The sequence below is a fragment of the Komagataeibacter xylinus genome, assembly GCF_004302915.1.
GTDB classification, from domain to species: Bacteria; Pseudomonadota; Alphaproteobacteria; order Acetobacterales; family Acetobacteraceae; genus Komagataeibacter; species Komagataeibacter xylinus_C.
On record NZ_QQBI01000021.1, the window covers coordinates 1 to 57,345 of the forward strand.

Sequence of the window (57,345 nt, forward strand, 5' to 3'; positions counted from 1 at the left end):
AGGCGCTCGACCGCGCGGATGGCGCGTGGGGTCAGGATCTTGTCCTTCGTGACCAGTGTGCCATCCACATCGGCCAGCACCAGCCTGATCTGGCCTGCCGGTGTTCCGGCTGCGTCGTGGGGCATGTTGCCTCTCCCTTCTGTGCCGCGCGCCTCAGGGGCGGGGCAGGACAAAGTTTTCCATCGCGTAGGCCCAGCCATCATCGGTATTGGGCCGGGTCACGAAACGGGCATGGGCCTTGACGTTATCAAGCGCGTTGCCCATCGCGATGCTGACCCCCGCTTCCTTCAGCATGGGGATGTCGTTGTTCATATCCCCGATGCATGCCGTATCCCGGATATCAATATCCAGCAATTTGGCCAGTTCTTTTGCCGCATAGCCCTTGTTCGCCTGCGGGTGCGTAATATCAAGGTAGATGGCCGAGGACTGGTGTACGCTCGCCTTCCCCCCCAGCATGTTTGCAAGGTCTCGTTCCACGCCCGGCAATGCTGCCGGGTCGCTGGCCACGCCCATGATCTTGCCCACATTGACATAATGACCGGCAAAATCATCCACCCGCACGGGCGTGGTCTGCACCACTTCGCTCTCATGGGCGACCTGTGGCGTGTCATCACGGCGCACCAGCCAGTCATGGCCGATGAACAGCCACGGCTCGACCCCGTGGTCGATCAGGAATTCAACCGCCCTTTGCGCCACCACCGGCTCAAGCGACAGGCGCTCGCGGATGGTGCCATCAGGCGCGCAGATCAGCCCGCCATTGAGCCCGGCGATGGGCTCGCGAATATCAAGGGCGCGGACGAACTGCATCATGCCGCGTGGGGCGCGGCTGCTGATGAGGCTGAGTTTTATGCCCGCCGCCCGCAGGTCGGCCGCCGCCTTGTGGGCTGCGGGGGTGATGACGCGCTCAGGCGTAATCAGGGTGCCATCAATATCGGACACCACAAGCCTGACGGCATGCGGGCGGGAGACGGGTGCGGTCATGGGCATCATCCAATCTTAAGCCAGTGGCGGTGGTCGCGGGCCAGCAGGGCATCGGCGGCTTCCGGCCCTTCGCTGCCGGCGGCGTAAAAGGCAAGGCTGTGGGCATCCTGCCCCCAGTCCAGCACCGGCTGCACGGCGCGCCAGCCTGCCTCGATATTGTCGGCGCGCTGGAACAGCGTGGCATCGCCGATCATGCAGTCATAGATCAGGGTCTCATAGCCCGTGCTCGGTCCTTCGCTGAACCATTCGGCGTAATCGAACTTCATGCGCACGCCCCCCAGCCTGACCGAGGGGCCGGGAATCTTGGCCGAGAACTGCATGGTCACCCCCTCGGTCGGCTGGATGTGGATGACCATGATATTGGGGGCCAGCTTGTCCACCGGCGTGTCACGGAACAGGGCATAGGGCGCGGACTTGAAGTGGATGGCGATCTCGGTCTTGCGCGCGGCCAGCCGCTTGCCGGTGCGCACGTAAAACGGCACCCCCGCCCAGCGCCAGTTGTCGATGCCGAATTTCATGGCCACATACGTCTCGGTCAGGGAATGGGGGTCAACGCCCGGCTCCTGCCGGTAGCCCGGCACGGCTTTTTTCCCCACCATGCCCGGCGCGTACTGCCCGCGCACCACATCGGCGGGGGCAAGGGGGTGGATGGCGTCGAGCACCTTGGTCTTTTCGTTGCGCACGGCATCGGCATCGAACGAGATGGGCGCTTCCATCGCCGTCATGGCCAGGAGCTGCATGACGTGGTTGGGCACCATGTCGCGCAGGGCGCCGGTGCCTTCATAGAATCTGGCGCGCTGTTCCACGCCCACGGTCTCGGCGGCGGTGATCTGGACGTGGTCGATGTTCTGGCGGTTCCAGAGCGGCTCGAAAAACCCGTTGGAGAAGCGCAGGGCGAGGATGTTCTGCACCGTCTCCTTACCCAGATAATGGTCGATGCGGTAGATCTGCTGCTCCTCGAGCGTGTTGAGCAGCCTTGTATTGAGTGCGATGGCCGATTGCAGGTCGTGGCCGAAGGGTTTTTCCACGATCACGCGGCGGAAGGCGTCCGGGCCTTCACACACCAGCCCCGCCTCGCCCAGCCGGTCCACGATCGGGCCGAAGAAGCGGGCCGCAACGGCAAGGTAGAAGATGCAGTTCTGCCCTGCCGTGACATCGGCTACGGCCTGATAGGTCTGCTCGGATTCAAAGTCGCCCTGCACGTAGCGGATGCGCGGCAGCATCCAGGCCCAGACATCCTCACGCAGCTTGACGGCCTCGGCCCCCCGGCGGGCGGTAAAATCCTCAAGGGCCGTGCGCACGTTCTCGCGCAGCTGCCCGTCGGTCAGGTCCGCGCGATCAACGGCCACGATGCCAAAGCCATCATCAAGCAGCCCGGCGCAGGCCAGGTTGTATATGGCAGGCAGCAGGAGGCGACGGGTCAGGTCGCCACCACCGCCAAAGATGACAAACGACCCCGGCGGACTGCGCCGGGGGGCGGCTTCATGGTGCGTATCGCCAACCTGCGAGACTGCCGAGGCAATAATGTTTTCCATTGTGCTGCTGTCCCTGAACTGTGTTCGCTATAATCCTCCCCCGGCTGTTCCGGTTGCAGTCATTAAGCGCTGTCATTTCATGGGGAACAGCCAGAGCCTGCCCCGATGCCTAGCATCCGGGCAGGCTGTCAGTTACCGGCCAGGCGTCGGGTCAGTTATTCGTACCCTCAATGTGACCGCCAAAGCCGAAACGCATGGCAGAGAGCATCTTCTCGGCAAAGTTGTTGCCGGTACGCGAGCGGAAGCGCGTGAACAGCGAGGCGGTGATGACGGGCACGGGCACCGCCTCCTCGATCGCGGCCTCGATGGTCCAGCGCCCCTCGCCGGAATCGGCCACGTCGCCCTTGTAGTCCGACAGGTCCGGATTGCCCGCCAGCGCGCTGGCCGAAAGGTCGAGCAGCCACGACGAGACCACGCTGCCGCGCCGCCACACCTCGGCAATGTCGGCCATGTTCAGGTCGAAACGCTGGTTCTCGGGCAGGGCATCGGTGTTCTTGGACTTCATCACGTCAAACCCTTCGGCGAAGGCCTGCATGATGCCGTATTCGATGCCGTTATGGACCATCTTCACGAAGTGGCCCGAACCCGCCGGGCCACAATGCAGGTAGCCCTGCTCGGCGCGCGGGTCGAAACCGGGCTTGTCGCGGCCCGGCGTGCGCGCGATGTCGCCAATGCCCGGTGCCAGGGCTGACAGGATGGGGTCGATATGGTCGGTGGCTTCCCTGGTGCCGCCGTACATCATGCAGTAGCCGCGCTCCAGCCCCCACACGCCGCCCGAGGTGCCGACATCAACATAGTCGATGCCCTTCTTGACCAGTTCGGCAGCACGACGGATGTCATCCTTGTAGAAGGAATTGCCGCCATCGATCACGATGTCGCCTTTCCCCATCAGCTTGCCGAGTTCCTGCACCGCCTGCTCGGTCACTTCACCTGCGGGCAGCATGAGCCAGATGATCTTGCGGCCCGTGAGCTTGCCCACCATGTCCGCAAGCCCGGTGGCGGCGGTGGCGCGGCCCCCTTCGGCCTGCGCGCAGACCTTGGCGGTAACGGCAGGATCACGGTCGAAGGCCACCACGTCATGGCCATGGCGGGTCAGGCGGATGGAAATGTTGCCGCCCATCTTGCCAAGGCCAACAATACCGATTTGCATGATCTAACACTCCTGGAAGCGGGATAGGCCTGTAGTCCTATCCCCTCGAGGGCCATTTCCCAATGATCCCCATCAAAAAACCCGCCCCGCCAGGGGCGGGACGGGCATACGGTCGGCTCAGACCGCGTGGGCGATATCAAGCCCGAGTTTTTCAAGCCCTGCCTTCAGGTCGCCATGGATGTGCACCCGCAGCACGCGGCGGCCACGTTCGGCCAGCACCTCCATGTCGCCGCGCGCCTGGGCTTCCTTCACGATGCTGAAGGTATATTTCTCACCCGGCACCGGCAGGTTCACCTCATCATCGCAGGTGATCTGCACGAACACGCCCGTGTCAGGCCCGCCCTTGTAGGCCTGCCCCGTGGAATGCTGGAAACGGGGGCCGAATTCGGCCGCCGTTGCCAGCTTCAGCGCATCACGCAGGCCAAGCCGCGCCTTTTGGATCCATTCACGCGTGAAGGTGTCGCGGTCGATATAGGCCAGCAGGGCCACGTAATCACCGGCCTTTGCGCGTGCGAAATGCGCCTTGAGGATGGCCTCCGCCGTCTTGGCCCCGCCAAGCGCCTGCGCATTCTTCGGGTCGGCATAGAAGGCGAACGGTCCATCCTTGGCGAACGGCTCGTAAGGCGGGAGCTTGCCGGTCTCGTTATAGGCGGTGGTGATCTTCTTGGTCTCGATCTTCGATTCCTCGACATCGGGCTGGTTGAACGGGTTGATCCCGATCACCGCACCGGCCACCGCAGTCGCGAACTCCCAGCGGAAGAACTCCTCAAGCACCTGGCGGCGCTCATGCAGCTCGATGGTCACCACCGGCTCGCCTGCCTCGACCAGGGCCGCGAAGGCGGCATCCTGCCTGGGGCACGGGTCCTCGGCCAGGCGCAGGTAGGTGAACACGCGGTCCTTGCCATACACGCCCGGCTTGCCGATCGTCTCGTCATCGATGGGGATCAGGCCACGCCCGTCCTTGCCGGTCGATTCCGCAATGAGCTGCTCAAGCCACGCACCCATGTCGTAAATGCCGGGCGATGCGATAATGGTCACCTTGTCGCGGCCAAAGTCGCGGGCCGCCACGCCAAGCACCGCACCGAGCACCACGCCGGGGTTCTGCGCGGGAGGCACGGAGGCCGCACATGACTTCTCGCCACGCTGGGCGGATTCGAGCAGCAGTTTCAGCGGCAGGCCTGCCACGGCGGCAGGCACCATGCCGAAATCGGACAGCACGGAGTAGCGGCCCCCGATCTGCTTCTCGCCGTAGAAGATTTTCCAGAAGCCGTCCTTCTTCGCCACGTCTTCCATGTGCGAGCCGGGATCGGTCACGGTGATGAAGTGCGAGCCGACCTTGTCGCCCAGTACCTTTTTCGCCTGATCGAAGAAATAGGCCTTGAGGATGTTGGGCTCCAGCGTGCCGCCGGACTTGGACGAGACGATGAACAGCGTCTTGCTGATATCGATCTTTTTCTCGAAGTCACGCACCTGCTGCGGGTCGGTGCTGTCGAGCACGTAGAGATGCGGGAAGCCCTCATGCTTGCCGAAGGTCTGGGCCAGCACTTCCGGCCCGAGGCTCGAGCCGCCCATGCCCAGCAAGAGCGCATCGCGGAAGCCGCGCGCCTTCACCTCGGCCTGGAAATCCTCGAACTTGGACAGCGCCGCCACCTGGTCATCGGTGATGTCGAGCCATTTCAGCCAGCTTGCCTCGTCCTTGCCGGTCCAGACGGTGGCGTCCTTGTCCCACACGCGGCGCACGGTGCCGTCCTTGCGCCAGGCTTCCAGCTCCGCATCGACCGCCTTTTGCAGGTCGGCAGGCAGCTTGAGCGCGGTGGAGGTGACCTTCTTGCCCAGGAACGCCGCCTGCTTGGCCGCGACCGAGCCGAGCAGGTCGTCAAACGCATCGGCAAAGGAGGCAACGCCTTCATCGACCAGCTTGCGCGTGACACCATCAAGGTCGAGGCCAAGGCTCTTTGCCTCATCGAGCACCCGCAGCGCGCCCGCCACGTCCTGGGTCAGCGTCTCAGCCACCTTGCCGTGCTCACGGAAGGCATCGAAGGTTGCGGGCGGAATGGTGTTGACCGTGTCGGGGCCGATCAGGCCATCGACATACACCACGTCGCTATAGGTCTTGTCCTTGGTGCCGGTGCTCGCCCACAGCAGGCGCTGCGGGTTGGCGCCTGCCTCGGCCAGCTTCTTCCAGCGCGGGCTTGCGGTCACTTCGCGCCAGTATTCATAGGCCGCCTTGGCGTTGGCGATGGCGACCTTGCCGCGCAGGGCCTTGAGTTCGGCGGAATGCTTGTCGCCTGCGGCCACGCGGGCGTCGATTTCCTTGTCGATCTTGACATCGATGCGGCTGACGAAGAAGGACGCGACCGAGGCGATGCCCTTCACGCTCTCACCACGGCCCAGGCGGTCTTCCAGCCCGGTGATGTAGGCTTCGAGCACCTTTTTATACGCATCGATGGAGAAGAGCAGGGTGACGTTGATGCTCAGCCCTTCGGCAATGGCGGCGCGGATGGCGGGAACGCCTTCCTCCGTGCCGGGAATCTTGATCATGAGGTTGCGGGCGCCGACCGCTTTCCACAGGCGCAGCGCCTCGTGCAGCGTGCCCTTGGTGTCGCGTGCAAGGTAGGGCGAGACCTCGAGGCTGACATAACCGTCAAGCCCCTTCGTCTGTTCATAGACGGGGTAGAGCACCTTGGCCGCGGCCCGGATGTCATCAATGGCGAGCAGTTCGTACAGCGCGCCCGCGTCAAGCACATGATGTGCCAGCACATCGCGGATCTGGGCATCGTAATCGGTGCCCTGGCCCATCGCCTTCTGGAAGATGGCGGGGTTGGAGGTCACACCCTTGAGGCCGTCTTCCTCGACCAGCTTCTTCAGGCTGCCATTCTTGGTATAGGAGCGCTGGATGAAGTCCAGCCAGGGGGACTGACCCAGACGCGCCAGTTCCTTTAATGGGTTTTCAGCACCAGATTCACGCGCACTCATTGACTGTGCTTCCTTTATTTTTCAGCAATGCGGCAAACCCGCACGGCCAATACTACTTTGCTCAAAAACACGACAGGCAGGACTGGGTGTCCTGCCTGCCTGCGTGTTCTTTTATTTTCCGGCCTGCCTGCGGGCGGCGGCCACCACGGCATCCACCGTGAAACCAAACTTCACTTCCAGTTCGCCCGCCGGGGCGGAAGCGCCAAAACCGTGCATGACAATCGTCTCGCCCGCAAGGCCGGTGTAACGGTCCCAGCCAAGCTGTGCCGCCTGCTCGACGGCAACACGGGCGGTGATGTCTGGCGGCAGCACGCTGTCGCGGTAGGTCTTGGGCTGTGCCTCGAACAGATCCCATGACGGCATGGACACAAGGCGCACCTTGATGCCCTCCGCCTTCAGCTTTTCTGCCGCCTTGATGATCAGTCCCACTTCGCTGCCTGTCGCCATAAGGATGACATCGGGACGACCATCCGCATCTGCAAGGACATAGGCCCCTTTTGCCAGCCCCGATGCAGGCGCATAGGTCTTGCGGCAGATGGTGGGCAGGTTCTGGCGGCTCAGGGCCAGCACGCTGGGGCGGTCGGTAATACGGACCAGCGTGCGCCAGGCTTCGGCCACTTCATTGGCATCGGCGGGGCGCAGCACCGTAACACCCGGAGTGGCGCGCAGCTGGGCCAGCTGCTCGATGGGCTGGTGGGTCGGCCCATCCTCGCCCACGCCGATCGAGTCATGGGTGAAGATATAGGTCACCGGCAGCTTCATCAGCGCGGAAAGGCGGATGGGCGGCTTCATGTAGTCAGAGAAGATCAGGAAGCCCGAGCAGTAGGCCCGGATGCCATACAGCGCGAGACCGTTGCTGACCGAGCCCATGGCATGCTCGCGCACGCCAAAATGCAGGTTGCGCCCGCCATAGGTGCCCCCCCATTGCGGCGGCTGGAAGTCGCCCGCGCCCTCGAACGTCAGGTGCGTCTTGGTGGAAGGCGAAAGGTCCGCCGAGCCGCCGATCAACCACGGGTAGTTCTTGGCAATGGTGTTGAGCACCTTGCCCGAGCTTGCGCGCGAGGCAACGCCCTTGGCATCCACGTCAAAGACCGGGATGTCCTTGTCCCACCCTTCGGGCAGGGTGCCCGCGAAGATGTGGTCAAGCTGTGCGGCCTCGGTGGGGTATTTGGCGCGGTAGGCGGCAAACAGTTCGTTCCACGCCTTGCTTGCTGCAGCCCCGCGCGTGGCGATGCCTGCGCGGAAATGCTCGGTCACGCCTTCAGGCACATAGAAGCTCTTGTCTTCCGGCCAGCCGTAGAATTTCTTGGTCTCGCGGATTTCCTCAGCACCCAGCGGCGAGCCATGCGCTTCCGCCGTGCCGGCAAGGTGTGGCGCGCCCCAGCCGATGATGGAGTGGACGATGATCAGCGTGGGCCGTGACGTCTCGGCCTTCGCCTCGGCCAGCAGGCGGCGCAGGTCGCCGGTGTCGTTGGCGTCCTTGAGTTCAAGCACGTGCCAGCCATAGGCCTCGAAGCGCTTGTGCACGCTCTCGGTAAAGGCGATGTTGGTCGAGCCCTCGATGGAAATATGATTGCTGTCATAGATCCATGTCAGGTTGCCCAGCCTGAGGTGCCCTGCGATGGAGGCCGCCTCGCTGGCAACGCCTTCCATGTTGTCGCCATCGCCGCACAGCGTATAGACATGGTGGTCAAACAGCGTGAAGCCGGGGCGGTTGTAGCGCTCGGCCAGCCATTTTTCCGCCATGGCCATGCCCACCGAGTTGCCGCAGCCCTGGCCCAGCGGGCCGGTCGTGGTCTCGACACCTGCGGTGTGGTGATATTCCGGGTGGCCGGGAGTGAGCGAGTCAAGCTGGCGGAACTGCTCGAGGTCTTCAAGCGTGAGCGCCGGGCGGTCATTGGTGACCCCGCCGGGGCGCACATCGCGGATACCGGCAAGGTAGATGAGCGAGTAAAGCAGCATCGAGGCATGGCCGACCGAGAGCACGAAGCGGTCGCGGTTGGGCCAGAGCGGTTCGGCCGGGTCATAGTTCAGCACGTCGCGCCACAGCGCGTAGCCCACGGGTGCCAGCGCCATCGGCGTGCCGGGGTGGCCGGAATTCGCTTTCTGCACCGCGTCCATGGATAGCGTGCGAATCGTGTTGATGCACAGCGTATCGATATTGGTGGGCATGCCGCCACCTCCTTCAGGAGCCATGAGGGGGGATGTGTACAAGGAACGCATGAGGGACCGGCCTCCTTACAGCCATGGTTGTTGTTCCGACCAAACCGGGCCGCGTGCCGGAAGCCGACAACCCTTCTTGTTATTCTTTCCGCGCTACCCGCACCCGCCCGCCCCGCATGCACGCGCGCAGCGGGAAGGCGCAGGGATAAAGGCTTTTCACGGCGCGTACCTTCTCACGACCTTCGGGACGGAACAAGCCATCTCATCAAGCCGTTATCCAATCCACGCCCTGGCGGCCCGGCAGGCACGCATAGGTGCCAGCGCATGCGCCCGCCCCCGGTTCCGCCCGACCGCGCCCGCAGGCAGGGAATTTGACACAGGGCCACCCGCCCGTTCACCTGTTGCCCCTGGATACGCCGGCAGATGGAGACCCACGCATGCCCCAGCCACCCGCCAGCGACCACACGGATGGCACGCATTTTTTCAACCCGCCCGCCATCTGCCCCGAGGGCACGCAGCCCGGCCGCCTGCGGCGGCTCGCCATTCTCGAATGGCAGTGGAACCGCCCGAAATCGGACTGGCCGGCCTGGATTGAAAATCCCACCCCCACCGGCGACCCGCACACCCTGCCCGCGCCCGACACGGTGCAGCTGACCTTTATCGGCCACAGCACCTTTCTCATCCGCCTGCCCCGGCCCGATGGCACGGCGCTCACCATCCTGACCGACCCGATCTTTTCGCAACGCTGCTCCCCGCTGCCCTTCCTGGGGCCCAAGCGGGTGCGCGCGCCCGGCCGCAGGCTGGCCGACCTGCCACGCATCGACATCGTGCTGGTCTCGCACGCGCATTACGACCACATGGACCTGCCCAGCCTGCGCGCCATCGCGCGCCGTGGCGACAACCCGCTGGTGGTCACGCCGCTCGCCAATGCGCGCTTCATGCGCAGGACCGGGCTTAAGCGCATCATGGAACTGGACTGGTGGCAGGCGGTAGCCGCCGGCGGCATCCACATCACCTGCACGCCTGCCCGCCACGGCGCGGCCCGCACGCCCTTTGACCGCAATACCAGCCTGTGGGGCGGCTTCATGCTGCGTGACGAGGCCGGCCACCAGCTGTTCTTTGCAGGCGACACCGCCGATGGCCGCCACTGGCGCCTGATCCGCCAGCGCCTTGGCGCGCCCGATATCGCGCTCCTGCCCATTGGCGCGTATGAGCCGCGCGCGCTGATGGAGCGCGTGCACACCACCCCGGAGGAGGCGCTGTCGGGCCTGCGCCAGCTTGGCGCGCGACACGGGATCGGCATGCATTTCGGCACCTTCCGCCTGACGGATGAACCCATGGACGAGCCGGTCCAGCGCCTTGCAAAAGCCGTGCGCGACGCGGGCCTGCCGCCCGATACGATGGGCATCATGGCCCATGGCGCGTGTCGTGGCATTGCGTGGGATCAGCCCGGTGATGCATGATTGCCCGATGTTCTTTTCAGCCGAACCGTCCTATGATCACCCGCTCATGACGGGACCGGCCTCCGCCCCCGTTTCGCGCAATCCGACCAGCCAGGCAGGCACATGAGCAAGACAATCGCCCACGGCGACCCCGCCGCCGACGCACCCGAATCCTTCAGCAACGCGGAAATCGAGACCCTGTTCCTCTCCGCGGCACGGGATGGGCAGACGGATCTCGTTACCGAATTCCTCAAGGCGGGCATCAACCCCGATACCCGCAACGACAAGGGCTACACCGCACTGATCCTGGCTGCCTATAACGGCCATGAACCCACCGTGCGCGCCCTGCTGGAAGGCGGCGCCAGCCCCGACCTGCAGGATGCCAAGGGGGCGACTGCGCTCGCGGGCGTGGCCTTCAAGGGCGACCTGCCATGCGCGCGCGTGCTCGTGGCGCATGGCGCGGGCATTGACGTGCCCAATTTCGTCGGCCGCACGCCGCTGATCTTTGCAGTGATGTTCAACCGCGACCCCATGGTCACCTTCCTGCTTGAACACGGCGCCAACCCCGACCTGCGCGATGGCGAGGGCATCAGTGCGCGCCTGTTCGCCACCCGGCAGGGCAACACCGCCCTGCTCGAGGCCATGAAGCATACGGCCACCGCCCCGCAGGGCTGAACCACGCCCGTTTTTTCATCCCCTTGCCACCGCCACGGCCCCGGTTGCCGTGGCGTATTTTCATGTTCATGACCTTGTGGAATTCGCCCCGATGAGCCGTTTCTGGAGCCCGATCGTACACAGCCTGACCCCGTATGTGCCGGGCGAGCAGCCCAGGATGGCCAACCTGATCAAGCTGAATACCAACGAGTGCCCGTACGGCCCCTCACCCAGAGTGCTCGAGGCCATCAGGGCGGCGACCAACGACACGCTGCGCCTCTACCCCGACCCCACGGCCCACGGCCTGTGCACGGCCATTGCCACCGCGCATGACGTGCCGGTGGACCATGTGTTCGTGGGCAATGGCTCGGACGAGGTACTTGCCCATGCCTTTCAGGGGCTGCTCAACCATGAGGCTCCCCTGCTCTTCCCCGACATTACCTACAGCTTCTACCCCGTCTATTGCGGGCTGTATGGCATACGCCATGAGACCGTGCCGCTTGACGGGGCGATGGGCATCGACATCGCGGCCTATCGCAGGCCGTGTGGCGGCATCATCCTGCCCAACCCCAACGCGCCCACCGGCATCGCCCTCGGGCTGGAGGCCATACGCACCCTGCTGCGCGACCACCCCGATGCGGTGGTGGTGGTGGATGAAGCCTATGTTGATTTCGGGGCCGAGACGGCCATACCCCTCGTAGCAGAACACCCCAACCTGCTCGTGGTGCGCACGCTCTCCAAATCAAGCGCGCTGGCGGGGCTGCGGGTGGGCTATGCCATTGGCCAGCCTGACCTGATCGCAGCCCTGACCCGCGTCAAGGACAGTTTCAACTCCTATCCGCTTGACCGCCTGGCGCAGGTAGGTGCCATTGCCGCGATTGAAGATCGGGAATGGCTTGCAAACACCAGCGCCAGGATCATAAGCTCACGCGACAGGCTGACAGACAGCCTGGGAAAGATGGGGTTCGAGGTCCTGCCATCACGGGCGAATTTCGTATTCGCCCGGCATCCGGACCGTGACGGCGCACAGCTTGCCGCAGCCCTGCGGGCGCGGGCGATCATTGTGCGTCATTTCCGGACCCCGCGCATTGCACAATGGCTCCGCATCACCATTGGCACGGAGGCCGAATGCCAGGCCCTGATACAGGGGCTGGCCGACGTGCTTGCGCTGAACGAGGGGTAACCCCCCGGTTCATCATGCATCGCGCTGCCACCCGTCCCACTCGGGCCGGGCAGGCGTGGTGCGTGCTGCGCCTCTTTCCATAATACGGTTAACAACTCATTTCCTGGACCACAGGTCCACAGGATCCTTATCATGCGCGCATTCCACGGACAGATGTCCGATAACCAGCCGATCCGTCGCACCCTTGCCGAAAAGCAGAAGCAGTTGCGCGACCTGCGCGAGACGCTGGCCTCCATGAAATCGCATACCGCACCCGCCCTGCGCGAAAGCGTACAGAAACGCATCCGCCAGCTTGAAAGCGAAGTGACAGCCGCCCCTGCCCTCAAGACAGCCGACCGGCGCAACACACAGGTGGCGGCACCGGGGGGCGCCGACCGCCCGCGCTCCCCGCGCAGGCGGCCTGAACGCAACCTCTGATCCATAGGAAAAGGCCGGAGCCCACAGGGTTCCGGCCTTTTTCATATCGTCACGCCGGGCGTCAGACCCACAATCAAAAGTTTCTGGGTGCCGACTTTTTTCAAAAAGGCAGTGTTTTTCTTAAGCTTTTTGAAAAAAGCGTCCCCAAAAACTTCTGATTTTTGCGATACGCCATAAAAAACGGGCCTGCCCCTTCATGGGGGCAGGCCCGCTTGACCCACAGGCCCCTGAAGGCGCCTGCGGGGCAGGAAAAGTGGATGGATCAGTGACCCAGCGTCACTTCCTCCGCCACGTCACCGCGGGCCGCGGCTTCATCAATGTAGCGGCGGGCTTCGGGCGAGACCGTCAGCACCAGCGTCAGCGCGGCCGAGGCCACATACAGGCCACAGAAGATCCAGATGATCCCCTCGATGCCGTGCCAGCTTTCGAACCACGTCACGATGGCCGGGCCAACCCAGGTGCTCGCACCCGCGCCCAGACCCAGGGCGGACAGGGCAGCGGCCTTTTCCTTCGGGCAGATCTGCGGCACCAGGCCAGACAGCGGCACGAAGGCGGCAATAGTGGCGCCATACAGCGCGCCCATCACGGCGGCGATGGCGAAGTTGCCGGGGAACATCTGCGGCACGTAGTAGAACAGCGGCACCGTGATCGCGGCACCAACACAGCCGAACAGGGCGACAACGGTGCGGTGGCCCAGACGGTCCGCCGTGATGCCGGACACGAGGTTCACCAGGATGTTCGACAGGAAGATGATCGACAGGAGCTGCAGCCACTGCGACAGCGAGAAGCCGATGACCTTGGTGAAGAACGCCGGCATGATCACCAGGAACGCATATTCCGACGACGTGTTGATGGTGCGCACGATCATGGCGACAAACGTCTTGGGCTCACGCCACAGGATGCTGATCGAACTGAAGAAGATCGTAGCCGGCTTGGTACCCACGGGGGCCAGGCGGCGCGAGCCGATGGGCTCACGCGTCATGAGCAGGGCCAGCAGGCCACCAAACATGACCAGACCCAGCGAGGACCAGAACGTCGCCATCTCGCCGATCAGCGGAATGGAGAAGCTGGCGAACAGCGAACCCAGCGTGGGCAGCCCGCCCGAGAACGCGAACCAGAACCACCCGGCAGCCGAGCCAAGCTGGCGCGGCGGCGTTGCAGCCGCGATCCACACCAGGAAGCCATAGGTGAACAGCGGGTAGCCAAAACCGCGCATGGTGTAGGCGGCCAGCATGATGGGATAGCTGTTGACGGCCACGCCAAAGGTCAGGAACACGACCTCGAACACGCCCCAGATGGCAAGGCCGATCCACATGACCCGCTTGGGGCCCCACAGGTCGGACAGTGGCCCCGAAGCCCAGGAGGACAGGGAGACGGTCACGCCATAGATGGTGAACAGAAGCGCCGTATTGCGCGATGAAATGCCCTGCCCCTCAAGATAGGGCGCCAGGTAGCCGGCCTCGACACCATCACCGATCATGAAGAACAGCAGACCGACGAACCCCCAGAACAGGGGGGCCGGAATGCCAAGCCGATCGGCCAGGGACGTTGATTCGGACAGATTGTCTGTCTGTTTCAAGGGGAGAGTCTCCTCTTTCACAGGCAGCCGACACGAAAACGAGCGGCCCCGCCTCATTGCGGAGCGTCGATGCAGGCTGCGTCCGCACAGTCCGGCTTTCCGGAAACACCAGTGCGGAACTCAGTTTCACAAGTCGGGCGTGCAACCACCCGTGCGGGTCACGACCATGAGGGGCAGGCAGGCGGCACAAGCGCCAAAACGCCAGCGCATCATGCCTGGCAGACCTGCTGTTCATGCGTGTGACCAGCCGCAAGTCGTCAATCCGGCAGGAAAACGCGCCCCTAGGCGCGGCTTTCATAGCAATGCGATGAAAAAACACATAAAGCGCACCGAAAAACGCGCACGATGCCGTGATTTCCCAGCGCCGGAAAGACCATGAATTGGCCAGATATACAAAATCGTTTCAGTATCGAACGATTTCAAAATAACAGGATAGTTTCTGACCTCCGCCAAAACACGAAAAATATATTCAGTGGGGATAATCTATACTAAAAAAGTCTCGTGAATGTAAGGGAATTTTCGAAATTTTGACACGATTCCGATTTCTTCCTTATTATATCAATAACTTTCAGATGATATTTTTATGCATGGACCGCATGCATCGCCCACCACCCCCACCTTTCGCGCCGGGTGGGTTCCTGCCATAGTCGGGGCCGCACCCCGGTGGGGCAGATGCGCCCGCGCTGCCCCTCGTGGTCGGGACAGGACAAACGGAACGGTCATGGTGAACATCAAGCTGTCTTTACGCCTCGCCGCGCTGCCGGTTGCATTGCTGCTTTCTTCTGCGGGCTTCAGCACGCTGGCCCATGGGCAGAGCCTGGCCACGCAGAAAGTGCAGCGCGCCATGGATGTGCTGCGCCTCAAGCCCGACCTGGCCAGCAAGGCGTGCCTCGACAAGCTTGACGACCTGCACAAGATGGAAAAGGTGATTGAGGAGGCGGGCGAGAGCGCGCACAACCCCAACCTGTCGCTGGCACATGACGTGATGGAATCCGACTACGAGGACGCCACCGAATCCTGCGTGCCCGATGCCGCCAAGCTGTGTGCCAGCCCCGGACCGCTTGCCAGCGCCAACCAGAAGAAACTGTGCGACTCGCTTGATGCGATCATGTCGGTTGATGGATCGGATGAAGGCGATGAAGCCGTCTCCGCCCCGCAGGGCACGTCATCAGACTGACCAGCCTTCAGCCATCCCGCTGAAACCATAGAAGTTCCTGGTTAAGCTTTTCCAGAAAGCTTCAAGAGAATGCCGCCTTTCTGAAAAAAAAGGCGGCACCCGAAACTTTCACCATTTCAAGGCAGTTGCGCCAGCAGGTGCAGCCCTTCGGCGCTGCCCAGCACGGCGGATTTTTCCGCCCGGTTGAGTTCGCGCACCGCCGTGGCCAGGTCAGGCGCCTCGCGCAGCTTGAGCAGCCCCACCAGCAGCGCCGGGTTGATCGGGTCGCCCCGCCTGCGCGGCGGCGGCAGCATGATCTCGTGCACCCGCAAAAGCCCCCCACGGGCGCGCAGGGCGGCAATGGCCTCCTGTATCGGGTGGCCTGCCATCTGGCCCATATAGGTCACGGCCTCATGCAGCACCGGCGGCGGGTCCGTCTCCTCGGGGATGAGCAGCAGCCGTGCGCGGCGCAGGGCCTGGCCTGCGGCTTCACTGCCGGTAAAGGCGGCAAGCGGAATGGCGCAGACCAGCCCCAGCGTGACCGGCAGCATCCATAAAAACAGCGGCAGCGACACGCTCCACGCTGCCCCCGCCAGTGCAAGGCCCAGCACCGTATGCACCCAGTACAGCCGCACGTTCTGCATGATCTGCAGGCCGCCCGCATCACGCCGCTGCGCATTCCAGCCGGAATCACGCCCCAGCAGGATGGACAGCACGCCCGCCGTCTGGATCATCATGGCAATCGGCGCGATCAGGCCGCCGATCAGCGTCTCGACCATAATGGAGGCCGCCGCCATGATCGCGCCACCGCAGCCCCGGCGCAGCGGACCATCAATGAGCAGCAGCATGTAGGCCAGGATCTTGGGGGCAAGCAGCACGATCATGGTGCCGATGAACATGTATTCCGCCTGCACGGGGTCAACATGCGGCCAGTGCGGGTAGAGCAGCTTGGTATCGCCAAAATATTCCGGCTTGTAGAAGCGGTTCTGCAGCGAGACCACAATGCCCACGAGCAGGAAAACCAGCCATAGCGGCGCCGTGACATAGGAGCCGATGCCCATGAGCATGTGCATACGGCTGACCCAGTGCAGCCCCCGCGCAGGCAGCACCTTGGCGTGCTGCAGGTTGCCCTGGCACCAGCGCCGATCGCGGATGGCGATATCGGTCAGCGAGGGCGGGCTTTCCTCATAGGAGCCCATCAGGGCGGGCACCATGTGAATGGCCCAGCCGCCACGGCGCATGAGGGCCGCCTCGACAAAGTCATGGCTCAGGATCGCCCCGCCAAAGGGCTTGCGGCCCGGCAGGTGCGGCATGCCCGCCTGCTCGGCAAAGGCTGCCGTGCGGATGACCGCGTTATGCCCCCAGTAATTGCCCTCCGACCCGTGCCACCAGGCAATGCCGTGGGCAATCAGCGGGCCATAAACGCGGCCTGCGAACTGCTGCATGCGCGCAAACAGCGTGCGCCCGTTCACGATCACCGGCAGGGACTGGATCAGGGCCACGCCGGGATTGTTTTCCATGGCCGAGGTCAGGCGCACGATCACGTCGCCCGACATGACGCTGTCGGCATCGAGCGTGATCATCTGCTGGTAGGCCGCGCCGTAATTGCGCACCCATTCGCCAATATTGCCGGCCTTGCGGTCGGTATTGACCGCGCGCCTGCGGTAGAACAGCCGCCCGCCCCAGCCCGTGGCGCGGCACAGGGCCATGTAGGCGGCTTCCTCCGCCACCCAGATGTCGGGGTCAGTCGTGTCGGACAGGATGAACACGTCAAACGCGCGTTCCTGCCGCGTGGCGCCCAGGCTGTCGATGGTGGCGCGCAGCCCGGCCATGACGCGGCCCGGATCTTCATTATAGGTGGGCATGAGCAGCGCCGTGCGGGTGGTGACCCGCGGCAGCGCGCCACTGCGCCTGATGCCAAGCCCAAGCCCGCCATGCGCCAGCATGGAGGCAAAGCCCGCCAGCGCCGAGGTAAAGGCCAGCGCGATCCACAGGAACAGCATGACGAACAGCAGCAGCATGACCATGCCCGCCACCGAGCGCTGCACGGCATTGAACACGAGGTCCATCTCGTAACCGGCCATGGCGGTCATGGCCACGGCGCCGCCAATCACCAGCAGCCGCCGCAGCCCGATCAGCCGCCACTCGGTGGTGGGCACCGGGGGGCGGCCATGCCGGTCGGGCTCGGCTTCGAGCGCGCGCACGGGCATGTCGAGCGGGGCTTCGGGCGGCAGGGCGGCCCAGCCCTGCGGCAGCAGGCTGGCAGGCGGCACGGGCCGGGCCGGGCGCGGTGGCGCCCCTATGGCGTCCATCGATAGACCCATTCTTCTGATACCGGGCCATTGTCATCGGCCAGCACGCAGTTCAGTTCCGCCACCTTGGCATCATTGGGGGCAAACTCGAACGTGCTGCGCCAGCCATGGATAGGCTCGACCGGCTCGACCACCACATTGCGGATTTCCCCCGCCGAGGTACGGCATTGCAGGTGGAAATGCGGGTTATCAGGCAGTTTGTCGAAGGGCGTGCCGGTAAAATCGAGATCGAAGAAGCGCGTATGCGAATCATCGGTCGCATCCCCCACGCGGGTCGCGGCGATGCGCGCAAGCTTCGTGGGCCAGGGCGTATCCCACCCCCAGTACATGCGGTAGGTGAACACATATTCACGGCCTGCCGCCAGCGGCTCCTGCGGGCGCCAGAACGAGACGATGTTGTCATTGACCTCGTTGGGGGTGGGGATTTCCACCAGGTCAACCGCCCCTGCCCCCCAGTCCCCGATCGGCTCGATCCATAGCGAGGGGCGCTTTTCGTAATTCAGCGCCACGTCCTCGAAGTCAGCAAAGGCACGCTTGCGCTGCATCAGGCCAAAGCCATGCGGCCGCACATCGGTAAAGGCGGAGAACTGCAGGTCACGCGGGTTGCGCAGCGGGCGCCACAACTGCTGGCCGCTGCCGGTCCACATGGAAAGCCCCTCGCTGTCATGGGCGGCGGGGCGCCAGTCATCCACGTGCGAGCGGTCATTGGCATCAAAATAGAACATGCCGGTAAGCGGGGCGATGCCAGACTCGGCAATCGCCTTGCGCGGGTAAAGCGAGGACTGCACGTCAAACACCGTGGTCTCGCCGGGGCGGATGGTAAAGCGGAACGCACCGGTGAGCGAGGGGCTGTCGAGCAGTGCATGCAGCACCACGCTATCCACGCCCGCTTTGGGCTTTTCCAGCCAGAAGGCACGGAACAGGGCGAATTCCTCGCCCGTCGGGTCGCCGGTGCCATTGGCGAAGCCACGGGCGGACAGGCCATAGGTCTGCCCCTTGGCCACGGCGCGGAAATAGGACGCGCCGAGAAAGACGCAGAACTCCTCCATCACGCCCGGCGTATTGATGGGCGCGCGCAGGCGCAGCCCGGCAAAGCCGATATCATCATTCACGCGCAGGGCGGGGTCGTTATAGGTAAACATGTCGGGGTTGAAGGCGATGGGGCGGCTCTGGCCATCAACCACCTCGTTCATGTCGATCCGGGGCGCGTACAGATAGCCACGGGGAAAGAACTCGACCTCGAAACCGAGGTTCTCGCCATGCCACAGCGCCTGCTCGGGGCGGTAGGCCATGGAATTGTACTGATCGAAATTCAGGTTGCGCAGGGCTGTGGGCAAGGACTGGGAAGGCGGCTGGTAAGCCTGCTGCGACAACTGGTGGGCCAGGGTGCGAACCGTGTTGGAATCAAAATTGCTGCTCTGGGTTGCCCTGGCTGCGCGTGGCGCGGCAAACCCCACGACCGACAGGGCGGACAGGGCCGTGCCCGCTTTCATGAAATTACGTCGTAACACCTAGTTCAACTCCAGTCCGTTCTTCTTTTCAGAAGTGCTGACACATTTATTCTTAATTTTTTACCACTGGGCAAAGGCACTTATGCCACAACCGTGATCAACAGTGCTGATGGCTTTTTCACGGCGTGGATGAACACATGCCTGCCAATGTTTCAAGTGGGCCCCGTACTGCCTCGCGCGCGGCCTGCTCGATTTCACGGTACAGGCGCAGCACCGCCTCCCCCTCCGCCGAAAGGCCGGCCCCGCCGCCGCCGCCCGGTCGCGCGCTGACCAGCGGGCGGGCAAAAGTGGTATTCATCGCCTCGACCAGCAGCCACGCCCGCCGGTAGGACATGCCCATGGCCCGTGCGGCCGCCGAGATCGAGCCGGTCTCGCCAATCTGCTCGAGCAGGCGGATCTTGCCATGCCCGAGCAGGGGCGTGCCATCGGCGTCGAGCCGCAAGGTCAGGCGCATCTGTGTCATGTTTTCCATACTCCCGGCAGGCCGCTATGATAATGGCCTCTTCTACCTGAAATATCCTTATCTGGAATGGATTTTTCCCATTATGTACCACCCTGCCCCCGCATCGGGGTCACCTTCGGCTTCATGGGCCCCGATGCAGCCGGGCCATCTGCCTGCTGTGGCAGCACTCGCCGCCCGGATGCACCCCGGCTGCCCCGAACGGGCGGAGGTGCTTGATGAACGCCGCAGCCTGTGCCCGGCGGGCTGCCAGGTATTGGTCAAGCCGGACGGGCAGGTGCGCGGCTACATGCTGAGCCACCCGTGGCACATGGCCCACCCGCCTGCGCTCGATACCCTTCTTGGCCGCCTGCCCGCCCGGCCCGACTGCTGGTATCTGCATGATATTGCTATCGATCCCGCGCTGCGCGGTCAGGGCCATGCCCATGCGGCGCTGCGCCATCTCGGTGCGCAGGCGCGCCTGCATGGCGTGAAATGGCTGGCCCTGATGGCCGCGGAAGGGGCGCGCGCGCTCTGGGCGCATCTGGGGTTTGCGCCAATACCTGAGGTGCCCGCCGCCATTACCGTAAGCTATGGCGCGGATGCCTGCCCCATGCGCCGGGCAGCGGACATATTTCAAAATAATAAAGGTCGCGAAACCTTTTGAAAAAAGCTGCACCAGAAACTTTTACAGTTCCTTCATGACGGCCCGCACCCCGCGTTCACGGATGGCGCGGCGCGTGGCCACCACGGCGGCGTCAAGCGCTGCCGCATCCATGTCACGCCAGCCATCAAAGGCCGGCAGGGCCAGGGCTGCGGCAAGATTGGCCTCATTGACCAGCGCCATGTCATCGGCATCGAGCGTGGGCTCGAGCGGGGCATAGCTTTCGCCCGTCTCGTCACGGCCACGCAGCATTTCGAGGTAGGCGGCAATGCCGAAGGCGATGCGGCCCAGGTCATGCCCGCTCTCGAGCGAGCGGCGCACGGTATCGGTCCAGAACACACGCACCTTCGAGGCCCCGTCGCTACAGATCCGCAGCAGCGTATCGGCCACTGCCTGGTTGGAGAAACGGCTGAGCAGCCGCCGGCGATAGGCATCAAGGTCAAAATCCGCCGGCGCATCGATCTGCGGCATGGCGTCAAGCGTCCAGTAAGCGTTGGCCAGGCGCTCGAGGTCGGCATCGGCCACGGTTTCATGCGCGTAGCGGTAGCCAAGCAGCAGGCCCACGGCCCCCAGCAGGATGTGCGATGCGTTGAGCATGCGCACCTTCACCTGCTCATAGCCCGCCACGTCATCAACAAACTGCACGCCTGCCTTTTCCAGCGCGGGGCGGCCATTGCAGAAATTGTCCTCCAGCACCCACTGGCTGAAATCCTCCGCCAGCACGGGCAGTTCGTCATCAAGACCGCTGGCCTCGTTCAGCGCCTGGCGCGTGGCGCGGTCCACGCCGGGCGTGATGCGGTCGACCATGGAGCACGGGAAGGTGACGTTGGCCTCGATCCACCCGGCCAGATCGGGGTCAACCGCGCGGGCATAGCCCACAAAGGCTGCCCGGGCGACATGGCCATTGCTGCGCAGGTTATCACATGAAAGCACGGTAAAGGGCGGCACGCCCGCCTCGCGCCTGCGGCGCAGCCCCTCCACCACGTAACCGAACACGGTAGCCGGCCTGCGCGGATGGGCAAGGTCCGCGCTCACGCCCGCCTCATCAAGGCGGAAAAGCCCGGTTTTCTCATCGATGTTGTAGCCGCCCTCGGTAATCGTCATGCTGACGATGCGGGTTTCGGGGTCGGCCAGCCGGGCCAGCACGGCCTCGGGGTCGGCGGGGGCGAGCAGGTATTCGCGCAGCGCCCCGATGATGGAGACGGTGCGCGCACCATCGGCGGCCACCTCGGTCAGGGAATACAGGCAGTCCTGCTGCTGGAACTGGCGCGCCTTGGCCTCCCCGCGCGGGCCACCGTTCAGCCCCACGCCCACGATACCCCATTGCGACTGCCCCGGCAGGCCAAGGCACTGATTGACGTACCACGCCTCATGCGCGCGGAAGAAATTGCCCACGCCAAAATGAACGATCCCTCGCCCTACCGCCTCACGCCTGTAGGCCAGCGCCTGCACGCCAGCGGGAAGGGTGGTGAGGGTTGTTTCGTTCAGCATGGTATTCTTGTGCTCCTTCAGGGTGAGGGGCGGGCACGACCCTCCGGCATGGGAACGGAGGCAGCCTTGCCCGCGGGCTCAAATCCGGCCTCGGCCACCAGCGGGTGGCCATCAAGCGGGAACGGACCATCATCCGTGCGCCCGTCCGACCAGATATTCCGCACGGCCAGCCGCATGTCGGCATGCAGCAGGCCAACAGCGAAACGCATGACAGGGGTCCAGTGTTCCCCGCCCTGCTGTTCAAGCCGGTCAAGCAGGGGGCGCATGTCATCATCGGGCAGGGCATGGCCCCGGCGGGTTCTGGCCAGCATGTCGCACCGCGCGGCCATCTGGCCCAGCACATCGGCCAGCATGTCACGCTCATGGGCCAGGATGTCACCCGTATGGGCGGTTTCGCCCTCGGTGCCCGCGCGCGCGATGAAAATGGCATCCGAGCGGATGCGGCGCAAAAGCCCCGGCAGGCGCAGCACCAGCGGGTCATGCTTCGCCAGCGAGGACGGGTGCTCCACCTCCGCCTCCTGCACGCCGTCATTGAGGTCCTGCAACAGGGAGCGGCACATCGTATCGATGGTGGCCAGCGCGTCATGGTCGGGGTGATTGTGCAACGCGCCCGAAAGCAGGTCGGACAGGCGGCGCAGCAGGCTTGCGGCATTGCCCAGCACCTCGCGCCGCGCCTCGCCGCGCAGCACGAAGAACGACACCGCAAACGACACCACGACCCCGGTCATGATCGAGGCGATGCGCTGCAGCGGCCGCGAAAACGGCTCGCCCGTGGCGGGGAACAGCAGCACCACCATGAGGGTGACAATGGCCACCCGCATCTTGGGCCGCAGCGCCACCAGCACGGCAAGCGGCATGAGCATGACCCAGAACACCATGCCCACCGAGAGCGAGGTATACTGCTCGAGCGCAATGGCGGACATGCCCGCCGCAGCGCCGATGAGCGTGCCCACGATCTGCTCGCGCCCTGTCGAGAGTGTCTGCGTCAGGCGGCTCTGGGTAATGACGATGACCGAGGTGATGAGCGCCCAGACCGGCTCATCAAGATGGATGACGGTGGCGACGATGCCGGACAGGATGAGCGAGACATTCATCCGCACGACCTGCCGCCACGTGCCCGGCCCCATGATGGAATAAAGCAGGTTCTTCAGGCGTTCCGGCATGCAGATCAGTGCCCGCCCCCTTCAGGCAGGGGGAAGGGCACCCAGCGCAGGCCATCGGCGTTCTGCACCAGGAACAGCACGGTCTTGCGGTGCTGGGCGCGGGCGGCATCGATCTGGCGGCGCAGGTCGGCGGGCGTGTTTACGGCTGCCTGCTGCACCTCGGTCACAACGTCACCGGGGCGCAGGCCGCGCTCGGCGGCGGGGCTGTCATCGGTCACGCCAGTCACCAGCACGCCCTTCTGCCCTTCGGCCATGTTGTATTTCTGGCGCGCGATATCGTCGATCTCGCCTACCGTAAAGCCCATACCCGCAATGGCCAGGCTGCCCTGGGCGGGGTTCTTGCTGGCGGGCTTGCTGTCGGCCTTGTCGGTCTTTTCCTCAGGCAGGGCGCCGATGGTAATGGCCACGGTCATCTGCTGGCCCTTACGCCAGATGCCCAGATGCGCGACGCTGCCGCCCGCAAGCTCGGCCACGAGGCGCGGCAGGGCGCGGCCATCGATATCCTTGCCGTTCAGGCTCTGGATCACATCACCGGTCTGCAGATGCGCCACCGCCGCAGGCCCCTTGGGCTCGACGCCCGCGATCAGCGCGCCATGGGGGCTTTTCAGGCCCAGCCCATCGGCAATTTCCTGCGTCACGTCCTGAATGCGCACGCCAATCCACCCGCGCGTGACCCGGCCACGATGGCGCAACTGCTCGATGATGCCCTGCGCCTCAGCCGAGGGAATGGAGAAGCCGATGCCGACCGACCCGCCCGAAGGCGAGTAGATGGCGGTATTGATGCCGATCACCTCGCCGCGCAGGTTGAACAGCGGGCCGCCGGAATTGCCCTTGTTGATGGGCGCATCGGTCTGGATGAAATCATCATACGGCCCCTGCTCGATATTGCGCCCGCGCGAGGAGACGATGCCCGCCGTCACCGTGCCCGACAGGCCGAACGGGTTGCCGATCGCCAGCACCCAGTCGCCCACGCGGGCGTGGTCGCTATCGCCAAACGGCACGGCGGGCAGGGGCTTGGGGCTGTCCACCTTCAGCACGGCAAGGTCGGTGCGGTCGTCATGGCCGAGCAGGCGGGCCTTGAGCACGGTGTTGTCCTGCAGCGTGATGGTGATCTGGTCGGCATGGCGCACGACGTGGTTGTTGGTCACGACCACGCCGGAGGGATCGATGATGAAGCCCGAGCCCAGCGCCTGCATCTTGCGCGGCGGCGCGTTGGGGCTGTCCTGGCGGTTCATGAAGTCGTGGAAGAATTTCTCGAACGGCGAGCCTTCGGGGAAGTTGGGCACCTGGGGCGTGCTGTCGCCATCATCGCCGTCGTCATCGTCCTCACCGGGGCGGACCATCTCGGTGGTGGACACGTTCACCACGGCGGGCAGCAGCCGGGCCGCAAGGTCGGCAAAGCTGTCGGGCATGTTGCGCCCCTCGCCGGGCAGGCGCAGGGGGGCGGCCGGGGCAGGCGGCGTGGCGGGGGCCGGAACGGGTGTTGACGCCGGGGCGGTATCGACCGCACGGGCGGCCTGGGCCCCAAGGGCCGTGACCAGCCCCATGGCAAGGCAGGATCGGGAAAAGACTGCGGCGCGAAAGGACATGGGGCTCTTACATCCTGCTGAACGGGATCGATCGGACGGGCACCTATATCACGCCCTTCACGGGGGCGGAAACCACGGCTTCAGCCCCGGCACAGCGGAGCGCCCGCGGGCACCGATGCCGCCCGGCCCTGCCTTGCCGCCACGCGCTGGCGTTCCTTCACCCTTGCTACGGCCAGCAGCACGTAAAATCCCGCCACGTTCACCACCACCTGCATCATCCACCCCGTGCCGAAACTGGTCAGCACCAGCCGCCCGTACAGGTCGACCAGCGTGCCTGCGGTGAAGATTTCCAGCGAGTGGCGGCCAAACAGCGCCATGAGCTGGCCCGGCCGCGTATTGGCCCACACGGTGGCGCGCGGCGAGGACTGCACGAGGTAGAACAGGGCCAGCACATCAACCAGCCGCCATGGCGAGAGGATCATCTTGTCCGGCAGCGCCATGACCACGGGCCTCAGATCGGCAAAGCCCCAGTCCGTCCACGGAAAGGACTGCACGGCGGAAAACACCAGGTAAAGCGCGCACAGCGCCGCAAGCCAGCGCGCGCGCGGCAGGCTGCCATCATGCCGGCCCGCAACCCGGGCGGCGCACACGCCCAGCACGAACAGGAACTGCCAGGCCAGCGGGTCGAAATACCAGCCATCAGGGTCGAGCCAGTTGGGAAAATTCAGCCGCGGGTCATAATTCACCCCCAGCCACACTGCCGCACTCAGCCCCAGCACCACGGGCGTGCCCACCCCGCGCAGCAGGGCGTAAAGCGGGGCGAAACCCAGCAGCAGCACGATATAGAGCGGCAGGATGTTGAGGTTGCCCGGCAGCGCCACGAGCGAGAGCACCCGCCATGCCGAATCCAGCCCATGCGCCAGTTCCGGCTCTAAAAAATCAACCGGCACCGGCCAGAAATGCCGCCAGATGCGGATGGTGGCGATACACACCACCACCATCACGATCTGGAACACGTAAAGCTGCCAGCACCGCCGCCCGATGCGGGCCAGAACCGTGACCACCGGCTTTTTGGCAAAGGCCCGCCCGTAAGCCAGCCATGAGGCATAGCCCGCCAGCAGCACGAACACCTCTGCCGCATCGGCAAAGCCGATATTGCGCATGGTAAAGCGGTTGAGCCAGTTCTGGGGGATATGGTCGATGCACATCATGAGGAGGGCCGCACCCCGCAGGGCGTCGATACGGTGGTCACGCCGGTGCGGGGCCTGCGCCCGCTCGCTGGAAATGCCCATGATGTTCCCTGCCTGCCTCAACACGATGCGCCCGGGCCGTGGCCCGGCGGCGCCCCGATGAGCGTAAAGCAGCAAATCGGATCGCAAACCATTCTCATCATGGCAGGGATGCCCCGCAACACTGTCATGGCGCGCCGGTGGCGCCTGCGCACCGTTTCATGACTCGACCACCCTGCCCCACCCCTTCTATACCCGCACGGGCGAGAGAGCAGGGAGCGCAACCATGACCAGTCCCGACCGGGCAACCATAGAAACCGTGCTGCGACAGGTGCGCACGGACGACAGGGCCGCAAGTGTTGCGGAGCTGGGCAGCCTTGATGCCTTCATGATGCGTGACGGCGTGCTCCATGTCGCCCTGGCGACAGACCGGGCGCGGGCCGAACGCCTGCAGCCCCTGCTGCCCGCACTCGAACGCGCCCTTGTTGCCACGGTTCCCGGCAGCACGGGGGCCAGTGTCATCCTGACCGCGCACCGCCCGGCCCCGGCACCCACCACGCCCGCGCCTGCGGCAGGCGGCGGCCACCGCCCGCTCAACCTTGGCGGTGGCAAGGCGGGCAGGAAGGCCCCCACCGGCCCGCTGCCCGCAGGCGTGGGCGTGGTCATTGCCGTGGCCTCGGGCAAGGGGGGTGTTGGCAAGTCCACCACGGCGGTCAACCTTGCCGTGGGGCTGGGGCTGGAAGGGCTGAAGGTGGGGCTGATGGATGCCGACGTGCATGGCCCCTCCCTGCCACGCATGATGGGCGTGCACGGCCAGCCCGAAGTGCGCGATGGCCGCCTGATCCCGCCGCATGAATGGGGCATTTCCGCCATGTCGATCGGCATGCTGGTGGAAGAGGACAAGGCCATGATCTGGCGCGGGCCGATGGTGATGGGCGCCATTGGCCAGCTGCTGGGCGATGTGGAATGGGGCGCGCTTGACGTGCTGGTGGTGGACATGCCGCCCGGCACGGGTGACGCCCAGCTGACCCTTGCGCAGAAAACCGCGCTGGCCGGAGCCATTATCGTTTCCACCCCGCAGGACATCGCCCTGCTCGATGCCCGGCGCGGTGTTGCCATGTTCGAGAAGATGAACGTGCCGGTACTGGGCGTTGTGGAGAACATGTCCTATTTCTGCTGCCCCAACTGCAACCACCGCACCGAACTGTTCGGCCATGGTGGGGCACGGGCGGAAGCCGAAAAAATGGGCGTGCCCTTTCTGGGCGAGATCCCGCTGCTGGCCGATATCCGCGCCAGTGCCGATGAGGGTGCGCCCATCGTGATCGCCGCCCCCGACAGCCCGGCAGGCCAGGCCTATCGCGCACTGGCCCATACGGTCGGCACGGCGCTGCGTCGCCTGCTGGAGAAAAAGAAGCCCACGACCTGAGTGCTGGAATCAGATCACGCAAAAAATGGGGGCGCGGGCAGAGGCTGGAGTCCCGATCGGGATGTCAGCCCACCGCGCGAGGGTGTGCGGGGGTTCGCTGCGAGCGGTGATTAAAAAGCGCCACGCACATCCGGGCGCGGCCGGGAAGCCCGGAAACGGCAACCTGTCCGGCCTCTTGGCCTGTGCGATGGCTGCGGCGAAATGCGCCAGAAGGCATGTTTGGGCAGCAGGTGACGCGCACTGACGAAACTGCCCTGATACGGAAAACCGAAAATATCTACCTGCCGCCGGGTGCCGTGCATCGGCTGGAAAGTCCCGGTCGCATCCCCCGATCCTGATCGGGATCCAGCCCCTATCCTGGCGGAGATGATATTGTCTGGAAGCTGTAGACAAACGTCCGTAGCAACCCGTTCAGCCCGCTTCAGGCGCAGCCCGCGCCCCATGACCGTCCGATGGTTGATCCGTGCCGCTTTTTATGAGTCAGGGCACGGATCTTATCGACAGGGCCTTACAGCTTGCGATCACGCTTTATCCGGTCCCATGCCGCGTTGATCTCGGCAGTCCGGGTCTGGCCCTGCGCGCGTTCGGCTTCACTCGCGCCACGTGAGCACAGCGCATCGGGGTGGTTCTCACGCACGAGGCGGCGCCAGGCCACGCGCACTTCGTGATCGCTGGCATCGCGTGAAATGCCCAGCACCTCATAGGCGCTGATTTCGCTCACGCCGGGGCGGGCGCCGCCTTCTCGCGCGCGGTCCCACGCACCGGGGCTGAGGTTGAAGGCCCTGTGCACGCCGCGCAGGAAGGCTTCCTCCTGCACGTTCACGTCACCATCGGCGCGGGCAATGACGAACAGCGCGGCCAGTGCCTCCTCGAGCATGTCGGTCTTGTTGGCAAAGGCGCGCCCCAGTTCGGTGGCGAAGGCCTTATAGTCATCGGTGCGCTGGCGGGCGTTGTCGAACAGGCGCCCCACTTCCTTCATGTTCTCGGGCGGCAGCTGGAAGCGGCGCTTGAACGCGTCGATCTCGGCGCGGTTCACCGGCCCGTCGCACTTGGCCACCTTGGCGGACAGGACAATGATGACCAGCCCGTATAACTGGTCGCGCTTGCCCATGGCGGCTGCCATCTTGGCGGCCATGAAGGTGGCCGCCCCGTTGGGATCGGCATTGAGCCGCGGGCCCCAGCGGTCGGTCCAGCCGCCTGCCGGGGTTTCCAGCAACGAGCCGTTATCCGCCGCGTGCCCGAGCGCCGTGCCCACGACCGCGCCCATGGGGCCGCCAACCGCGAACCCCGCAACGCCACCAAAAATCTTGCCCCAGATCGCCATGCCGCAACGCTAGCACGATTGCCCGGTCAACCCAACTGATCTTGCCTTTCCCCACCAGCCATTTCCGGCAGGGCTGGCATCCATTCGCGCAATGCCTCCACCCGCAGGGCGGACGCCAGGGGCCGGTCAGGCGGACGCGCGGCATCGACCTGCCCCACAAGGGCCGCCAGCGCCAGCCCGCGTGCCTGGGCAATGAGGTGCAGCGCGTGCCAGAACTCTGGCTCCAGCGCAACGGAGGTGCGGTGGCCCGACAGGTTGAGGCTACGCTTTTGCAACATCCGCGCGCCGCGCTGGGCGGGCAGCGGCATGGCGGGCGGCGCGCTCATGCGGGCAGCCGCAGGGTGGCCCATTGCGCGGCCTCGGCCACCACGGGGTCGGGGTCATTGCACAGGTGGGCGACTGCCGGGCGCAGGGCCGCCTGCCCGCTATTGCCAATGGCCACCGCCACGTTGCGCACGAACCGGTTGCGCCCGATGCGCTTGATGGGCGAGCCGGAAAAACGCGCCCGGAACCCTGCATCATCCAGCGCCGCAAGTTCGCACAGCGCGGGCGCGCGCAGGTCATCGCGCGCGGCAAGCTTCATGTGGCCAGTCGCCTGCGCGAACCGGTTCCACGGGCACACGGCAAGGCAGTCATCGCAGCCATAGATGCGGTTGCCCATGGCCGGGCGCAGGGCCTCGGGAATCGGGTCGCGGTTCTCGATGGTGAGGTAGGAGATGCACCGCCGCGCATCCATCACGCCGGGGGCGGGAAAGGCATCGGTCGGGCAGGCATCGAGGCAGCGGGTGCAGGTGCCGCACCCCCCGCCCGAGGGAGCGGATTGCGGCAGGTCGAGCGTGGTATAGACCTCGCCCAGGAACAGCCAGCTCCCGTGCTGGCGCGACACCAGCGAGGTATGCTTGCCCTGCCAGCCCAGCCCCGCATTCTGCGCCAGCGGCTTTTCCATGACCGGGGCGGTATCGACAAACACCTTCACCTCTGCCTCAAGACCCGCCCGTCGGCCCTCGTTGACCACAAACTGCGCCAGATGCTTGAGCATGCCCTTGACCACGTCGTGATAGTCGCGGTTGCGGGCATAGACGGAAATATTGCCCGCATCGGGCACCCGCGTGGTGGCCAGCGCGTCGCCCGGGGGCGCGTAGTTCAGCCCCAGCGCGATGACGCTGCGCACCGCGGGCCACAGGGTGGCAGGGTCGCCGCGCTGGGCCATGCGCTCGGCCATCCAGCCCATGCTGCCCGCAAATCCGTTCTCCACAAAGGCGGCAAGGCGGGCGCGCGTCGCCTCATCGAGCCGCGCTGGCGCAAAACCCACGGCATCGAAGCCCAGCGCGCGCGCATGGGCTTCGATGCGGGCCGCAAGCCGGGCCGGATCAGGGGGCGTGCCGGCCATCAGGGCACGGGCGGAATGTCGGGAAAGGGCATTTCATCCCCACTCCAGTCATCCATCGCCCACTGCGCCCGCAGGTGGGCGGCATGGGCTTCGAACGTGCCATCGACAATGGCCGCCCGCATGCCACGCATCAGCCGCTGGTAATAGGCGATGTTGTGCCATGTCAGCAGCATGGGGCCGAGCATCTCGTTGGCGCGGAACAGGTGGTGCAGGTAGGCGCGGCTGTGGCGCGAACAGGCCAGGCAGTCGCAATGCGGCGAGATGGGCCGCGAATCGCTGGCATGCCGCGCATTGCGGATGTTGAGCGTGCCGCGCTCGGTATAGGCGCGCGCCGTACGCCCCGCCCGCGTGGGCATGACGCAGTCGAACATGTCCACCCCGCGCTCGACCGCACCAAGCAGGTCATCGGGCGTGCCGACGCCCATCAGGTAGCGCGGGCTGCCATCGGGTATGAGCGGCACGGTGGAATCAAGGGTGGAGAACATCAGCTCCTGCCCCTCGCCCACCGCAAGGCCACCGATGGCGTAACCCTCGAAGCCGATGCCGGTCAGCGCCTTCACGCTCTCGGCCCGCAGTTCCGGCTCGGTGCCGCCCTGGATGATGCCGTACTGCGCGTAACCGGGCCGCTGCACGAACGCCTCGCGGCACCGCTGCGCCCAGCGCATCGACATGCGCATGGACTGGGCAATGACCTCTGGCGCCGCAGGCAGGGCGGGACATTCGTCAAAGCACATGCTGATGGTGGCATCGAGCGCGTGCTGGATGTCGGTCGAGCGCTCGGGGGTGAGGCGGTGCTTCGAGCCATCGATATGCGAGCGGAAGGTCACGCCGTCCTGGTCCAGCTTGCGCAGTGGGCCGAGCGACATGACCTGAAACCCGCCCGAATCGGTCAGGATCGGCCCTGGCCAGTCCATGAAGCGGTGCAGGCCACCAAGCTGGCGCACCCGCTCCGCCCCTGGACGGAGCATGAGGTGATAGGTATTGCCCAGCACGATGCCAGCGCCCGTAGAACGCACGCTGTCCATCGTCATGGCCTTGACCGTGCCCACCGTGCCAACAGGCATGAAGGTGGGGGTGGCGACCGTGCCATGCGCGGTGTCGAGCCAGCCTGCGCGGGCATGGCCGGAGCGGGCTTCGGGGCGCCAGCGGAAAGTAGTCATGGCAGGTCTCCCTCGGTGCGGTGCAGCAGGCAGGCATCGCCATAGGAATAGAAGCGGTAGCCGCTGGCAATGGCATGGGCATAGGCCGCCTGCATGCGGTGGTAGCCGCCAAAGGCGCAGACCAGCATGAACAGGGTCGAGCGCGGCAGGTGGAAATTGGTCAGCAGCATGTCCACCGCGCGAAAGCGGTAGCCGGGCCTGATGAAGATGGCCGTCTCGCCATGGAAGGGATGGACGATGCCGCTCTCGTCCGTCGCACTTTCAAGCAGCCGCAGCGAGGTGGTGCCGACGGCCACGATCCGCCCGCCCGCAGCCCGCGCGGCGTTGATGCGCTGGGCCGCATGCGGCGAGATGGTGCCACGCTCGGCATGCATGCGGTGGGCGGAAATCTGGTCGCTGCGCATGGGCAGGAAGGTGCCCGCGCCCACATGCAGCGTCAGGGTCTGGCGGATCACGCCTGCCCTGTCGAGTGCTGCCAGCAGGTCAGGCGTAAAGTGCAGCCCTGCCGTGGGGGCGGCCACGGCACCGCGATGCTGGGCGAAGATGGTGCTGTAGTCCTTGCGGTCTGCCTCGGTCGGGCCATCGGGGCGGGCAATATAGGGCGGCAGGGCCAGCTTGCCTGCATCGTGCAGGAACTGGTCGAATGCAGCACCCTCCACGCTGAAGCGCAGGGTCACGTCGCCCGCATCGCCCCGGCTGATGACCTCCGCCGTCACCGCGCTACGGCCAAAAGTGAGCGTATCACCCGGGCGCAGGCGGCGGGCGTTGCGGGCCAGCACATGCCATGAGCCATCGGGCAGGATTCGGTCGAGCGTTATGCCGATCTTCGCCTCGCCGCGCATGGCGGCAAGCTGGGCCGGAATGACTGCCGTGTCATTGGCCACCAGGATGTCGCCGGGCCGCAGGCAGCCCGGCAGGTCGCGCACGTGGCGGTCGATGAAGGGGCCTGCCGCGGGCACATCAAGCAGGCGCGCGCTGTCACGCGGGCGGGCCGGGTGGTCGGCGATGCTCGTGGGCGGGAGGGTGAAATCGAAATCAGAAACCAGATCCGTCATGCGGCCCCCTTTACGGAATCCGCACCCCGGTTGCCAGCATGAACTCTCATGACCCTTACAAAGAAACTGCTGAAAACGCCTGATCACGGCATATGCCGCAAATCATGGAAAAGTTTTTGGTGAAGCTTTTTTCAAAAAGCTTCAAAGAACGCTGCCTTTTTGAAAAAAGGCGGCACCCAAAAACTTTTATTCCATTTTCCAATACGCTTCCTGCGCCTGCCGCATGGCGGCGTTGGACAGACGCAGCCGGGAAAGCCACAATGCGGCAGCGATTCCCGCATGGGAATGTTCCCGCCCGCACCCGGCGCAGCCGGATGCCGCGAAATTTATGGAGTTATGCCATGTCCTACGCCGCCCTTGATGCCGTCCGCATTGCCCGCGCCTGCAAGACCGCGCTGCATGTGCTCGAAACGGTGGAAGAAAAGGACCGCAGCGAGGCCCACCAGCGCAAGACCATCATGATCCAGCGCATCGAGGCCCTGGCCCGCGCCGCTGCCGAGAGCAAGAACAATGATCAGGTCATTACCCTGACCTCGGAAGAATTCTGGCTCATCAGCCAGAACTGGTAATTCCGGGCGCCATTACCCTCCCCCTATTCGCGCCACCCGACGCGAAAAGCAGGAAACCCACATGACGTTTACACTGACCAGCCGCTCCTTCAACGATGGCGACCGCCTGCCTGAAGCACAGGTGTTTGAAGGCATGGGCTATTGCGGCGGCAACATCTCGCCGCCGCTGGCATGGCAGGACCCGCCCGCCGGGACCAAGAGCTTCGCCATCACCATGTATGACCCCGATGCGCCTACCGGCTCGGGCTGGTGGCACTGGGTTGTCATCAACATCCCTGCCACCGTCACCTCACTGCCTGCCGGTGCGGGCTCGGGCGACAACAACCTGCCCGAACATGCCGAGATGACGCGCACCGACTTTGGCGGCAACGTGTATGGCGGCGCAGCCCCCCCGCCGGGGCCGGACCACCATTACATCTTCACCATCCATGCGCTTGACATCGCGCAGATCGAACTGCCGAGCGATGCCTCAGGCGCAATGGTGGGGTTCGTGATCAACCAGCACAGCCTTGGCTCGGCCAGGCTGACTGCCGTTTATGGCAAGAAGCCGAAATAAGAGACGTTTTCGGGCGCCGCCTTTTTTCTCAAAAAGGCGGCGTTTTTTGAAGCTTTTTAAAAAAGCTTCACCAAAACCTTTTATCCGGTACTACCCCTGATACGAGGCGATCTCGATCAGGTTGCCATCCGGGTCGTGGCAGTAAACCGAGGTGACCGGCCCGAGCGCGCCAAGGCGGGCCACCGGCCCCTCGGTCACGCGCACGCCGCATTTTTCCAGGTGTTCAATCACATCCACGCTGTTGAGCGCGGTGGTGAAGCACAGGTCATTGGTGCCGGGCAGCGCATCTTCCGCCGTGACCCAGCCCTCGGCCCCGTACGGGCGGAGGTTGATCTTCTGGCCGCCGAATTTCAGCGCCGTGCGGTTGTTGCGCCCGTATTCCTCGCGCTCCATGCCCAGCACGCGCTGGTACCACGAGGCCGAGACCTCAAGGTCCCGCACACTCACCACAAGGTGGTCAAGACGATCGACGGTAAAACGCATGGCGCTCCCTAACCTTCGGTTGTCCGGCCCGACTCAGGCAGGCCGGACGCCCCATCAGGGTGACGTTCAGCCGGTCAGGCCATCATAAAAATCATTACCCTTGTCGTCGATCACGATAAAGGCCGGAAAATTCTCGACCTCGATCTTCCACACCGCTTCCATGCCCAGCTCGGGGTATTCCAGCACTTCGACCTTGCGAATGCAGTCCTGCGCAAGGCGGGCGGCAGGGCCGCCGACGGAGCCGAGATAGAAGCCGCCATATTCGTGGCACGCAGTGCGCACGGCCTTCGAGCGGTTGCCCTTGGCCAGCATGATGTACGAACCGCCCGCCTTCTGCAGCATGGCAACGTAGCTGTCCATGCGGCCAGCCGTGGTGGGGCCGAACGCGCCGGTGGGCATGCCCTCGGGCGTCTTGGCGGGGCCGGCGTAATAGACGGGGTGGTCCTTGAGGTATTGCGGCAGGCCCTCGCCCTTTTCCAGCCGCTCGCGGAACTTGGCGTGGGCGATGTCGCGCGCCACCACCATCGTGCCGGTCAGCGACAGGCGCGTGCGCACGGGATACTGCGAGAGCTTGCGGCGGATCTCGTCCATCGGCTGGTTGAGGTCGATCTGCACCGCCTCGCCCTCAAGGTCGTCATCCGTGGTCTCGGGCAGGAAGCGGGCGGGATCGGTCTCGAGCTGCTCAAGGAACACGCCATCACCCGTGATCCGTGCCTTGACCTGCCGGTCGGCCGAGCACGACACCCCGATTCCCACCGGCAGCGACGCGCCATGGCGCGGCAGGCGCACCACGCGCACGTCATGGCAGAAATACTTGCCGCCAAACTGCGCACCAATGCCGAGGCGCTGGGTCAGCTTGTGGATTTCCGCTTCCATCTCAAGATCACGGAAGGCATGGCCGTGCACGCTGCCCTCGGTGGGCAGGCTGTCGAGCCAGCGGGTGGAGGCGAGCTTTACGGTCTCGAGGTTCTGCTCGGCGGACATGCCGCCAATCACCACCGCAAGGTGGTAGGGCGGGCAGGCGGAGGTGCCGAGCGTGCGGATCTTGCCGTCCAGCCATTTCAGCAGGTTTTCCTTGTTCGAGAGCAGCGCCCGCGTCTCCTGGAACAGGAAGGTCTTGTTGGCCGACCCGCCACCCTTGGCGATGAACATCAGGTCCATCTGCTCGGCATGGTAGTCGCCCGGTGTGGCCGAGATATGGAACTGCACCGGCAGGTTGGTGCCGGTGTTCACTTCCTCGAACATGGAGACCGGGGCCATCTGCGAATAGCGCAGCGCCGTGCCGGTATAGGTATCGTACACCCCGCGCGAGAAGGCTTCCTCCTCATTGCCATCCACCCACACGCGCTGGCCCTTCTTGCCGTACACGATGGCCGTGCCGGTATCCTGGCACATGGGCAGCACGCCGCCGGCCGCGATGCAGGCGTTCTTGAGCAGGTCCATCGCCACGAAGCGGTCGTTCTCCGACGCCTCGGGGTCTTTCAGGATCTTGGCAAGCTGCGCGAGATGACCCGGCCGCAGCAGGTGCGCCACGTCGTTGAAGGCCCGGGCGGCCAGAGCCGTCAGCGCCTCGGGGCGGACATGGACTACCGTGCGGCCCGCGAGGGTCGAGGTGGTGATGCCCTCGACCTCAAGCTTCTTCCACGGTGTGTCATCATCATGCAACGGAAAGAGCGGGCCATACACGAATGGCTTGCGCGCGGGTGCGGATACGTTCAACGGACACTCTCCTCTGCCTTTTCCCCCGGATTGGTTCCGGGTGGCGGCGTTGTCGAATCAGGGCGCGTCCGGTGCATCCGGCGCACCCGGATGGTTGATGTGGCTCAGCCCGGCCCGCCCGGCCCGCGCTTGCGGAAGGCGGCAAGGCTTACGACCTGCGAGCCTTCACCCCTGTCCTTTTCCCCCTCGCCTTCCTGCGCTGCGGGTGCGTCCACCTGTGCGGCGGCTGCGGGCATGACCGGCACCACGTTTTCGCCCTCGGGCACGGCGGCCACGGGCGGCTGCTCGGGCACGCTGAAGCGCAGGGCAAGGCGGATATGCGGATCGGCAAAGGCGGAGATGGCGGCCACCGGGATCACCAGCGTGGAGGGAACGCCGCCAAACGACAGCCCGACCGAGACAATCTGCCGGGTGCGGTCGACCTTGAGATCCCAGAACTGGTGCTGGAGCACGATCGTGATCTCGTGGGGGTACTGCGCGCGCAGGCGGTCGGGCATTTCAACGCCCGGCCAGTCGGTCCTGAATGTCAGGTAAAAGTGATGATCGCCGGGCAGGCCGTGGGCTGCGGCATAATCAAGCGCGCGCAGCATGACATGGCGGTATGAATCCTCGATCCAGGAATCATAGGGCATGAGGCTGTCGGGGATGGCGGCATCGAAACCGTTTTCCTCGTCGTGATCATCAGACATTTCGGACTTCTCCGTACATCCGCCCGGGCAATGCTGACCCGGAACGGATTTTTGCAGACATGCGGGTTCGGACCACGCCGTGCCACAGCACCAAGCTGTGCGTCAAACTTCATGGCATGGCAAGCCACGGGCGCGCGGCATCCCTTCACGAAGCGGATACCGCGCCATCAACCTAACATGAGCAGAAGAAAAGGTGGGAGGGCTTCTGTTGCCCGGTGCCCTCCCGAACCGCGCTTATCGCTTATGCAGCGACAGCGAGCACCTCTGAGTTATCGTTGGCACTTGTGATTTAGCCCGATAACGGTGGTACAATGCCGGGCAAAAGGCGGGTCTTTACCATGCGTGTCGAGCCTGTTTCGTCCCCATATCCCCCACCTGGGAGGGAAACTGGTGGAGACGCCGGGTACCGCCCCCGGGTCCACAACACTTATTCCACGCGCCGTTTATCGCCATAGCCAAGGGGCAAGCCCCTCCGGCACTTACCAACATAGGTGTTCGCCCCGCATCTGGCAAGGGGTGCGGCATGCCATGACGCGCAGAACGGCTGGTCCCTGCCCGGCCCATGCGCCATGATACCGCCGTGATGGCTGCCTAGGAAAACGCCCCTAGGACAGGCCTGCAAGGATATGGTATGGCCCGCGTCCCTGTGGTGATGCATATGAGCGAGGCGGTAGGACACATGTTTTCCAGCGAGCAGAAATCGGCCATCGAGGCAGCCCGCGCCGGATGGGCACAGACCCGCCGCCTGGTCGTGCCCGCGGTGGAAGACGTGCTGTATTCCCCCATTCCCGTGCTCGAGACCGGCTTCGTGCGCGCGGTAGACTACATGGGCGGCGATAGCGGCATCGTGCAGGGGGCGCGCGTCTCCTACGGCAAGGGCACGCGCAGCACGTCCGATGACCGGGGCCTGATCCGCTACCTCATGCGCCACCGCCACACCAGCCCGTTCGAGCTGGCCGTGATCAAGCTGCATGTGCGCGCGCCCATATTCGTCACCCGCCAGTGGTTCCGCCACCGCACCGCCAGCATCAATGAATACTCGGCGCGCTACTCCGTGCTGGAGAAGGAATTCTACTTCCCCCGCCCCGAGGACATCGCCGCACAGTCAACCAACAACAAGCAGGGCCGCGCCGACGCCCTGCCGCCCGAGCAGGCGGCACAGGTGCTCGACATCCTGCGCAATGACGCCTCGCGCTGCTATGAGCACTATCTCGACCTGCTCAACGAGGACGAGAACGGCGAGAAGCGTGACCCGTCGCGCCCCGCCATCGCCCGCGAGCTGGCGCGCATGAACCTGCCGGTCAACATCATGACGCAGTTCTACTGGCAGATTAACCTGTGGAACCTGCTGCACTTCCTGCGGCTGCGCGCCGACAGCCACGCCCAGTACGAAATCCGCGCCTATGCCGACGCCATCCTGCAGATCGTGGAAAAATGGGCGCCGCTCACCTACGAGGCGTTTACCGACTACATGCGCGACGCCGTGCTGCTGTCCGGCCCGGCGCTGCGCGTGCTGCGCGCGGCCATGGGCGGGCAGGACATTGACCCCGCAGCCCACGGGCTGAGCAAGCGCGAGGCGCGCGAGCTTGCCGAGATGTTCCCCGAAATCGCACCCCGGCTGGTCCGCCAGGGCTGACAGGCGCGTTCAACAAAGCGTGATCCGGTGCCACTGCTCCGTTGCGGTGGCGTTGAGGGGATGTGGATTTTACGTCACACCCAACGCGGCAATTCTGCCAGCATCCCCTCCCCGCAGGCCCGTCCGGCCCGGGTTCAGCCCCATGTGCATCCTGCAGGGCAGCCACAATCTTCCCTCATCATCGGGCTAGCGGATTGCACAACAGCCATCCCATGCTAGAGAGTGACGCGAGAAAGGGGCGGTATCGCCCGGTTCAGGATTCTTGCAAACACATTGGGCCACCCCGCCATGCCTGCATGACGGTGAAGCAAAGACAGAGGGAAGCGGAAACGAGTATGCGCGCAGAGACAGGATCGAATTCTTGGTCGTCCCGCCCGTTCCCGTCCCCGCGTCGTCCGGCGCTGCGCGTCGTGGGGGTGATGCTGGGCCTGCTGGGGCTTGCCTCATGCGCGGCCCCGCCGCCCACCGACCCGGACGCCCTGGCTGAATACAAGGAAGCCAACGACCGCTACGAAAAGCTGAACCGCAAGGCCTTCGGCATTACCATGTGGGCCAACAAATACACCCTGCGCCCGGTGGCCAAGGCCTATATCTGGGCCGTGCCGCGCCCGCTGCGTAATGCGTTTGGCGGCCTGTACCAGACCATGAACGAGCCGGTGGTGTTCTTTAACGACGTGGGCGCGGGCAGGCCCCGCCGCGCGGGTGACGCCTTCGTGCGCTGGTGCATCAACATGACGGTCGGCATCGGCGGGCTGATCGATGTGGCGAACTACGCAGGCTACAAGCACCATGACAACGATGCCGGCCTGACACTGGCCACATGGGGCGTGCCCTCGGGGCCGTACCTGTTCCTGCCGGTGCTTGGCCCGTCCTCCTTCCGTGACGGCGTCGGCTATGGCATCGATACCGGCCTGTCACCGTGGAACTATGTGCCCAGCGGTTATGGGTTGGTGACCTTCAACTGGGCCTATAACATCATGGGCACCATCAACGGCATGGCCAACAATGTCGATGCGCTTGACCAGGTGATGAAGGATTCGCTCGATCCCTACGCCACCATCCGCAGCGCCTACCAGCAGCAGCGCAAGGCCATGGCCGAAGCCATAAAGAACGACCACCGGGCCACCGTGCCCGACTGGTACCACACGAAATAACCAATAAAGGGACACAGCGATGCAGAGATTCATCCCCCGTCGCCACGCACTGGCCCTGCTGGCAGCACTCGCCACCATGCCTGTTGCTTCAGCATGGGCGGTTGATGCTGGCGCGCAGGCCCGTTCCTTCGTCACCATGTTTGGCAGCAAGCTCGTTGGCGTGGTCAACAGCGACATCTCGCTGGAAAAGAAGAAGCAGGACATCCTGCCCCTACTCGAGCAGTATGTGGATGTTGACGCCATCGGCCGCTACTGCCTTGGCCGCTACTGGCGCACCGCAACCCCAGACCAGCAGGCCCGCTACATCAAGCTGTTCCATCAGGTGCTGGTCAATGCCATTACCGACAAGATCGGTGACTATCGCGGCGTGACCTTCGTGGTCGGCTCAAGCGCGCCCTCGGGCGATGACACGGCCGTCTCCACCGTCATCAACCGCCCCGGCCAGCCGGGTGCCGATACGCAGTGGATCATCAGCACCGCCAGCGGCAGCCCCAAGGTGGTGGACGTGGTGGGCGAAGGGGCAAGTCTGCGCCTGACCCAGCGGCAGGATTACGGCTCCTTCATCGCACGCAATGGCGGCAATGTGGACGCCCTGCTGCGCGCGCTCGACAAGCAGATCGCCAACCATCACTGAAAGCTTTCCCTATCGCGGGCAGCAGACATAAAAAAGCCGGTTTATACCGGCTTTTTTAATGCTGATGGTCACCTGGCCCTTTGTGACAGCAAAAGTGCACGACGCATTACGGAAAGCTGTTTGCATCCGCTGCACGGGAGTTCCGCGCTGATGTTCTTTGCGATCACGCAGAAAATATGCTCAAACCGCACTTCTGCGTAAATTCACCCCATGCCCATATCGTCTTGCGTTTCATGACATTACAACAATCCTCACGGCCTCGTTATAATGAAGGGAGAAATCTGCGTCTTTCCCGTGTCATGCAGCAGAAAGGCGGGATGGGGAAGATTGCCTGTGTCCATGACGGCACGACCGATGACCCGGCCATGTGTCAGCCAGCCTGCCGGGCCAGACCACGCACCGGGCACCCATGCGGCGGTCATCCTCAATTCCACCCGCAGGTGCCGCCCGAAGCCAAGACCAGTCTCATCGGTACCTGTCATGATGCGGATACGGTTTATGCCCCGGGGAGTGCATTTCGTGGCTACAGGCAGCATTGATGAATATCTTGGTTGCGTCTCCGATGAAGTAACGGAGCGCTCATCATACAGGGTTGGGCGCCCCGTAAAATCGTACGATTTCGGCTAATGACCGAGAAAAAGAGAACGTAAAATGAAAAATATTCTGAAATCGGATAAGATTCTCTTTTTCTCGTTTATTATATCCGCCCTGTCCCTTGTTATCTTTGATCTCGAGACCATACCCTTTGGCGGCCTGACATACAGCACCTGCAAATGGGACTGCCTGTGGTACAGAGATATCATCCTGCATGGCTACCAGCCTGATACCTACCTGTCGCTTCGCCATATGGGCTTTGCGGCATGGCCGTTTTTCCCGCTTTTTCCGGGGCTTGCCGCCTGTATAAGATACCTGACGGGCCTGAGTGCCGAAGCCTCGGCGCTGCTGCTGAACCAGGCCCTCTTTTTCTTTCTCGTCGCCATATCGGCCCTGTATTACAGGAAATTCGTCGATAGCCAGAAATATGCCCTGTTCATATTAGTGCTGTGCCTGTCGCCATTCGCCCTGTGGTACAAGATACAATATACTGAATGTATCTACGGCGCATTGATGGTGTGTATTGCTTATTTTACGCGCGACAGAAGGTACATACCCCTTTTCATCTGCTCCTTCCTTGAAACCCTGACGCGCCCCACGGGCATCCTTGTGGTGGGAACATGCAGCGCCTACCTCATGATCGATGCCCTGAGGACACGCAACCTGAATGCCTTCCTGAATGGCGGTTTTCCCGTCATGGCAGGCAGTCTGGGCCTGTCCGTCTACATGCTCTACCTCTATTACCTGACCGGTGATGCGCTGGCCTTCTCCCATATGCAGAGCAGCTGGGGGCGCGCGTTCGGTTTTCCCGGCAAGTGGATCATTGAAGCCATTATCCACGGCCGCCGGATCAACGGGGTCATTGCGGCCTTCATCAGCATGTTTTTCCTGTATTACGGCTTCAGGAAGCGGATGTATCTGGAAACATCGATCCTGACCGTTACATTCCTGTTCGCCCTCAGTTCCGGCGTTCTGTCACTGCACAGATTTATCTTTGGCAATCCTTTATTCGTCATGATTTTCTGCCGCATATTTGACAATAAAAGCCAGAAGGTTACAAACTATTCCCTTTTGATACTTTTCATTCTTGGCCTCATTGCCGCATATATGTGGTTCAATGACTCACATTACCTTTTCTGAGCAGGAAGGTACTGCAATATGTCAAATAGATTGATAATTACCTTTTTTATTATTGTATCTGCTTTTAATATATTTGTCCTGTACAAGGCCGCGCATCCGGATACAAGTAAAAATTACATGGATTATTTCATAAAGAAAAACATATCGACTACAGAATACAATTCTAGGGAGCTATACGATTACGATGCACTAAGGGAAGCCAATCCCGACATGGAAACCTGGCGGTTCCGGCCCATATGCCAGGACAAAGGGCACGAATGCGTCCTGCCCCACCCTGCCGGCCCGTCAAGATAACCGCTGACAGGCCGCCAGCCCAAGGGTTCATGCACCCTTGAGAATGGCAACATGAGCCACGCCATCATGCGTGATCCAGCCCCGGTACATGCCATCCGTGTTGAAGGGCATGGCGATATTGCCCCTGTCATCGAGCAGGATCGCACCGCCATCACCGCCAAGTGCTGGAATTTCGTGGTTGATCACCTCATCCGCCGCCTGGGCCAGTGGCTGGTGCATCATCGTCACCCGCATGCAGATTTCATGGGCGGCGACCGTGCGGATGTAATATTCACCCCACCCCGTACCTGACATGGCGCAGCCTGCATTGGCGTATGTGCCCGCCCCGATCAGCGGCGAATCGCCCACGCGGCCCCACATCTTGTCTGTCAGTCCCCCTGTCGAGGTCGCGGCCGCCAGGTGCCCGTTGCGGTCAAGGGCCACGGCGCCCACCGTACCATGATGGGTATCCGCCTCCTGCGCCTGCTTCTGCCGGTCTTTTTCCAACGCCTCCTGCAACTGCGCCCAGCGCCGGTCGGTGCGGAAATAGGCGGGGTCAACCAGGGCCACGCCCTGCGTTACGGCAAAGGCTTCTGCCCCATCGCCAATCAGGAACACATGGGGCGAATGCGCCATTACGGCGGCTGCCAGCGTTATGGGGTTGCGCACATGCGTCACCCCCGCAATGGCCCCGGCCCGCAATGTCGCGCCATCCATGATCGCGGCATCCATCTCGTTGTGGCCATCATGCGTGAACACCGCGCCCTTGCCTGCGTTGAATTCCGGGTCATCCTCCAGCACCTGCACGGCGGCTTCAACGGCCTCGACCGCGGGCCTGCCGGTGTTCAGCTTTTTGTAGCCAGTGCGCAACGCGCGCCTGAGGGCTGCCTTAACCGCTTTTTCACGCGCGGGCGTCATGTCCTTGCGGATCACGCCCGCCCCACCGTGAATGACCAGCACCGGCTCGGCCGCATGGGCCGATACCGCCACGGAACACAGCAGGCAGGCCAGCGCCGCAGAAAATATTTTCACCTGTCCATCTCCCCGGAGAACCAAGGCAGGGAGTTTACAGAAATAATACGGACAGGAAACGAATTCTTCCACACGCAGCCGCACGTGTGTTGCAAAAGCATTGACTGAGCGGAACCGTTTTACGGCCTTCGGGCAAACAGCCCTGCCTCAGGCTGCCTGTGCGGGTTTCAAAACAGCTTTAATGCAGGCTGGCCCATGCGGGCGCGCCACGCAGGCTGTGATAGAGCAGGATATCCGGCCCACAGCGCTCCGGCTGCTCCGGGCACACGCTCATGCCCGCCCCGCCAAAAACCTGCCGGGCCACGATGTCATGTTCACGCACATAGGCAATGACGCGGCTCACCCCCGCATCATGCGCAAAGGCCAGCGCCGTGGTCGTTGCCTCGCGTGAGAGCGCCGTATCACGCGCGTCAGCTATCATGGTGAACTGCAATTCATGGCAGTCAGGCGCGGTGGTGGAAGGCTGCACGCCAGCCAGCCCGATGAACCGCCCCTGCTGGCGCACGGTAAACATGCCCACGCCCTCACGGCCCCAGGTCATGAGGTCGGTCAGCATGTCCTGCTCGCTCAGCGCCCGGTTGCATACGCCGCCTGCCAGCCGCCCGGTCACGCCCGCGCTGGCCTTGAGCCGCACTACATCTTCAAGGTCGGTCCATGAGACCGGATCAAGCTGCAGATGGCCTGTCTGTATGTGACATCGACATCCCATTACCGCCTCCCCAGGGCCGGTGCGTGAAACCCGGCCTTTATTGAAGGCAGATAATGGGGCCGATGGCAAATGGAATCAGCGCGCGATGGGGCGGTACTTGATCCGGCTCGGCTCGGTCGCATCCGGGCCAAGGCGGCGGCGCTTGTCTTCCTCATAGGCCTGGAAGTTGCCTTCGAACCACTCAACGTGGCTGTCACCCTCAAAGGCGAGGATATGGGTGGCCAGGCGGTCAAGGAACCAGCGGTCATGGCTGATGATGACAGCACAGCCCGCGAATTCGGCCAGGGCCTCCTCCAGCGCGCGCAGCGTATCGACATCAAGGTCGTTGGTCGGCTCATCGAGCAGGATCACGTTGCTTTCCTGCCGCAGCATCTTGGCCAGATGCACGCGGTTGCGCTCACCACCCGAGAGCACGCCCACCTTCTTCTGCTGGTCAGCACCCTTGAAGTTGAAGGCGCCGACATAGGCGCGCGACGGCACGGCGCGCTTGCCAAGGTAGATCACGTCGGTCCCGCCGGAGATTTCCTCCCACACGGTCTTGTCATCATCAAGGCTGAAGCGCGACTGGTCCACATAGCCGAGCTTGACCGTGTCACCGATGACAAGCTTGCCGCCATCGGGCTGCTCCAGCCCCATGATCATCTTGAACAGGGTGGACTTGCCCGCGCCGTTCGGCCCGATCACGCCCACGATGCCGCCCGGCGGCAGCTTGAAGTTCAGGTCATCGATCAGCAGGTGGTTGCCAAAGCCCTTGCGCAGGTCCTCGGCCTCGATCACGGTGCCGCCAAGGCGGGGGCCGGGCGGAATGACGATGTCGGCCACGCCATTCGCCTTCTCGTTATTCTGGGCCAGCATTTCCTCATAACGCGCGATACGCGACTTGCTCTTGGCCTGGCGGGCCTTGGGCGAGGAGCCGATCCATTCCTGCTCGGCGGCAAGGGCGCGCTGGCGTGAGCTCTCTTCCTTTTCCTCCTGCGCCAGGCGCTTGCGCTTCTGGGTCAGCCAGGAGGAGTAGTTGCCCTCGAACGGATAGCCACGGCCACGCTCAAGTTCGAGAATCCAGTTGGTCACGTTATCGAGGAAGTAACGGTCATGGGTAATGACCATCACGGTGCCTTCGTAGTCACGCAGCGTTTTTTCCAGCCAGGACACGCTCTCCGCATCAAGGTGGTTGGTCGGCTCATCGAGCAGCAGCAGGTCGGGCTTTTCAAGCAGCAGGCGGCACAGGGCCACGCGGCGGCGCTCACCACCGGAGAGCTTGTCCACCGGGCTGTCAGCGGGCGGGCAGCGCAGGGCCTCGAGCGCGATCTCGAGCTTGCGGTCGAGTTCCCAGCCATCGCCCGCGTCGATCACTTCCTGCAGCTCGGCCTGTTCGGCCAGCAGGGTGTTCATCTCGTCATCGGACATGGGTTCGGCAAACTTCATCGAGATCTCGTTGAAGCGGTCCACGGCCTTTTTCAGCTCGCCAAAGCCCAGCGCCACGTTCTCGCCCACCGTCAGGCTCTCGTCGAGCTTGGGTTCCTGCTCGAGGTAGCCCACGCGCGCGCCCTCGGCGGCCCATGCCTCGCCGCCAAATTCCTTTTCCACGCCCGCCATGATCTTGAGCAGCGTCGATTTACCGGCACCGTTGACGCCGAGCACGCCAATCTTGACGCCGGGCAGGAAGGACAGGGTAATGCCCTTGAAGACCTCACGCCCACCCGGATACGCCTTGGTCAGGTCCTTCATCACATAGACATATTGCGTGGCGGCCATGACGGTCGGCTCCTGATAAACTGATGAGAAAATGGTCAAGTCGCCGCACGGCGTGGGCTGCATCGGGGCATGCCCGCCGTGCCGCATGCTGAAAAGCCTGCGCCCGGCAGGACTTGAACCCGCAACCAAGCCGTTATGAGCGGCCCGCTCTAACCAATTGAGCTACGGGCGCGCAGGCAGCCCCTGATCTCGCGCATGTCGCGGGATTTGGCAAGGTCAACGTGCCTTTTTGTGCGTAATTTTTTCCGTTACAGAGGCGATATCGCCATAAAAAAAACAGGTTCATGATCTGGCTCATGGTGAGCCACCCAGCCACGGAACATGACTTGCACAGAAAACGCGGGCAGATATACCGTCATCCCCCGTTAATTCATGCCGCCCCGCTCTGGGGTGGCCCTTAACGCACATTACAGGCAGCAGGAGGCCTGAACAGCAATGGACGTATCGAAGATTTCCCCCGGCAAGGACGTACCCAACGACATCAACGTCGTGATCGAAATTCCGCAGGGTTCAGGCGTCAAGTACGAGATCGACAAGGATAGCGGCGCGCTGGTGGTGGACCGCATCCTGTTCACGCCCATGGTCTATCCGGCCGCCTATGGCTTCATTCCCAACACGCTGGCCGCCGATGGCGACCCGACCGATGCGCTGGTGCTGATGCCCGCCGCCGTGGTGCCCGGCGTTGTGGTGCGCGCGCGCCCCATCGGCGTACTGCGCATGGAAGACGAGAGCGGCCAGGACGAAAAGATCATCTGCGTGCCGCACGACAAGGTGCACCCGTACTATTCCAACGTGGAAAAGCTCGAGGACCTGCCCGAGATCGTGCTCAAGGAGATCGAGCACTTCTTCACCCGCTACAAGGACCTGGAAAAGGGCAAGTGGGTCAAGGTTGCAGGCTGGGCCGACAAGAAGGTCGCGGGCGAAGTGATCCTTGAATCCGTCAAGGCCGTCGCTGGCAAGTAAGACCTGCCGATAAAAGTTTTTGGTAAAGCTTTTTTCAAAAAGCTTTGAAAAAACGCCGCCTTTTTAAAAAAAGGCGGCACCCAAAAACTTTTATCTTCCTTGTCAGGCCGCGTTGACGAGCCTGCTGCCACCTCGGGTCAGTTCCCCGATCAGTTGATGGTAGCGCGCCATATAGTCCTCCATGGCCAGGGTTTTTACGGCATGGGCACGGACATTGGCCCGCAGTTGCGCGGCCATCTCTCCATCCTCGAGCAGTTCCACCACGCCCTGCGCAATGCGCCGTGGCGCGAGGAAGGGCACAAGCCGCGCGGTGCGGCCATCGTGCAGGAATTCCTGCACCGGCGCGGTCTGGCTACCCACAATCGCGCAGCCACAGGCCATGGCCTCACGCAGGGACCATGACGCAACAAACGGGTATGTCAGGTAGACATGCGCGTCCGATCGCTGCAGCAGGCGGCGGAAATCGTCATAATCCACCCTTCCCGCAAAATGCACGCGCCGCATGTCCAGCACGCTGCCGAGTTCGGCCAGCATGTGCTGCCGCCATGTCTGCCCACCCGGCGCGGGGCCGCCATAGCTGACCCCATCACCACCCACCAGCACCACCTGCGCATCAGGCCGCGCCCGCAAAATATGCGGCAGCGCGCGCATGAACACATGAAAGCCCCGATACGGCTCAAGGTCACGCGCAACATAGGTGACCAGTTTCTCGCCAGGCCGCACCACAACATTGCCCAGCGTGAAGGGGCGCAGGCGGGCCTGCGGGTCCGGGGCGCAGGTGCGCAGGTCCACCCCTTCAGGCAGCAGGGTCAGGCGCGGGCGCGCCCAGTCGGGATAGGTCGCGTGCTGGAAGCGCGTGGGCGTGTGCCCCCACCCCGGCAGGGCAAGGGCGAGCAGGTTGAGCGTATTGCGCGCGCGGATGAGCGGCGCCACATCGGGTGCAGGCGCGAATTCGGGGTCGAAGCCCACATCCAGACCGGTGGGATGATAGAAGAATTCATAATAGCCCAGCAGCGGCACGCCGGGATACACATCGGGCAGGTCCAGCATCTCGCCCCAGCCATGGTGGCCGATGATGATATCGGGCACATAGCCCAGCCCCCGCAGGGTGCGGGCCGCCTTTGCTACGGCCGCCGCGCGCTGCATGGCACGGGCGAGTTCCGCCACCGGCCCCGGTGCGGCCAGTTCCGGCGCGGGCGGCAGGCGGTAGGACACCCGGCGCACGCCCGCCATATGGGACGTTCCTGATTCGCTGATGAAAATGATCTCGTTACCGCCCTGCCCGCGCAGGTCGCGCAGCAGGTGCAGGAACTGGGCCGGGAAATTCTGGTGCACGAACAGGTATTTCATGCACGCCCTCCGCGCCCGCCACTTTCAGTCATGAACCGGCCAGCACGCCGGGCCTGCGGGGTGTTGCGCCCCCACGCCGGGGCGACCGGGCGGGCGAGACCGCCGCGCCACCGGGCTTGCGGTGCCACCACGGCACGGGCTGGTCCGGGCTGGCCTGCGCCTTGCGCTTTGTTTTTTCAGGCGGGGCACCGTCCTGCGCGGCCTCTACCGCGCCGGATGGCTCCCGCCGTTGCTGCGGCGGCACGCGCCTGCCCCGCCTCACCCGCCCCACAGGCGGCGCGGGGGTTACGGGCGGGGCCAGCGCATCGAGCACCTGATCTTCCATGCCTGCATCACCCTGCGCCGGGGCAGGCGGTTGAACCGGAGCCCGGGGCCGCACCACCACGCGAAAAGCCTCGAGCGGGGCCTGTGTTGCGGCCATGACCGGCGCATCCGCCACCGGCCCGATGCGGCTGCCATCGGTAAAGCTGGCTTCCACCTCACATTCGCAGGCTTCAGCTGCCGCCCCCTTCAACCGCACGCGCAGGCCCAGCAGGGGCAGCGCCATGCCCCGGCTGCCACAATACGCGCCCCCGCTCACCCAGGGCGAGAACCAGTCCTGCCCCAGTATGGCCTGATATTCGAGATCGGTCGGGGCCACGCCGGGGGCGGGCTGGATGGCAAACCCCTCCAGCCAGTGCCCGCTCCCGCTCTCGCCCATCCATGCCCCAAGCGCGGCCCGCACATCGCCACGGCGCTGGATATGGGCGATCATGCTACCCGGCGCGGGTGCCGCCTGCTCACTGCGTGCCGGCTCGGTGGGAGGCCGGGCTGCGACCGGGCTGCCAAGGCGCACAATCTGCAGGGCAGGCAGTTCACCGGGTGCGTCGTGGTCGCGATAGGTGGTGACCAGCACCGCACCGCCCCCTGCGGCCACCATGACCAGCGCCGCGCCGCCGCTGGCCCCGATCCAGCCCTGCGCGTCAAACGTGCTGACCCGCACCCCATCATTGCCCGGCGGCACGCTGACGCGCATGCCCGTCAGCCTCCCGAAGCGCGTGGGGGCGGACAGGGCCGCATGAAACAGGCAGTACAGACCCGCTTCAAGCTGCATGAGCCGTGCGGTGGCCTGCACGGCATCGGGCTTTGCCACGGATGCGGGTTCGCTTGCGGTCTGCATCATGGCCGCTCGACCAGCAAAAGGAACGGCACGGGCGCACGGACAAAGGCGGGATAGGTCAAGGCGGGCCTCTCGCAACGGGTCAGGAACAGGCCGGGCGTGCAACGTCATGCCCGATCCGTGCATAAGACAGCAAAAACGTATTCAATTGGTGAACGGGCAGCCCCGGCGGCACGCACGTACCCCGCCCCGTGGCGCGGATGCGCTGCGCGATGGTGCCGATATCAAACGCCACGGCCCGCAGCCCCGCCCGCCACAGCAGCGTAAGCGTGAAGCACCATGTCTCTGGCCAGAGTGCTGGCATGAAGCCCACATCGCCCGCACAGCCCCGCACCAGCGCCAGGCCATCCGCCTCGTCATAGTGGCCGGTCACGAACACGCGGCCCGTTTCCAACAGGGCGGCATCATCCGCCGTGTGGCCCACCACCACGAATTCCAGCGGCAGGTCACGTGCGCGCGCATCGCGTGCCGCCGCGAGCACGATGGCATGGCCTTTTTCCAGCCCGATCCCCCCCACGATCACCACCCGGCAGCGCTCATTGCGCGGCGGCAGGCCGGTGGCGGCAGGCGTGGCATCGCGGGCTGCGAACTGCGGCAGGGACTGCGCGGGGCAATCCTCCTCCAGTGCGTGCACATGGGGCGTGACATGAGGGAAATACCGGCCCAGCCGCCGTGCGACCTCCGCCGAGGGCACGATCACCCGCCGTGCACCGGCAAGGTCACGGGCCGTGTCGCGGCGCAGGCGCGCCACATCCCGCTCCCCCACCACGGAGCCGAGTACGCCCACGCAGGCTGCGCAGCCCGCCGCATCCGGCTCGCCGCAATACCGCCCCGCAGGCCCCACCAATGTGACGCGCGGGCACAGCCCGGCATAGTCATGCACGTAATACGCATAGGGCAGCGCCAGCACGCGGCACAAAGCCCGCGCGCGCCCGTCGTGGCCGAGTTGATGATGGATCTCGACCCTTGCCACACCCAGCGCACGCAGCAGGGCCACAAGGGCCTGCCCATCGGCGGGCCAGGCAAAATGCAGGTCGGGCCAGTGGGCATCGGGCCTGCCATCGCGCAGCACGAACCCATCGGGCGTGGGGTCGAGCACGACTGGCAACTGCCCTGCCGCCAGCCCGTGCCGTGCCCGTTCCCGCACCACGCGCGCCACCCCGCCGCCTTCACCGTGGCTGACCAGCAGCACCGCCACCCCCAACGCCACTGCCGCCGCACCCCGGCACCACACCACAACCGACAGCCTGTGCCGCGCCACCCGCAGCGGGTCGGCCTTGGCATGAGCGGCCACCAGCGCGTCATAACCGGGAAAGAGCCGGTTCAGAATCCAGATATTGCGCCGCAGCAGGTCAGCCCGCGCGCTGGCAAACGACACGCCCCCCACATGCCCCACGAACGCGCCCACCGCCGCCCGGTGCCGCCAGCCACTCAGGCGCGCGCGCATGCAGAAATCATTTTCCTCCCCATACCCCCGGCCGAACAGTTCGGGGCGAAAGGAGCCGGTCTGGCGCAGGCAGTCGTGGCGGATGAACATGCAGAACCCATGCGCGGTGGGAATCTCCACATCCTGCCCGCCATTGGCCCGCCTTGCCGCGTCCATCAGCCGCCGCACCGCCGCAGGGCCGCCCGCCAGCGGTGCGGGGCGTGCAGGGTCGGGCCATGTGAGGATGGTGGCATCGTTGGAAAGCGGCGAGACGGTGCCCGTATCGGCGCGGGCATAGGCGACTAGCCGCATTTCCTCCAGCCAGCCGGGTGCCACCAGCGTGTCGCTGTTGAGCAGCACTACGTCACGGCCCTGCGCATCGGCCAGTGCGGTGCACACCGCAGCCGGATAGCCCCGGTTACGGGCATGGCGGCGCAGCACGATACGCCCCTGCCCTGCCAGCGCATCCAGCGCGCGGGCAAGGTCAGGGTCCGGCGTGGCGTCATCCACCACCATGATCTCGGTCGTGGCCTGCGCCGGGGCCGCAAGGCTGGCCAGCACGCTGTCGATACAGGCCAGCGTGCCCGCGCGGTCGGCATAGACGGGAATGACGATCCGGCATTGCGCGGCACATGGCGGCACGCGCACCGGCGCCACGCCACGGCCACGCATGGCGGGAAAGACGGGCCGGGCGGCAGGAAGCCCGATGGGTAGCGGCGAGCCGGTCAGGTCCCGCCCATCAGGCCGCACGACCCGCACGCTGCCCCCTGTCGCCATGGCCTGCCATGGCACATGAAACGTCCAGACCGGCAGGCCGGGGCCTGCCGCGCTGTCCTGCGCGCCCGTTTTGCCGCGCATGAGCGTGAGGGGCCGCCTGCCCTGGGCATCGATCAGGTGCAGCACGGGGCAATGATCAGGCCGGGCGGGCATGAAGGCCCAGCCTGCAAGCCCATGGTCATGGGGCCACATGGCACCAAGTGTTGCGCATAAGGCCGCGCGGTCGGGGCGACCACCAAGCAGCACGCTGCCCGCATGGCGCACCGCGATCTCGCCCCCATGCCGCCAGTGCGGGGGCAGCCGCCAACTGCCGCCCGGTTGCGTCGGGCAGGGCTGGCCATCAAGCATGATATCGGGCAGGGCGCGCGCGGGCAGGTCGCCCCAGCGCAGCACGCCATCGGGGTCAAGCGCGCACCAACCGGGCCGCCCCGTATGCTGGCATACCAGCGTTGCCGCGCGGCACAGGTCGGGGTCGAAGCCATAACGGGTAAAAAAACGCTCGAGCGCCGCCGCCGCACGGTTCCATGCCCCGGCACCGCACAGGGCCAGCACCAGCAGCTTCAGCCCTGCGCGGAATTCCTGCCCGGCCATGAGCCGCTCGATGGCCTGCGCGGCCTGCATCGCCTGCCCGGCGCCCAGCAACACCGCCGCCTGCGCGAAACGGACCGCCCTGTCGCCCGCAGCCATGCGGGCGGCGCGCGCCATCCACGCCACGGCCTGCGCATGCTGCCCCGCCGCCGCCAGCCGCCAGGCCTGCCGCATGGCGGCGGTGACCTCTTTCTCCGGCACGGCATCGGGCTGCTGGCCGTTCATCTGCCCGCCAGTTGCGCGTAATCGGCCCGCGCGGCCTCAAGCCCCTGTGCAAGTGCGTGTTCCAGCCAGTGACGGGCCTGTGCAATATCCACGCGCCCGGCCAGCCCCCGCGCCAGGTAGCGCCCCGCCATCATCTGTGCCAGCGCATGGCCCGCTTCTGCCGCCTGAAGGAACCAGCGCAAGGCCTGCGCCCGGTCGGGCGTGATATCATGCCCGCCGCCATACAGCGCACCCAGCGAGAACATGGCCTCCGCCCGGCCAGCGGCGGCAGCTTTGTGATACAGGGCCAGCGCCCCCGCATGGTCGCGCGGGCCGCCACGCCCCTCCAGCCGGAGTTGGGCTGCGGCAAGGCAGGCCTCGGGCAGGCCCTGCATGGCCGCCTGCTCCAGCCACTGCCGCGCCTGCGCCGGATCAGCCACCACGCCATCACCTTCGAGCAGCATGCGGCCATGCCAGTAGCCGGCATTGACCACGCCCGCGCGGGCGGCGCGTTCCATCCACATGGCGGCCGCCACGCGGTCCATGGGTCGCCCCACGCCTTCATGCAGGCTGACCGCGAGGTTGAAAGCGGCAACCGGGTCACCCGCCCGTGCCGCCGGTTCAAAATCAACCAGGGCGGGAGTGGTGGCGGGCTGTTCCGCCCCGCCAGCCAGCAGGCCAGCGGCAAGGTCGCTCATGGCGGTGACATCACCAAGTTCCGCCGCGCGCTCCAGCCACTGGCGGGCCAGTTCAGGGTCAGCCGCCACGCCGCGCCCCTGCTGGTACAGCACGGCCAGCATGCGGCAGGCCAGCGCATGACCGTGTTCTGCCGCCATGCGGTACCACGCCACCGCTTCATGATCGGCGGGAATGGCCGCCTCGCCACGTGCATGCAGGTCGCCCAGCAGGGCAGCGGCCTCGCGGTCGCCGGCACGGGCCGCGCGGCGCAGCCATGTCTCGGCCATCAGCCTATTGCGCGAACCATCCGCCTGGTCCTGCAGCAACAGCGCGCCATAGCGGGCCTGCGCGGGGCGCACACCCTGTTCTGCCGCCCGCCCGTACCACAGCGCGGCCTGACCCGTGTCACGTGCCATGCCCCAGCCGCGCTCATGCAACAGGCCCAGCATGTACTGCGCGGTGGGCAGGCCGCCTTGTGCCGCCCGGTGCAGGGCGGCCACCGCATCGGGGTCGGTGCCCGGTGGTTGCGCCGCAAGATGCGCCACCGCCAGCCCCAGGTCCCCCTGCGGGCACCCCGCCTGTGCCGCGCGCATACACCATTCGCGTGCCGCCCGCACATCACGCACGCTTTCTGGCCCGCAGGCCAGCAGGTAGCCATACAGCGCCTGTGCATCGGGCAGGCCGAGGGTGGCCGCACACTGCGCCCAGCCGGTGGCGGCAACAGGGTCGGGCCAGCGTTCGATGCCTGCGGGCAGGCTTGCGGGCAGCAGGCCATCACCCCCCCTGCCATCAGGCGGGTCAACCAGCAGCATGAGCGCCATGGCAAAACAGGCTTCGGCATGCCCGGCGGTTGCGGCACGGTGCATCCAGCGCACGCCCTCGGCCGGACTGCGGGGTGCGCCACAGCCTTCCAGATAGGCACGGGCCACCTGGTACTGCGCGGCCACCATGCCCTCCTGCGCCAGCCTGCCCAGCAGGGCAAAACCCTGCGGGGCGCGGCCTTCATGCTCCAGCCAGCCCATGGCGCGCTGCAGGCGCCCCTGCGTGGAGAACCTCTCCCGCCAGCGCGAAAGCAGCTTGTACATCTACCCCCCCCCCGCTCAGGGTTCGCGCATGCCGTCGGTCACGGCAGGCAGCAGGCGGTTGAGCAGGTACTGCATCATGGTGCGCCGCCCGATATGGATATCAGCCTCGACCGGCATGCCCGGCTGCGGGTGGAAGAAGGGTGGCACGCCATGCAGGGTGTAACGGTCGATGGACAGGCGCACGCGGTAGAAAGCGTTCATCGGGTCGCCATCTTCCTCGCCCGTCTGCGCGCCGGCCCCGCCTGCGTGGCCTGAGGCATCGGTAAACGCATCAGGGCTGATAACACGCACCGTGGCATCGCCGCCGCCATATTGCGTGTAGGGAAAAGCCGAGAATTTGAGCAGCGCATGATCGCCCGCGCGCACATAGCCCGCATCCACTCCGCGCAGCGTGGCCTCGACATCAAGCGTGGCGGCAGCGGGCACCAGTGTCATGAGCGGGCTGGCGGCCTGAATGACCGAGCCTGCGGAAAGATGGGCGATGCTCAGCACCACCGCATCGCGGTCGGCGCGCATGATGACAAGGTCATGGTGCAGCATGGCCTTGCTGTAGCTGCCCTCGGCATCGGCCAGACGGTGCTGGGCCAGGGCCAGGTCCTGGTACACGGTGGCGTGCCAGTTGCTGGCATAGCCATCGCGCTGCGCCGTCATGCCATCAAGACGCGCGCGCGTGCTGTCCGCCTCGTGCCGGGCGGAAACCTGCGAGCGCACCACCTCCATCAGGCTGTCCTGCGCTGCCAGCGTGGAAAGCCTGCTGCCCACCTGCTCGTGCTGCAGGCGCATGCGCATGTCCTGCACGTCACGCGCCACGCGGGCGCGGGCGGCATACATCGCGGCACTGGCCTCATAACCCTGCAACTCGCTTTTCAGCCCCGCGATCTGTCGGTCGTAATTGGCCATCTGGGCGGTATATTCGGCCTCGCGCCGCAAAAATGCCGCTGCCTCCTGCACGGAAGCGGGGTCGTTCACATCCGCCCTGTAGGGCTGGCCTGCGGCCTCGGCAGTGCGGCGGGCCACCTCGGCGCGATAGGCCATGACCTGGCGGCGCAGGTTGGTCACGTCGGCATCGGTCATGGTGGGGTCGAGGCGGGCCAGCACCTGCCCCTTGCGCACGGTGTCGCCCTCATGCACGTCGATCGAGCGGATGATCGCGGTCTCGAGCGGCTGGATGACCATCGTCTCGTCAAACGGGGTGAGCCTGCCATTGACACTCACCACCCGGTCGAGCGGCAGGAAGGTCATGACCAGCAGCCCCGCCCCTGCAAGGGCCGCGATCAGCCAGACCACGTAACGCGCGGCATCCGACGGCGGCAGGCCGACCAGTGCTGCACTGGGCGAATAAAAGGACAGCAGCGCCGGCGGCAGGTCGGTTGGCACATCCGCCGTGGGCGGTGGCAGCACCGACAGGATCGCGCCTTCGGCAGGGCCGCCCTGCGCATCGGGTGGGGGGAGCAGCGCCTGCCCGCTCATGCCGCATCTCCGTGCATGGCGGTGAGCGATCCGGTTTCAGCCAGGCTGTTCTGCTGCATCCACAGCGTGCGGTAGATGTCGCAGCGCCCCAGCAGTTCGGCATGCGTGCCGATATCGACCACCCGCCCATGGTCGAGCACGCAGATCTGGTGGCATTCCACCAGCGAGGCCAGCCGGTGCGACACGATGACCATGGTGCGCCCGCGCGCGAGGTGGCGCAGGTTGGCGTTGACCACCGCCTCGCTCTCGGGGTCAAGGGCGGAGGTGGCTTCATCGAGGATCATGAGCTTGGGGTCGGAAATCACGGCGCGCGCAATGGCGAGGCGCTGGCGCTGGCCGCCGGAAATGTTGGTCGACCCCTCCTCGATCCAGGTATCGAAGCCCGCGGGCATGCGCTCGATGAACTCCTCCGCCCCCGCAAGGCGGGCGGCGCGCACCACGTCCTCCAGCGTCAGGCCCGGTCGGCCCGCGATGATGTTGTCGCGGATGGTGCCGCGAAACAGGAAGTTGTCCTGCAGCACCACGCCACAGGAGCGGCGCAGGTAGGTCAGGTTGATCTCGCGCAGGTCGATGCCATCAAGCCGCAGATGGCCGCTATAGCTGCGGCTCACCCCCTGCAGCAGCCGCGTGATGGTGGACTTGCCCGAGCCGCTGCGCCCCACCAGCCCCAGCATGGTGCCCGCCGGCACGCTGAAGGTGATGTCATCCAGCGCAGGCGCCGATGCACCGGGATAGGTAAAGCACACATTGGCGAATGACAGCGCGCCGTGCAGCGGCGGGCGCAGGCCGGTGGTGAGCGCGCGGGTCTCGGTCGGGCGGTTGAGCACGGAGCCGGTCTCGGCGAGGGCGGCGCGCACCTCGTTAAGGTCATCGATCAGCCGGGCCATGCTCACCAGCGGCGCGGCCACGCGGCCGCCCAGCATCATGAACGCCATGAGCGCGCCTGCCTCCATGCCCGAACTGGTGGAGGTAATGGCCATGTACGCCCCGATGAGGATGATGCCGCGATTGATGAACAGGTCGAGCGGCATGACCGCCGTGCCCACCCAGTTGCCCATGCGCCCGGCATCAAGCGAGGCGGTGACGACATCGGCGGTTTTTTCATCCCACACCGCGCGGCGCACCGGCTCCAGCGCCAGCGTCTTGACGGTGCGGATGCCGGCCACCGTTTCATACAGTGCGGCGCTGCGGGCCATCTCGGCGCGGATCTGCCGGTTGATCAGCCGCCCCACGGTGGGCATGGCCAGCAGGATGATGACGCCAATCAGTGCTGCGCCCACAACGGTCATCCACGCCAGCGTGGTGCTGAGCCAGAACAGGAAGGGCAGCACCACCAGCAGGGTGAACAGGTCAAGGAAAGTGCCCAGCAGCTTGCCGGTCATGAACTGCCGCACCTTGTAGATGGCGCTGATGCGACCAATGATGTTGCCCGCCTGCTCGCGCTCGAAAAACTCCAGCGGCAGGGCCAGCAGCCGGTCGAACACCGCAAGCGAGATGCGTGTATCGAGCCGCGTGGTCAGCACCAGCGTGATCTCGCGCCGCGCATGGGTGAGCAGGATTTCATACACCGCCATGACCACGACCAGCCCGGTGAGCGAGACCAGCGTGGCCATGGAATGGAAGTTCACCACCCGGTCGATCACCTGCATGACGATGAGCGGCGGGAATATGGCCAGCACGCTGATCACGATGGAGGCCAGCACCACATCACGCAGCAGCCTGCGCTCGCCCAGAACGAGGCGGCGCAGCCATGCGAAATCGACCGGCGGCTCGGGGCGCGTGCTGTCATGCTGGCCGCGCACCAGCAGCACGTCGCCTGTCCAGACCGCCTCAAGCCGCAGGGCATCGACGCGGAAATCTCACGGAAGGGTTGTACATCGGGTCAGATTATGAAAAAGTCTGTTTTGTAGAAAAGATGTTTTCATAAGCAATAAACGAACCCGATGCAGACAGAGTGTAGCGCAGGCGCGTATGACTTTCCAGCCTCCTGTGGACGGCGTGTAGTAGCCCATTTTGATGGAGGTCGCATGAGTTCGGATGGCGGTGTCATTCTGCTAAAGCAGGTCGATGATCGTCTGGGGCTCAGTCGCCGTTTTGCTGCCTGTTTTCGCGATGAGCGGCATCCTGCCTTTGTGGAATACCGGGTTGAAGACCTCGTCCGTCAGCGGATCATGGGACTGGCCCTGGGCTACGAAGACCTCAATGATCATGATGCCTTACGTCATGACCTGATCTTTGGTCTGGCGTCGGGCCGTCTTTCAGGAGGCCGGGCCAACTGTGCCGCACTGGCTGGCAAATCCACCCTGAACCGGCTGGAGCGTAGTGGCCACGAGGCAGACCGTTACTGTCGTATCATTGCTGATCATGAGGCTCTGGCCGGACTGTTCGTCACACTCTTCATGGACCAGCATGACCGCGCGCCTGCCCGGATCATTCTGGATGTGGATGCGACCGACGATCGTATCCATGGTCATCAGGAAGGCCGGGCCTTTCATGGGTATTACGGCCATAACTGCTATCTGCCGTTATACATCTTCTGCGGAGACCATCTCCTGAGCGCCAGCCTGCGCACGGCAGACCGGGACCCGGGGAACGAAGCACTGGCAGACATCAGCCGGATCGTGAAACAGATCAGGAACCGCTGGCCCCGGGTGCGTATCCTTATCCGCGGAGATAGTGGCTTCGCCCGCGACAGCCTGATGACATGGTGCGAAGACAACCACGTTGACTTCCTGTTCGGGCTTGCAGGAAACACCCGCCTGTATGACCGGAT

The 57,345-nt window shown here is 64.8% G+C and carries 47 protein-coding genes, 1 tRNA gene, 1 other RNA gene and 2 pseudogenes; 16 read left to right on the forward strand and 35 right to left on the reverse strand.

Annotated elements, in window-relative coordinates:
* The 6 genes and pseudogenes from DV027_RS17910 to tkt all read right to left on the reverse strand — a co-directional run.
* Positions 1 to 125 (reverse strand): annotated as a pseudogene (locus tag DV027_RS17910) (Cof-type HAD-IIB family hydrolase); the annotation flags it as partial.
* A gap of 28 nt (positions 126 to 153) precedes the next feature.
* Positions 154 to 990: a Cof-type HAD-IIB family hydrolase gene (locus tag DV027_RS11670; RefSeq protein WP_130732037.1), complete on the reverse strand. Its 837-nt coding sequence runs from the start codon at positions 988 to 990 to the stop codon at positions 154 to 156.
* Positions 987 to 2,516 carry a glucose-6-phosphate dehydrogenase gene (gene zwf, locus DV027_RS11675; RefSeq protein WP_130732039.1) on the reverse strand — a complete coding sequence of 510 codons (1,530 nt, stop codon included), beginning with the start codon at positions 2,514 to 2,516 and terminating at the stop codon, positions 987 to 989. The genes DV027_RS11670 and zwf overlap by 4 nt, the downstream gene beginning before the upstream one ends.
* Before the next feature lie 151 nt (positions 2,517 to 2,667).
* Complete coding sequence (gnd, locus tag DV027_RS11680; protein ID WP_130732041.1) at positions 2,668 to 3,666, reverse strand: phosphogluconate dehydrogenase (NAD(+)-dependent, decarboxylating); 999 nt, start codon at positions 3,664 to 3,666, stop codon at positions 2,668 to 2,670.
* Positions 3,667 to 3,783: 117 nt separating this feature from the next.
* On the reverse strand, positions 3,784 to 6,642 hold the full coding sequence (locus tag DV027_RS11685) for a bifunctional transaldolase/phosoglucose isomerase (RefSeq protein WP_130732043.1): 2,859 nt from the start codon (positions 6,640 to 6,642) through the stop codon (positions 3,784 to 3,786).
* A 111-nt stretch (positions 6,643 to 6,753) separates the two neighbouring features.
* Positions 6,754 to 8,814: a transketolase gene (gene tkt, locus DV027_RS11690; protein WP_408884467.1), complete on the reverse strand. Its 2,061-nt coding sequence runs from the start codon at positions 8,812 to 8,814 to the stop codon at positions 6,754 to 6,756.
* 428 nt (positions 8,815 to 9,242) lie between these two features.
* Between tkt and DV027_RS11695 the strand changes: the two genes are divergently transcribed.
* From DV027_RS11695 to DV027_RS11715, 4 genes are all read left to right on the forward strand, one after another.
* Entirely contained in the window at positions 9,243 to 10,268 is a 1,026-nt protein-coding gene (locus DV027_RS11695) for an MBL fold metallo-hydrolase (protein WP_130732047.1), read from the forward strand.
* A gap of 102 nt (positions 10,269 to 10,370) precedes the next feature.
* Positions 10,371 to 10,922 carry an ankyrin repeat domain-containing protein gene (locus tag DV027_RS11700; protein WP_130732049.1) on the forward strand — a complete coding sequence of 184 codons (552 nt, stop codon included), beginning with the start codon at positions 10,371 to 10,373 and terminating at the stop codon, positions 10,920 to 10,922.
* 91 nt (positions 10,923 to 11,013) lie between these two features.
* A complete protein-coding gene (gene hisC, locus DV027_RS11705) occupies positions 11,014 to 12,084 on the forward strand; it encodes a histidinol-phosphate transaminase (protein ID WP_130732051.1) in 1,071 nt (356 codons plus the stop codon).
* 132 nt (positions 12,085 to 12,216) lie between these two features.
* Complete coding sequence (locus DV027_RS11715) at positions 12,217 to 12,501, forward strand: hypothetical protein (RefSeq protein ID WP_130732055.1); 285 nt, start codon at positions 12,217 to 12,219, stop codon at positions 12,499 to 12,501.
* 262 nt (positions 12,502 to 12,763) lie between these two features.
* On the opposite strand, the gene DV027_RS11720 is transcribed toward DV027_RS11715, so the two are convergent.
* The gene (locus DV027_RS11720; protein WP_130732057.1) at positions 12,764 to 14,080 is read right to left on the reverse strand and encodes an MFS transporter; all 1,317 of its coding nucleotides are present in this window, start codon (positions 14,078 to 14,080) and stop codon (positions 12,764 to 12,766) included.
* Positions 14,081 to 14,801: 721 nt separating this feature from the next.
* Between DV027_RS11720 and DV027_RS11725 the strand changes: the two genes are divergently transcribed.
* Entirely contained in the window at positions 14,802 to 15,257 is a 456-nt protein-coding gene (locus DV027_RS11725; protein WP_242621874.1) for a hypothetical protein, read from the forward strand.
* A gap of 116 nt (positions 15,258 to 15,373) precedes the next feature.
* Here DV027_RS11725 and mdoH read toward each other — a convergent pair whose 3' ends face one another.
* The 3 genes from mdoH to DV027_RS11740 form a co-directional block, all read right to left on the reverse strand.
* Positions 15,374 to 17,548 (reverse strand): glucans biosynthesis glucosyltransferase MdoH, encoded by a 2,175-nt coding sequence (gene mdoH / locus DV027_RS11730; protein WP_130732059.1) that lies wholly within the window; start codon positions 17,546 to 17,548, stop codon positions 15,374 to 15,376.
* Positions 17,536 to 19,041, reverse strand: coding sequence for an OpgD/OpgG family glucan biosynthesis protein (locus tag DV027_RS11735; RefSeq protein WP_130732114.1), 1,506 nt, complete (start codon positions 19,039 to 19,041; stop codon positions 17,536 to 17,538). The genes mdoH and DV027_RS11735 overlap by 13 nt, the downstream gene beginning before the upstream one ends.
* A 136-nt stretch (positions 19,042 to 19,177) precedes the next feature.
* Positions 19,178 to 19,522 (reverse strand): winged helix-turn-helix domain-containing protein, encoded by a 345-nt coding sequence (locus DV027_RS11740; protein WP_130732061.1) that lies wholly within the window; start codon positions 19,520 to 19,522, stop codon positions 19,178 to 19,180.
* Here DV027_RS11740 and DV027_RS11745 point away from each other — a divergent pair.
* Positions 19,521 to 20,165 carry a GNAT family N-acetyltransferase gene (locus DV027_RS11745; protein WP_242621875.1) on the forward strand — a complete coding sequence of 215 codons (645 nt, stop codon included), beginning with the start codon at positions 19,521 to 19,523 and terminating at the stop codon, positions 20,163 to 20,165. The genes DV027_RS11740 and DV027_RS11745 overlap by 2 nt on opposite strands.
* Positions 20,166 to 20,186: 21 nt before the next feature.
* Here the strand turns inward: DV027_RS11745 and DV027_RS11750 are convergent, their stop codons facing one another.
* The 4 genes from DV027_RS11750 to DV027_RS11765 form a co-directional block, all read right to left on the reverse strand.
* Complete coding sequence (locus DV027_RS11750) at positions 20,187 to 21,653, reverse strand: mannitol dehydrogenase family protein (RefSeq protein WP_130732064.1); 1,467 nt, start codon at positions 21,651 to 21,653, stop codon at positions 20,187 to 20,189.
* A gap of 17 nt (positions 21,654 to 21,670) precedes the next feature.
* The gene (locus DV027_RS11755; RefSeq protein ID WP_130732066.1) at positions 21,671 to 22,816 is read right to left on the reverse strand and encodes an FUSC family protein; all 1,146 of its coding nucleotides are present in this window, start codon (positions 22,814 to 22,816) and stop codon (positions 21,671 to 21,673) included.
* A 5-nt stretch (positions 22,817 to 22,821) separates the two neighbouring features.
* Positions 22,822 to 24,405, reverse strand: coding sequence for a DegQ family serine endoprotease (locus DV027_RS11760; protein WP_130732069.1), 1,584 nt, complete (start codon positions 24,403 to 24,405; stop codon positions 22,822 to 22,824).
* Between the two features lie 80 nt (positions 24,406 to 24,485).
* Positions 24,486 to 25,637, reverse strand: a complete 1,152-nt coding sequence (locus DV027_RS11765; protein WP_130732071.1) for an OpgC family protein — start codon at positions 25,635 to 25,637, stop codon at positions 24,486 to 24,488.
* A 223-nt stretch (positions 25,638 to 25,860) separates the two neighbouring features.
* On the opposite strand from DV027_RS11765, the gene DV027_RS11770 reads away from it, so the two are divergent.
* Together DV027_RS11770 and DV027_RS11775 are read left to right on the forward strand one after the other, a co-directional pair.
* Positions 25,861 to 27,000, forward strand: a complete 1,140-nt coding sequence (locus tag DV027_RS11770; RefSeq protein WP_130732073.1) for an Mrp/NBP35 family ATP-binding protein — start codon at positions 25,861 to 25,863, stop codon at positions 26,998 to 27,000.
* A 230-nt stretch (positions 27,001 to 27,230) separates the two neighbouring features.
* Positions 27,231 to 27,329: pseudogene (locus DV027_RS11775) on the forward strand (hypothetical protein); the annotation flags it as partial.
* A 179-nt stretch (positions 27,330 to 27,508) separates the two neighbouring features.
* Here the strand turns inward: DV027_RS11775 and DV027_RS11780 are convergent.
* The 6 genes from DV027_RS11780 to DV027_RS17610 are packed head-to-tail and all read right to left on the reverse strand — an operon-like array spanning position 27,509 to position 32,188.
* A complete protein-coding gene (locus tag DV027_RS11780) occupies positions 27,509 to 28,324 on the reverse strand; it encodes a TerB family tellurite resistance protein (RefSeq protein ID WP_130732076.1) in 816 nt (271 codons plus the stop codon).
* A 26-nt stretch (positions 28,325 to 28,350) separates the two neighbouring features.
* On the reverse strand, positions 28,351 to 28,650 hold the full coding sequence (locus DV027_RS11785) for a ribbon-helix-helix domain-containing protein (RefSeq protein ID WP_242621876.1): 300 nt from the start codon (positions 28,648 to 28,650) through the stop codon (positions 28,351 to 28,353).
* Positions 28,647 to 29,714: a tRNA epoxyqueuosine(34) reductase QueG gene (gene queG, locus DV027_RS11790; protein ID WP_130732078.1), complete on the reverse strand. Its 1,068-nt coding sequence runs from the start codon at positions 29,712 to 29,714 to the stop codon at positions 28,647 to 28,649. Before queG ends, DV027_RS11785 begins: the two co-directional genes overlap by 4 nt.
* The gene (gene tgt, locus DV027_RS11795) at positions 29,714 to 30,874 is read right to left on the reverse strand and encodes a tRNA guanosine(34) transglycosylase Tgt (protein WP_130732080.1); all 1,161 of its coding nucleotides are present in this window, start codon (positions 30,872 to 30,874) and stop codon (positions 29,714 to 29,716) included. The genes queG and tgt overlap by 1 nt, the downstream gene beginning before the upstream one ends.
* Positions 30,871 to 31,929 carry a tRNA preQ1(34) S-adenosylmethionine ribosyltransferase-isomerase QueA gene (gene queA, locus DV027_RS11800; protein WP_130732082.1) on the reverse strand — a complete coding sequence of 353 codons (1,059 nt, stop codon included), beginning with the start codon at positions 31,927 to 31,929 and terminating at the stop codon, positions 30,871 to 30,873. The genes tgt and queA overlap by 4 nt, the downstream gene beginning before the upstream one ends.
* Positions 31,930 to 31,984: 55 nt before the next feature.
* Entirely contained in the window at positions 31,985 to 32,188 is a 204-nt protein-coding gene (locus DV027_RS17610) for a hypothetical protein (protein ID WP_165399183.1), read from the reverse strand.
* Between the two features lie 82 nt (positions 32,189 to 32,270).
* Between DV027_RS17610 and DV027_RS11805 the strand changes: the two genes are divergently transcribed.
* Positions 32,271 to 32,498 (forward strand): hypothetical protein, encoded by a 228-nt coding sequence (locus tag DV027_RS11805; protein ID WP_061272309.1) that lies wholly within the window; start codon positions 32,271 to 32,273, stop codon positions 32,496 to 32,498.
* 61 nt (positions 32,499 to 32,559) lie between these two features.
* Positions 32,560 to 33,054: a kinase inhibitor gene (locus tag DV027_RS11810; RefSeq protein ID WP_130732084.1), complete on the forward strand. Its 495-nt coding sequence runs from the start codon at positions 32,560 to 32,562 to the stop codon at positions 33,052 to 33,054.
* A 90-nt stretch (positions 33,055 to 33,144) separates the two neighbouring features.
* Here the strand turns inward: DV027_RS11810 and DV027_RS11815 are convergent, their stop codons facing one another.
* The 4 genes from DV027_RS11815 to ssrA form a co-directional block, all read right to left on the reverse strand.
* On the reverse strand, positions 33,145 to 33,537 hold the full coding sequence (locus DV027_RS11815) for a VOC family protein (protein WP_130732086.1): 393 nt from the start codon (positions 33,535 to 33,537) through the stop codon (positions 33,145 to 33,147).
* A gap of 66 nt (positions 33,538 to 33,603) precedes the next feature.
* On the reverse strand, positions 33,604 to 35,256 hold the full coding sequence (locus tag DV027_RS11820; protein ID WP_130732088.1) for a fumarate hydratase: 1,653 nt from the start codon (positions 35,254 to 35,256) through the stop codon (positions 33,604 to 33,606).
* 104 nt (positions 35,257 to 35,360) lie between these two features.
* Entirely contained in the window at positions 35,361 to 35,945 is a 585-nt protein-coding gene (locus DV027_RS11825) for an SspB family protein (protein WP_130732090.1), read from the reverse strand.
* Positions 35,946 to 36,139: 194 nt separating this feature from the next.
* Positions 36,140 to 36,462, reverse strand: a transfer-messenger RNA (tmRNA) gene (gene ssrA, locus DV027_RS11830).
* A 162-nt stretch (positions 36,463 to 36,624) separates the two neighbouring features.
* Here ssrA and thyX point away from each other — a divergent pair.
* The 3 genes from thyX (at position 36,625) to DV027_RS11845 (ending at position 39,369) form a co-directional block, all read left to right on the forward strand.
* Positions 36,625 to 37,581 carry an FAD-dependent thymidylate synthase gene (thyX, locus tag DV027_RS11835; RefSeq protein WP_130732120.1) on the forward strand — a complete coding sequence of 319 codons (957 nt, stop codon included), beginning with the start codon at positions 36,625 to 36,627 and terminating at the stop codon, positions 37,579 to 37,581.
* 419 nt (positions 37,582 to 38,000) lie between these two features.
* Positions 38,001 to 38,735 (forward strand): MlaA family lipoprotein, encoded by a 735-nt coding sequence (locus tag DV027_RS11840; protein ID WP_242621880.1) that lies wholly within the window; start codon positions 38,001 to 38,003, stop codon positions 38,733 to 38,735.
* A gap of 19 nt (positions 38,736 to 38,754) precedes the next feature.
* The gene (locus tag DV027_RS11845) at positions 38,755 to 39,369 is read left to right on the forward strand and encodes an MlaC/ttg2D family ABC transporter substrate-binding protein (RefSeq protein ID WP_130732092.1); all 615 of its coding nucleotides are present in this window, start codon (positions 38,755 to 38,757) and stop codon (positions 39,367 to 39,369) included.
* A 251-nt stretch (positions 39,370 to 39,620) separates the two neighbouring features.
* Here the strand turns inward: DV027_RS11845 and DV027_RS11850 are convergent, their stop codons facing one another.
* The gene (locus DV027_RS11850) at positions 39,621 to 39,851 is read right to left on the reverse strand and encodes a hypothetical protein (RefSeq protein WP_130732094.1); all 231 of its coding nucleotides are present in this window, start codon (positions 39,849 to 39,851) and stop codon (positions 39,621 to 39,623) included.
* 169 nt (positions 39,852 to 40,020) lie between these two features.
* On the opposite strand from DV027_RS11850, the gene DV027_RS11855 reads away from it, so the two are divergent.
* Positions 40,021 to 41,103 (forward strand): hypothetical protein, encoded by a 1,083-nt coding sequence (locus DV027_RS11855; protein ID WP_130732096.1) that lies wholly within the window; start codon positions 40,021 to 40,023, stop codon positions 41,101 to 41,103.
* Between the two features lie 321 nt (positions 41,104 to 41,424).
* On the opposite strand, the gene DV027_RS11860 is transcribed toward DV027_RS11855, so the two are convergent.
* From DV027_RS11860 to DV027_RS11875, 4 genes are all read right to left on the reverse strand, one after another.
* Positions 41,425 to 42,408 carry an isoaspartyl peptidase/L-asparaginase family protein gene (locus DV027_RS11860; RefSeq protein WP_242621877.1) on the reverse strand — a complete coding sequence of 328 codons (984 nt, stop codon included), beginning with the start codon at positions 42,406 to 42,408 and terminating at the stop codon, positions 41,425 to 41,427.
* Positions 42,409 to 42,586: 178 nt separating this feature from the next.
* A complete protein-coding gene (locus tag DV027_RS11865; protein WP_130732098.1) occupies positions 42,587 to 43,117 on the reverse strand; it encodes a GNAT family N-acetyltransferase in 531 nt (176 codons plus the stop codon).
* 75 nt (positions 43,118 to 43,192) lie between these two features.
* Entirely contained in the window at positions 43,193 to 44,872 is a 1,680-nt protein-coding gene (gene ettA, locus DV027_RS11870) for an energy-dependent translational throttle protein EttA (protein ID WP_130732100.1), read from the reverse strand.
* Between the two features lie 98 nt (positions 44,873 to 44,970).
* Positions 44,971 to 45,044, reverse strand: a tRNA-Ile gene (locus DV027_RS11875).
* A 263-nt stretch (positions 45,045 to 45,307) separates the two neighbouring features.
* On the opposite strand from DV027_RS11875, the gene ppa reads away from it, so the two are divergent.
* On the forward strand, positions 45,308 to 45,835 hold the full coding sequence (gene ppa, locus DV027_RS11880) for an inorganic diphosphatase (RefSeq protein WP_061272287.1): 528 nt from the start codon (positions 45,308 to 45,310) through the stop codon (positions 45,833 to 45,835).
* Positions 45,836 to 45,937: 102 nt separating this feature from the next.
* Here the strand turns inward: ppa and DV027_RS11885 are convergent, their stop codons facing one another.
* The 6 genes from DV027_RS11885 to DV027_RS11910 all read right to left on the reverse strand — a co-directional run bounded on the left by DV027_RS11885 (position 45,938) and on the right by DV027_RS11910 (position 56,383).
* Complete coding sequence (locus DV027_RS11885) at positions 45,938 to 47,185, reverse strand: glycosyltransferase (protein WP_130732102.1); 1,248 nt, start codon at positions 47,183 to 47,185, stop codon at positions 45,938 to 45,940.
* Between the two features lie 28 nt (positions 47,186 to 47,213).
* On the reverse strand, positions 47,214 to 48,347 hold the full coding sequence (locus DV027_RS11890; protein WP_130732104.1) for a hypothetical protein: 1,134 nt from the start codon (positions 48,345 to 48,347) through the stop codon (positions 47,214 to 47,216).
* Positions 48,348 to 48,426: 79 nt separating this feature from the next.
* Positions 48,427 to 51,360 (reverse strand): glycosyltransferase, encoded by a 2,934-nt coding sequence (locus DV027_RS11895; RefSeq protein WP_242621878.1) that lies wholly within the window; start codon positions 51,358 to 51,360, stop codon positions 48,427 to 48,429.
* Positions 51,357 to 53,102: a tetratricopeptide repeat protein gene (locus DV027_RS11900; RefSeq protein WP_130732106.1), complete on the reverse strand. Its 1,746-nt coding sequence runs from the start codon at positions 53,100 to 53,102 to the stop codon at positions 51,357 to 51,359. The genes DV027_RS11895 and DV027_RS11900 overlap by 4 nt, the downstream gene beginning before the upstream one ends.
* A gap of 15 nt (positions 53,103 to 53,117) precedes the next feature.
* A complete protein-coding gene (locus tag DV027_RS11905; protein ID WP_130732108.1) occupies positions 53,118 to 54,572 on the reverse strand; it encodes an HlyD family type I secretion periplasmic adaptor subunit in 1,455 nt (484 codons plus the stop codon).
* A complete protein-coding gene (locus tag DV027_RS11910; protein ID WP_242621879.1) occupies positions 54,569 to 56,383 on the reverse strand; it encodes a peptidase domain-containing ABC transporter in 1,815 nt (604 codons plus the stop codon). The genes DV027_RS11905 and DV027_RS11910 overlap by 4 nt, the downstream gene beginning before the upstream one ends.
* 132 nt (positions 56,384 to 56,515) lie before the next feature.
* On the opposite strand from DV027_RS11910, the gene DV027_RS11915 reads away from it, so the two are divergent.
* The coding region (locus DV027_RS11915) for an IS1380 family transposase (RefSeq protein ID WP_130732110.1) at positions 56,516 to 57,345 on the forward strand (830 nt) is incomplete at its 3' end.

Coding starts and splice junctions, on each gene's coding strand:
- DV027_RS11755 (WP_130732066.1), bottom strand. CDS start 22,816: ATGCCGGAACGCCTGAAGAACCTGCTTTATTCCATCATGGGGCCGGGC.
- queA (WP_130732082.1), bottom strand. CDS start 31,929: ATGACGGATCTGGTTTCTGATTTCGATTTCACCCTCCCGCCCACGAGC.
- DV027_RS11850 (WP_130732094.1), bottom strand. CDS start 39,851: ATGACAGGTACCGATGAGACTGGTCTTGGCTTCGGGCGGCACCTGCGG.
- DV027_RS11855 (WP_130732096.1), top strand. CDS start 40,021: ATGAAAAATATTCTGAAATCGGATAAGATTCTCTTTTTCTCGTTTATT.
- gnd (WP_130732041.1), bottom strand. CDS start 3,666: ATGCAAATCGGTATTGTTGGCCTTGGCAAGATGGGCGGCAACATTTCC.
- DV027_RS11685 (WP_130732043.1), bottom strand. CDS start 6,642: ATGAGTGCGCGTGAATCTGGTGCTGAAAACCCATTAAAGGAACTGGCG.
- DV027_RS11765 (WP_130732071.1), bottom strand. CDS start 25,637: ATGGGCATTTCCAGCGAGCGGGCGCAGGCCCCGCACCGGCGTGACCAC.
- DV027_RS11815 (WP_130732086.1), bottom strand. CDS start 33,537: ATGCGTTTTACCGTCGATCGTCTTGACCACCTTGTGGTGAGTGTGCGG.
- DV027_RS11865 (WP_130732098.1), bottom strand. CDS start 43,117: ATGGGATGTCGATGTCACATACAGACAGGCCATCTGCAGCTTGATCCG.
- DV027_RS11890 (WP_130732104.1), bottom strand. CDS start 48,347: ATGATGCAGACCGCAAGCGAACCCGCATCCGTGGCAAAGCCCGATGCC.
- DV027_RS11825 (WP_130732090.1), bottom strand. CDS start 35,945: ATGTCTGATGATCACGACGAGGAAAACGGTTTCGATGCCGCCATCCCC.
- DV027_RS11670 (WP_130732037.1), bottom strand. CDS start 990: ATGATGCCCATGACCGCACCCGTCTCCCGCCCGCATGCCGTCAGGCTT.
- DV027_RS11905 (WP_130732108.1), bottom strand. CDS start 54,572: ATGAGCGGGCAGGCGCTGCTCCCCCCACCCGATGCGCAGGGCGGCCCT.
- thyX (WP_130732120.1), top strand. CDS start 36,625: ATGTTTTCCAGCGAGCAGAAATCGGCCATCGAGGCAGCCCGCGCCGGA.
- DV027_RS11760 (WP_130732069.1), bottom strand. CDS start 24,405: ATGTCCTTTCGCGCCGCAGTCTTTTCCCGATCCTGCCTTGCCATGGGG.
- DV027_RS11700 (WP_130732049.1), top strand. CDS start 10,371: ATGAGCAAGACAATCGCCCACGGCGACCCCGCCGCCGACGCACCCGAA.
- DV027_RS11740 (WP_130732061.1), bottom strand. CDS start 19,522: ATGACACAGATGCGCCTGACCTTGCGGCTCGACGCCGATGGCACGCCC.
- DV027_RS11885 (WP_130732102.1), bottom strand. CDS start 47,185: ATGAAATACCTGTTCGTGCACCAGAATTTCCCGGCCCAGTTCCTGCAC.
- DV027_RS11695 (WP_130732047.1), top strand. CDS start 9,243: ATGCCCCAGCCACCCGCCAGCGACCACACGGATGGCACGCATTTTTTC.
- DV027_RS11895 (WP_242621878.1), bottom strand. CDS start 51,360: ATGAACGGCCAGCAGCCCGATGCCGTGCCGGAGAAAGAGGTCACCGCC.
- DV027_RS11845 (WP_130732092.1), top strand. CDS start 38,755: ATGCAGAGATTCATCCCCCGTCGCCACGCACTGGCCCTGCTGGCAGCA.
- DV027_RS11715 (WP_130732055.1), top strand. CDS start 12,217: ATGCGCGCATTCCACGGACAGATGTCCGATAACCAGCCGATCCGTCGC.
- ppa (WP_061272287.1), top strand. CDS start 45,308: ATGGACGTATCGAAGATTTCCCCCGGCAAGGACGTACCCAACGACATC.
- DV027_RS11780 (WP_130732076.1), bottom strand. CDS start 28,324: ATGGCGATCTGGGGCAAGATTTTTGGTGGCGTTGCGGGGTTCGCGGTT.
- DV027_RS11810 (WP_130732084.1), top strand. CDS start 32,560: ATGACGTTTACACTGACCAGCCGCTCCTTCAACGATGGCGACCGCCTG.
- mdoH (WP_130732059.1), bottom strand. CDS start 17,548: ATGGACGCCATAGGGGCGCCACCGCGCCCGGCCCGGCCCGTGCCGCCT.
- ettA (WP_130732100.1), bottom strand. CDS start 44,872: ATGGCCGCCACGCAATATGTCTATGTGATGAAGGACCTGACCAAGGCG.
- DV027_RS11750 (WP_130732064.1), bottom strand. CDS start 21,653: ATGCTGAACGAAACAACCCTCACCACCCTTCCCGCTGGCGTGCAGGCG.
- DV027_RS11725 (WP_242621874.1), top strand. CDS start 14,802: ATGGTGAACATCAAGCTGTCTTTACGCCTCGCCGCGCTGCCGGTTGCA.
- DV027_RS11770 (WP_130732073.1), top strand. CDS start 25,861: ATGACCAGTCCCGACCGGGCAACCATAGAAACCGTGCTGCGACAGGTG.
- tkt (WP_408884467.1), bottom strand. CDS start 8,814: ATGCCCACCAATATCGATACGCTGTGCATCAACACGATTCGCACGCTA.
- zwf (WP_130732039.1), bottom strand. CDS start 2,516: ATGGAAAACATTATTGCCTCGGCAGTCTCGCAGGTTGGCGATACGCAC.
- DV027_RS11735 (WP_130732114.1), bottom strand. CDS start 19,041: ATGAAAGCGGGCACGGCCCTGTCCGCCCTGTCGGTCGTGGGGTTTGCC.
- DV027_RS11805 (WP_061272309.1), top strand. CDS start 32,271: ATGTCCTACGCCGCCCTTGATGCCGTCCGCATTGCCCGCGCCTGCAAG.
- DV027_RS11840 (WP_242621880.1), top strand. CDS start 38,001: ATGCTGGGCCTGCTGGGGCTTGCCTCATGCGCGGCCCCGCCGCCCACC.
- DV027_RS11745 (WP_242621875.1), top strand. CDS start 19,521: ATGTTTTCCATACTCCCGGCAGGCCGCTATGATAATGGCCTCTTCTAC.
- DV027_RS11785 (WP_242621876.1), bottom strand. CDS start 28,650: ATGAGCGCGCCGCCCGCCATGCCGCTGCCCGCCCAGCGCGGCGCGCGG.
- DV027_RS11900 (WP_130732106.1), bottom strand. CDS start 53,102: ATGTACAAGCTGCTTTCGCGCTGGCGGGAGAGGTTCTCCACGCAGGGG.
- queG (WP_130732078.1), bottom strand. CDS start 29,714: ATGGCCGGCACGCCCCCTGATCCGGCCCGGCTTGCGGCCCGCATCGAA.
- tgt (WP_130732080.1), bottom strand. CDS start 30,874: ATGACTACTTTCCGCTGGCGCCCCGAAGCCCGCTCCGGCCATGCCCGC.
- hisC (WP_130732051.1), top strand. CDS start 11,014: ATGAGCCGTTTCTGGAGCCCGATCGTACACAGCCTGACCCCGTATGTG.